General features: G+C 36.9%; 62 protein-coding genes, 1 pseudogene and 2 other annotated features (2 of these 65 running past the window's edge). Of the genes and pseudogenes, 11 read left to right on the plus strand and 52 right to left on the minus strand.

Annotated elements, in window-relative coordinates:
- Both SPK86_RS03660 and SPK86_RS03665 read left to right on the plus strand, forming a co-directional pair.
- Positions 1–71 carry the final stretch of an ABC transporter ATP-binding protein gene (locus SPK86_RS03660; protein ID WP_330948676.1) on the plus strand. Its footprint begins 604 nt before the window's first position, so only the last 71 of its 675 coding nucleotides appear in the window; its start codon lies off the left edge, out of view; it ends in the stop codon at positions 69–71.
- A gap of 95 nt (positions 72–166) precedes the next feature.
- Positions 167–796 carry a lytic transglycosylase domain-containing protein gene (locus SPK86_RS03665; protein ID WP_284139790.1) on the plus strand — a complete coding sequence of 210 codons (630 nt, stop codon included), beginning with the start codon at positions 167–169 and terminating at the stop codon, positions 794–796.
- Positions 797–932: 136 nt separating this feature from the next.
- On the opposite strand, the gene SPK86_RS03670 is transcribed toward SPK86_RS03665, so the two are convergent.
- From SPK86_RS03670 to dut, 4 genes and pseudogenes are all read right to left on the minus strand, one after another.
- On the minus strand, positions 933–1,496 hold the full coding sequence (locus SPK86_RS03670) for a dihydrofolate reductase family protein (protein ID WP_284139791.1): 564 nt from the start codon (positions 1,494–1,496) through the stop codon (positions 933–935).
- 56 nt (positions 1,497–1,552) lie between these two features.
- The gene (locus tag SPK86_RS03675) at positions 1,553–1,933 is read right to left on the minus strand and encodes a VOC family protein (protein WP_284139792.1); all 381 of its coding nucleotides are present in this window, start codon (positions 1,931–1,933) and stop codon (positions 1,553–1,555) included.
- Between the two features lie 229 nt (positions 1,934–2,162).
- The gene (locus tag SPK86_RS03680) at positions 2,163–3,248 is read right to left on the minus strand and encodes a M42 family metallopeptidase (RefSeq protein WP_284139793.1); all 1,086 of its coding nucleotides are present in this window, start codon (positions 3,246–3,248) and stop codon (positions 2,163–2,165) included.
- A 152-nt stretch (positions 3,249–3,400) separates the two neighbouring features.
- Positions 3,401–3,844: pseudogene (gene dut / locus SPK86_RS03685) on the minus strand (dUTP diphosphatase); the annotation flags it as partial.
- 180 nt (positions 3,845–4,024) lie between these two features.
- On the opposite strand from dut, the gene SPK86_RS03690 reads away from it, so the two are divergent.
- Entirely contained in the window at positions 4,025–4,429 is a 405-nt protein-coding gene (locus SPK86_RS03690; protein WP_330948677.1) for a sigma-w pathway protein ysdB, read from the plus strand.
- Positions 4,430–4,868: 439 nt separating this feature from the next.
- Positions 4,869–5,180: a hypothetical protein gene (locus SPK86_RS03695; RefSeq protein WP_284139795.1), complete on the plus strand. Its 312-nt coding sequence runs from the start codon at positions 4,869–4,871 to the stop codon at positions 5,178–5,180.
- A 200-nt stretch (positions 5,181–5,380) separates the two neighbouring features.
- Here SPK86_RS03695 and SPK86_RS03700 read toward each other — a convergent pair whose 3' ends face one another.
- From SPK86_RS03700 to citZ, 22 genes are all read right to left on the minus strand, one after another.
- Positions 5,381–5,953: a TVP38/TMEM64 family protein gene (locus SPK86_RS03700; RefSeq protein ID WP_284139796.1), complete on the minus strand. Its 573-nt coding sequence runs from the start codon at positions 5,951–5,953 to the stop codon at positions 5,381–5,383.
- Positions 5,954–6,063: 110 nt separating this feature from the next.
- Positions 6,064–6,333, minus strand: coding sequence for a DUF1294 domain-containing protein (locus SPK86_RS03705; protein ID WP_284139797.1), 270 nt, complete (start codon positions 6,331–6,333; stop codon positions 6,064–6,066).
- Positions 6,334–6,407: 74 nt separating this feature from the next.
- A complete protein-coding gene (rplT, locus tag SPK86_RS03710) occupies positions 6,408–6,764 on the minus strand; it encodes a 50S ribosomal protein L20 (RefSeq protein ID WP_284139798.1) in 357 nt (118 codons plus the stop codon).
- 59 nt (positions 6,765–6,823) lie between these two features.
- The gene (gene rpmI / locus SPK86_RS03715) at positions 6,824–7,021 is read right to left on the minus strand and encodes a 50S ribosomal protein L35 (protein ID WP_284139799.1); all 198 of its coding nucleotides are present in this window, start codon (positions 7,019–7,021) and stop codon (positions 6,824–6,826) included.
- Between the two features lie 29 nt (positions 7,022–7,050).
- On the minus strand, positions 7,051–7,554 hold the full coding sequence (gene infC / locus SPK86_RS03720) for a translation initiation factor IF-3 (RefSeq protein ID WP_284139890.1): 504 nt from the start codon (positions 7,552–7,554) through the stop codon (positions 7,051–7,053).
- A gap of 52 nt (positions 7,555–7,606) precedes the next feature.
- Positions 7,607–7,735: a sequence feature (ribosomal protein L20 leader region), on the minus strand.
- A gap of 100 nt (positions 7,736–7,835) precedes the next feature.
- Positions 7,836–9,779 (minus strand): threonine--tRNA ligase, encoded by a 1,944-nt coding sequence (gene thrS / locus SPK86_RS03725; RefSeq protein WP_330948678.1) that lies wholly within the window; start codon positions 9,777–9,779, stop codon positions 7,836–7,838.
- A gap of 96 nt (positions 9,780–9,875) precedes the next feature.
- Positions 9,876–10,104 (minus strand) — a binding site (T-box leader).
- A 62-nt stretch (positions 10,105–10,166) separates the two neighbouring features.
- Complete coding sequence (gene ytxC / locus SPK86_RS03730) at positions 10,167–11,018, minus strand: putative sporulation protein YtxC (protein ID WP_284139801.1); 852 nt, start codon at positions 11,016–11,018, stop codon at positions 10,167–10,169.
- A 205-nt stretch (positions 11,019–11,223) separates the two neighbouring features.
- Positions 11,224–12,150, minus strand: coding sequence for a primosomal protein DnaI (gene dnaI / locus SPK86_RS03735; protein WP_330948679.1), 927 nt, complete (start codon positions 12,148–12,150; stop codon positions 11,224–11,226).
- 20 nt (positions 12,151–12,170) lie between these two features.
- Positions 12,171–13,532 (minus strand): replication initiation and membrane attachment family protein, encoded by a 1,362-nt coding sequence (locus tag SPK86_RS03740; protein ID WP_284139803.1) that lies wholly within the window; start codon positions 13,530–13,532, stop codon positions 12,171–12,173.
- A gap of 39 nt (positions 13,533–13,571) precedes the next feature.
- Complete coding sequence (nrdR, locus tag SPK86_RS03745) at positions 13,572–14,036, minus strand: transcriptional regulator NrdR (RefSeq protein ID WP_284139804.1); 465 nt, start codon at positions 14,034–14,036, stop codon at positions 13,572–13,574.
- A gap of 40 nt (positions 14,037–14,076) precedes the next feature.
- Positions 14,077–14,460, minus strand: coding sequence for a cytosolic protein (locus SPK86_RS03750; protein WP_284139805.1), 384 nt, complete (start codon positions 14,458–14,460; stop codon positions 14,077–14,079).
- Positions 14,461–14,658: 198 nt separating this feature from the next.
- Positions 14,659–15,687, minus strand: coding sequence for a glyceraldehyde-3-phosphate dehydrogenase (locus SPK86_RS03755; protein WP_284139806.1), 1,029 nt, complete (start codon positions 15,685–15,687; stop codon positions 14,659–14,661).
- Positions 15,688–15,869: 182 nt separating this feature from the next.
- A complete protein-coding gene (gene coaE / locus SPK86_RS03760) occupies positions 15,870–16,469 on the minus strand; it encodes a dephospho-CoA kinase (protein ID WP_284139807.1) in 600 nt (199 codons plus the stop codon).
- Positions 16,470–16,506: 37 nt separating this feature from the next.
- Complete coding sequence (mutM, locus tag SPK86_RS03765) at positions 16,507–17,331, minus strand: DNA-formamidopyrimidine glycosylase (RefSeq protein ID WP_330948680.1); 825 nt, start codon at positions 17,329–17,331, stop codon at positions 16,507–16,509.
- Between the two features lie 12 nt (positions 17,332–17,343).
- A complete protein-coding gene (polA, locus tag SPK86_RS03770; protein WP_284139809.1) occupies positions 17,344–19,980 on the minus strand; it encodes a DNA polymerase I in 2,637 nt (878 codons plus the stop codon).
- A gap of 75 nt (positions 19,981–20,055) precedes the next feature.
- Positions 20,056–20,193: a hypothetical protein gene (locus SPK86_RS03775; protein ID WP_284139810.1), complete on the minus strand. Its 138-nt coding sequence runs from the start codon at positions 20,191–20,193 to the stop codon at positions 20,056–20,058.
- Between the two features lie 69 nt (positions 20,194–20,262).
- Entirely contained in the window at positions 20,263–21,639 is a 1,377-nt protein-coding gene (gene pnpS / locus SPK86_RS03780; protein WP_284139811.1) for a two-component system histidine kinase PnpS, read from the minus strand.
- Positions 21,636–22,328 (minus strand): response regulator transcription factor, encoded by a 693-nt coding sequence (locus SPK86_RS03785; protein ID WP_284139812.1) that lies wholly within the window; start codon positions 22,326–22,328, stop codon positions 21,636–21,638. Before SPK86_RS03785 ends, pnpS begins: the two co-directional genes overlap by 4 nt.
- Positions 22,329–22,456: 128 nt before the next feature.
- Positions 22,457–22,933 (minus strand): MaoC/PaaZ C-terminal domain-containing protein, encoded by a 477-nt coding sequence (locus tag SPK86_RS03790; RefSeq protein WP_284139813.1) that lies wholly within the window; start codon positions 22,931–22,933, stop codon positions 22,457–22,459.
- Positions 22,934–23,144: 211 nt separating this feature from the next.
- Entirely contained in the window at positions 23,145–24,083 is a 939-nt protein-coding gene (gene mdh, locus SPK86_RS03795; protein ID WP_284139814.1) for a malate dehydrogenase, read from the minus strand.
- Positions 24,084–24,104: 21 nt separating this feature from the next.
- Positions 24,105–25,376: an NADP-dependent isocitrate dehydrogenase gene (icd, locus tag SPK86_RS03800; RefSeq protein ID WP_284139815.1), complete on the minus strand. Its 1,272-nt coding sequence runs from the start codon at positions 25,374–25,376 to the stop codon at positions 24,105–24,107.
- A 163-nt stretch (positions 25,377–25,539) separates the two neighbouring features.
- On the minus strand, positions 25,540–26,658 hold the full coding sequence (gene citZ, locus SPK86_RS03805; RefSeq protein WP_284139816.1) for a citrate synthase: 1,119 nt from the start codon (positions 26,656–26,658) through the stop codon (positions 25,540–25,542).
- Positions 26,659–26,966: 308 nt separating this feature from the next.
- Between citZ and ytvI the strand changes: the two genes are divergently transcribed.
- Positions 26,967–28,082 carry a sporulation integral membrane protein YtvI gene (ytvI, locus tag SPK86_RS03810; RefSeq protein ID WP_284139817.1) on the plus strand — a complete coding sequence of 372 codons (1,116 nt, stop codon included), beginning with the start codon at positions 26,967–26,969 and terminating at the stop codon, positions 28,080–28,082.
- Positions 28,083–28,089: 7 nt separating this feature from the next.
- Here ytvI and SPK86_RS03815 read toward each other — a convergent pair whose 3' ends face one another.
- The 8 genes from SPK86_RS03815 to dnaE all read right to left on the minus strand — a co-directional run bounded on the left by SPK86_RS03815 (position 28,090) and on the right by dnaE (position 39,044).
- On the minus strand, positions 28,090–28,479 hold the full coding sequence (locus tag SPK86_RS03815) for an FxsA family protein (RefSeq protein WP_284139818.1): 390 nt from the start codon (positions 28,477–28,479) through the stop codon (positions 28,090–28,092).
- Between the two features lie 88 nt (positions 28,480–28,567).
- The gene (gene pyk, locus SPK86_RS03820; RefSeq protein ID WP_284139819.1) at positions 28,568–30,328 is read right to left on the minus strand and encodes a pyruvate kinase; all 1,761 of its coding nucleotides are present in this window, start codon (positions 30,326–30,328) and stop codon (positions 28,568–28,570) included.
- Positions 30,329–30,388: 60 nt separating this feature from the next.
- Positions 30,389–31,348: a 6-phosphofructokinase gene (gene pfkA, locus SPK86_RS03825; RefSeq protein ID WP_284139820.1), complete on the minus strand. Its 960-nt coding sequence runs from the start codon at positions 31,346–31,348 to the stop codon at positions 30,389–30,391.
- A 286-nt stretch (positions 31,349–31,634) separates the two neighbouring features.
- The gene (gene accA, locus SPK86_RS03830; protein ID WP_284139821.1) at positions 31,635–32,591 is read right to left on the minus strand and encodes an acetyl-CoA carboxylase carboxyl transferase subunit alpha; all 957 of its coding nucleotides are present in this window, start codon (positions 32,589–32,591) and stop codon (positions 31,635–31,637) included.
- Positions 32,588–33,448, minus strand: coding sequence for an acetyl-CoA carboxylase, carboxyltransferase subunit beta (gene accD, locus SPK86_RS03835; RefSeq protein WP_284139822.1), 861 nt, complete (start codon positions 33,446–33,448; stop codon positions 32,588–32,590). The genes accA and accD overlap by 4 nt, the downstream gene beginning before the upstream one ends.
- 164 nt (positions 33,449–33,612) lie before the next feature.
- Complete coding sequence (locus SPK86_RS03840) at positions 33,613–34,245, minus strand: FadR/GntR family transcriptional regulator (RefSeq protein WP_330948681.1); 633 nt, start codon at positions 34,243–34,245, stop codon at positions 33,613–33,615.
- 75 nt (positions 34,246–34,320) lie between these two features.
- Positions 34,321–35,547: an NAD(P)-dependent malic enzyme gene (locus SPK86_RS03845; RefSeq protein WP_284139823.1), complete on the minus strand. Its 1,227-nt coding sequence runs from the start codon at positions 35,545–35,547 to the stop codon at positions 34,321–34,323.
- Positions 35,548–35,693: 146 nt separating this feature from the next.
- Positions 35,694–39,044, minus strand: coding sequence for a DNA polymerase III subunit alpha (gene dnaE, locus SPK86_RS03850; RefSeq protein ID WP_330948682.1), 3,351 nt, complete (start codon positions 39,042–39,044; stop codon positions 35,694–35,696).
- Positions 39,045–39,190: 146 nt separating this feature from the next.
- On the opposite strand from dnaE, the gene SPK86_RS03855 reads away from it, so the two are divergent.
- The 3 genes from SPK86_RS03855 to SPK86_RS03865 all read left to right on the plus strand — a co-directional run bounded on the left by SPK86_RS03855 (position 39,191) and on the right by SPK86_RS03865 (position 40,359).
- Positions 39,191–39,520: a YtrH family sporulation protein gene (locus SPK86_RS03855; protein ID WP_284139825.1), complete on the plus strand. Its 330-nt coding sequence runs from the start codon at positions 39,191–39,193 to the stop codon at positions 39,518–39,520.
- Positions 39,520–40,026, plus strand: a complete 507-nt coding sequence (gene ytrI / locus SPK86_RS03860; protein ID WP_284139826.1) for a sporulation membrane protein YtrI — start codon at positions 39,520–39,522, stop codon at positions 40,024–40,026. The genes SPK86_RS03855 and ytrI overlap by 1 nt, the downstream gene beginning before the upstream one ends.
- Before the next feature lie 135 nt (positions 40,027–40,161).
- Positions 40,162–40,359 carry a hypothetical protein gene (locus SPK86_RS03865; RefSeq protein ID WP_284139827.1) on the plus strand — a complete coding sequence of 66 codons (198 nt, stop codon included), beginning with the start codon at positions 40,162–40,164 and terminating at the stop codon, positions 40,357–40,359.
- A gap of 84 nt (positions 40,360–40,443) precedes the next feature.
- Here the strand turns inward: SPK86_RS03865 and SPK86_RS03870 are convergent, their stop codons facing one another.
- Entirely contained in the window at positions 40,444–41,385 is a 942-nt protein-coding gene (locus SPK86_RS03870) for a DHH family phosphoesterase (RefSeq protein ID WP_284139892.1), read from the minus strand.
- A 121-nt stretch (positions 41,386–41,506) separates the two neighbouring features.
- Between SPK86_RS03870 and SPK86_RS03875 the strand changes: the two genes are divergently transcribed.
- Positions 41,507–41,800 carry a YtpI family protein gene (locus tag SPK86_RS03875; RefSeq protein ID WP_284139828.1) on the plus strand — a complete coding sequence of 98 codons (294 nt, stop codon included), beginning with the start codon at positions 41,507–41,509 and terminating at the stop codon, positions 41,798–41,800.
- Positions 41,801–41,923: 123 nt separating this feature from the next.
- Here SPK86_RS03875 and SPK86_RS03880 read toward each other — a convergent pair whose 3' ends face one another.
- From SPK86_RS03880 to SPK86_RS03910, 7 genes are all read right to left on the minus strand, one after another.
- Positions 41,924–43,231 carry a DRTGG domain-containing protein gene (locus SPK86_RS03880; protein WP_284139829.1) on the minus strand — a complete coding sequence of 436 codons (1,308 nt, stop codon included), beginning with the start codon at positions 43,229–43,231 and terminating at the stop codon, positions 41,924–41,926.
- Positions 43,232–43,306: 75 nt separating this feature from the next.
- Positions 43,307–43,534, minus strand: a complete 228-nt coding sequence (locus SPK86_RS03885) for a hypothetical protein (RefSeq protein ID WP_284139830.1) — start codon at positions 43,532–43,534, stop codon at positions 43,307–43,309.
- An 88-nt stretch (positions 43,535–43,622) separates the two neighbouring features.
- Entirely contained in the window at positions 43,623–44,372 is a 750-nt protein-coding gene (locus tag SPK86_RS03890; protein WP_330948697.1) for a prepilin peptidase, read from the minus strand.
- Positions 44,373–44,469: 97 nt separating this feature from the next.
- Complete coding sequence (locus SPK86_RS03895; RefSeq protein ID WP_284139831.1) at positions 44,470–45,150, minus strand: metal-dependent hydrolase; 681 nt, start codon at positions 45,148–45,150, stop codon at positions 44,470–44,472.
- 108 nt (positions 45,151–45,258) lie between these two features.
- Positions 45,259–45,924 carry a PspA/IM30 family protein gene (locus tag SPK86_RS03900; RefSeq protein ID WP_284139832.1) on the minus strand — a complete coding sequence of 222 codons (666 nt, stop codon included), beginning with the start codon at positions 45,922–45,924 and terminating at the stop codon, positions 45,259–45,261.
- A gap of 210 nt (positions 45,925–46,134) precedes the next feature.
- Entirely contained in the window at positions 46,135–47,253 is a 1,119-nt protein-coding gene (ald, locus tag SPK86_RS03905) for an alanine dehydrogenase (protein ID WP_330948683.1), read from the minus strand.
- 125 nt (positions 47,254–47,378) lie between these two features.
- Positions 47,379–47,537 carry a hypothetical protein gene (locus SPK86_RS03910; protein WP_284139834.1) on the minus strand — a complete coding sequence of 53 codons (159 nt, stop codon included), beginning with the start codon at positions 47,535–47,537 and terminating at the stop codon, positions 47,379–47,381.
- 178 nt (positions 47,538–47,715) lie between these two features.
- On the opposite strand from SPK86_RS03910, the gene SPK86_RS03915 reads away from it, so the two are divergent.
- Positions 47,716–48,150: a universal stress protein gene (locus SPK86_RS03915; protein WP_284139835.1), complete on the plus strand. Its 435-nt coding sequence runs from the start codon at positions 47,716–47,718 to the stop codon at positions 48,148–48,150.
- Between the two features lie 75 nt (positions 48,151–48,225).
- On the opposite strand, the gene SPK86_RS03920 is transcribed toward SPK86_RS03915, so the two are convergent.
- The 6 genes from SPK86_RS03920 to SPK86_RS03945 form a co-directional block, all read right to left on the minus strand.
- Entirely contained in the window at positions 48,226–48,738 is a 513-nt protein-coding gene (locus tag SPK86_RS03920; RefSeq protein WP_284139836.1) for a MogA/MoaB family molybdenum cofactor biosynthesis protein, read from the minus strand.
- Between the two features lie 34 nt (positions 48,739–48,772).
- A complete protein-coding gene (locus SPK86_RS03925; protein ID WP_284139837.1) occupies positions 48,773–49,972 on the minus strand; it encodes an acetate kinase in 1,200 nt (399 codons plus the stop codon).
- A gap of 59 nt (positions 49,973–50,031) precedes the next feature.
- The gene (locus tag SPK86_RS03930; RefSeq protein WP_284139838.1) at positions 50,032–51,021 is read right to left on the minus strand and encodes a class I SAM-dependent methyltransferase; all 990 of its coding nucleotides are present in this window, start codon (positions 51,019–51,021) and stop codon (positions 50,032–50,034) included.
- A gap of 138 nt (positions 51,022–51,159) precedes the next feature.
- Positions 51,160–51,660 (minus strand): thiol peroxidase, encoded by a 501-nt coding sequence (gene tpx, locus SPK86_RS03935; RefSeq protein ID WP_284139839.1) that lies wholly within the window; start codon positions 51,658–51,660, stop codon positions 51,160–51,162.
- A gap of 141 nt (positions 51,661–51,801) precedes the next feature.
- On the minus strand, positions 51,802–52,293 hold the full coding sequence (gene ytfJ / locus SPK86_RS03940) for a GerW family sporulation protein (protein ID WP_284139840.1): 492 nt from the start codon (positions 52,291–52,293) through the stop codon (positions 51,802–51,804).
- A gap of 15 nt (positions 52,294–52,308) precedes the next feature.
- Complete coding sequence (locus SPK86_RS03945; protein ID WP_284139841.1) at positions 52,309–52,914, minus strand: DUF2953 domain-containing protein; 606 nt, start codon at positions 52,912–52,914, stop codon at positions 52,309–52,311.
- A 166-nt stretch (positions 52,915–53,080) separates the two neighbouring features.
- On the opposite strand from SPK86_RS03945, the gene SPK86_RS03950 reads away from it, so the two are divergent.
- Positions 53,081–53,881: an NAD kinase gene (locus SPK86_RS03950; protein WP_284139842.1), complete on the plus strand. Its 801-nt coding sequence runs from the start codon at positions 53,081–53,083 to the stop codon at positions 53,879–53,881.
- Positions 53,882–53,929: 48 nt separating this feature from the next.
- On the opposite strand, the gene SPK86_RS03955 is transcribed toward SPK86_RS03950, so the two are convergent.
- The 4 genes from SPK86_RS03955 to ezrA all read right to left on the minus strand — a co-directional run.
- Positions 53,930–54,124: an alpha/beta-type small acid-soluble spore protein gene (locus SPK86_RS03955; protein ID WP_284139843.1), complete on the minus strand. Its 195-nt coding sequence runs from the start codon at positions 54,122–54,124 to the stop codon at positions 53,930–53,932.
- Between the two features lie 113 nt (positions 54,125–54,237).
- Positions 54,238–55,440, minus strand: a complete 1,203-nt coding sequence (thiI, locus tag SPK86_RS03960; protein ID WP_284139844.1) for a tRNA uracil 4-sulfurtransferase ThiI — start codon at positions 55,438–55,440, stop codon at positions 54,238–54,240.
- Positions 55,441–55,447: 7 nt separating this feature from the next.
- Complete coding sequence (locus tag SPK86_RS03965; RefSeq protein WP_284139845.1) at positions 55,448–56,590, minus strand: cysteine desulfurase family protein; 1,143 nt, start codon at positions 56,588–56,590, stop codon at positions 55,448–55,450.
- 249 nt (positions 56,591–56,839) lie between these two features.
- Positions 56,840–57,671 carry the end of a septation ring formation regulator EzrA gene (gene ezrA / locus SPK86_RS03970; RefSeq protein WP_284139846.1) on the minus strand. Its footprint extends 866 nt past the window's final position, so the window shows 832 of its 1,698 coding nt (coding positions 867–1,698); the start codon falls outside the window, past its right edge — the gene reads right to left on this strand; its stop codon occupies positions 56,840–56,842.

Consider the following 57,671-nt stretch of genomic DNA (forward strand, 5'->3'; position numbering starts at 1 on the left):
GTATTGGTGAGGATCAATTTTATCATGACCTATTAATTCGAGAGGGAAAGAGCTGTCTTTTACTAACCTAACCCCTTGTATTAATATAAGCTATCAAAAAAAACAATTGCTAGAATCTATATTTATAGTAGAATATACTTAGGTAGGCTGAAGGAGTGATTAAGGAATGGATATACGATACATGCAGCAATTCATGCAAATGCAGGCGATGAGCTTATTAACATCGAATTCAAGCACCAAATCTTTCTCATCGTATTCACCGATGGTGGATTTAGCATTTAAACAATTGCTACAGGATAAAATTAACGAAGCGGAATCGTTAAATGGACTATCAATGCAGCCTTACACTAGAAACAGAACTACTTCGGTGCTAGATTATGCAACGAATGTATCGTCAAGTAAGATGCTATCTAGTTCAAATGAAGAATTAGATTCCTCTATTCAAGCAATCGCTCATAAATATGGTGTGGATGACCGCCTTATTCACGCGGTTATAAAAATGGAGTCAAATTACAATCCTTCTGCAAAAAGTAGTGCGGGTGCAATTGGTATGATGCAGCTTATGCCAAACACTGCACGTGGGCTTGGTGTACATAATCCATTCGATCCTATTCAAAATATTGAAGGAGGAACGAAGTATTTAAGTCAAATGCTTCAAAAATATAACGGTAATCTTGAACTTGCATTAGCAGCTTATAATGCCGGTCCAGGAAATGTCGACAAATATCAGGGTGTTCCCCCTTTCTCTGAAACGAAGAACTATGTATCTAAGGTAATGAAAAATTATCTTGCGTAATATCATACGGTTTACAAAAACCTATCAAGATCATTAGGATAACTAAAGGAAGGAGATTACATGACATGATATGTAATCTCCTTTATACTATCAACTCATCTTTCCTTCTCAGAAAATGTAATCGTATTTTTTACAATTAATTCGCATTTACATGATAGATTAACTGAACAACTCCAGAAGAAAATGTTCGGGACTTTATCAGCTTGAGATGTGAACTCTTTTTTATATCATTAAACAAAAGTTTTCCTTCTCCTAATATAATTGGATGAATCGATAATCTAAACTCATCAACAAGTCCCAAATTCACAAAAGTAGTTATAAGACTTGATCCTCCATAGAGCCAGATGTCTTTCCCAGGCTTCTTTTTCAACTTATTTACTTCTTCGACAATATTATTATTTATATAAACTGCGTTATTATCGAGGCCTTTTCTAGTTTTTGAAAATACATATTTTTCTTTTCTCTGAATTATTTCCCACATTTCTTTTTCTGAATCATTATTTTCCGCTGCATAATTTCCCCATAAATCATAGCTTTTTCGCCCATAAAAAATAGTATCAATTTGATTTAAAAAATTAGTGAATTCCATTTCTGAATCCATAATACACCAATCAACTTCTCCGTTCTTTCCTTCAACGAAGCCATCCAAAGTCACTGCTAAATCCAAAATTATTCTTCTTTGTTTTCCCTTCGTAGACACAATGACTCACCTCTTCCTTCATAATAATGGGATATATTTCACTTCTTTAATTGCTTTTACCTTCGTTCCATAACAGCAAAATAGTTTTCTTCATCATCTGCAAAATTAAAAACTCTTCCTGAAGGCATATTTACTATATCACCTACTGTAATATGTTTACCGATTAATTCGTTCCGCATCTGTTCAATATCTTCTGAGAAAAACATCAAGGAAGGTGTATCAAGATTTAAGCCTGGTGACATTTTAGCAACCATTTCTTTGTTATGAAGGATAATTGTTGTTTCTGCATTTTCCGAAGGGGCAATTTCAATCCACCTCATTCCTTGACTATTATTTTCTTCCGCAATTACACTAAATCCTAGTTTCTCAGTCCAAAAACGAACGGCCTCATCTTGGTTTTTCACATACAACATAATCTGACCAACTTTATAAATCATTGGCTGTTCTCCTCCTTATTATTAGAGTAAGCATAACAATCAACATTTGCTTTTACTCAATAACCTTTTTTCACCTCCGACTTCGATTTATTTCCAGATGCAGCGATCATATGTTCTTTTTTTATTTTACATTGATTTCTTAATATTTTCAATAATAAAAAAGGATAATATGTCCGAGACCGAAACATATTATCCTCTAATATATTTTAAAAAAGTTAGTCGCTTAAAATTAAGCTAAAATTATTTCTTTCACTTTATCATGATCGAGCTGCTTAATCACTTCTACAATCAACTTCACCGCATTTTCAAAATCATCACGATGCAAAATAGCGGCATGAGAATGAATATACCTTGTTGCAATCGTAATAGATAAGGATGGAACGCCGTTTGCTGTTAAATGAATGGAACCAGAATCCGTGCCACCACCAGCAATGGATGTGTATTGGTATGGAATATCATGCTTATCTGCTGTTTCAACGACAAGATCACGTAAGCCTTTATGTGAGATCATCGAAGCATCATAAAGAACGAGCTGTGGTCCCTTTCCAAGCTTTGAGTCAGCCTCATGATCAGATATTCCTGGTGTATCTCCTGCTATGCCTACATCTACACCAAAGCCAATGTCTGGTTGAATTAAATGAGCGGACGTACGTGCCCCACGGAGACCAACCTCTTCTTGAATGGTTCCTACACCATAGACGATATTCGGGTGGTCAGCGTCCTTTAATTGTTTTAATACTTCAATAGCTATTGCACAGCCGATTCGATTATCCCATGCCTTAGCTAATAGCATTTTTTCATTTTTCATTTGTGTGAATTCAAAATATGGAACAATTGAATCACCAGGCTTCACACCAAACTCCGCTGCTTCCTCTTTACTTGAAGCTCCAATATCAATAAACATATCTTTAATGTCTACTGGCTTTTTACGTGCTTCTGCGGATAAAATATGAGGTGGCTTCGAGCCAATCACTCCAGTGACATCTCCCTCACTCGTCATGATAGTTACACGTTGTGCAAGCATCACCTGGCTCCACCAGCCGCCAATAGTTTGAAAATAAATAAAGCCTTTATCGTCAATCCGTGTCACCATGAAACCAATTTCATCTAAATGCCCGGCCACCATAATCTTAGGGCCATCTTCTTTTCCAGTCTTTTTCGCTACAAGACTCCCAAGATTGTCGGTATACACTTCGTCTGCATAAGGACGAATATAGTGATCCATCACCTTTCTTGCTTCCTGCTCATTTCCAGAAATCCCTTTTGCATCCGTTAAATCTTTCAGCATTGTTAATGTTTCATCTAATTTAGCCATATGTATGATGACCTCCTTTTCATTCTATGATTAATATTATAGCTGTTTTATTTCGATTCACAAAGTATTTAATTGTTTTTGACTAGCTATTACTATTCTAAACAAGTGAACATGCTATTATAATCGTTTACGATTTCTATTATTCATAAACGTTATTTTCCAGATGAACCGAAGCCGCCTATTCCTCTATCCGTTTTAGACAAGCCATCTGATTGTATCAAATTCACTTTTAAGACGGGGGCGATTATCATTTGTGCAATTCGCATATGCTTTGTTACTTTAAAATCCGTTTTTCCATGGTTGATTAAGATAATTTTTATTTCACCGCGATATCCTTCATCAATAGTGCCCGGACTATTTAGAACAGTTATTGAATGTTTTAATGCTAATCCGCTTCGTGGTCTAATTTGCGCTTCTGTCCCTTTTGGTAATTCGATTTGTATTCCTGTATTTACTAACTCGACCTCTCCTGCTTTGATTATTTTCTCTTCGATTGAAAATAAATCTAAACCAGCGTCCCCTTCATTTGCTCGATATGGTAGCTTTGCATCTTCATGTACTAAATTAATTTTTACATTATATTCCATGTCTATCCCCTTTTCTTGTAAGCTGCATTATTCTAGATCGTATGCTGCTTTCAAAGCAAACGTCTTCCCTTTAATCTATTTTTCTATGCACATAATATCATTTTACCATTGTTTTTTTATAAAAGTGAAACCTCTATTTGCTTTGATACGTATAAAGAGTACTAACTTGCAGCAAGGAGACGTGTGAAAATGATAGTGGTTGTGTTATTTCGTATTCTAATAATCATATCACTTCTCATATTAATTTATACGGGAATTCAATATTATCGTAATCCGAAGAGGCGGTTGCACATAGCGCAAAGTACAAATGAATTCTTTTTGCTAGATGATCCAACAAACAGTAAAAAGAATCTTCACTTTGTTTATAAAGGGTGCTTATTTGAAGGTGAAAAATATTTAGGCACAACAGAAAATTCATTTGAAGTCGTAAATATTCAAGTCATTGTTAACAATCCACTACAATTAAAAGGATTAACACGTGAGGATCTGTACTTTTTGGAAGAAGAGCTATTAATTCGCTATCCTTTCGCAAAGATTAATTGGAAACATCCAATTAATCAACTATTGTTAAAACAAATTGAAAAAGAGCAGTAACTATGTTCACTTTTGTCAATAAAAAAGACGCATCCCTTTATTGTGAGTAGTTCCGTATTTGTGGAGAAGCACAGTAAATAGCATGTGAATTCGAATAGCTTGTCCCATAATAAATAGCAGACCTATTTATGTTGATACATCAACATTTCAAGTGAAAAAATCCAAAGATAACACTATAACTAGCACCCCTAAAAGCATATTGACAATGGATAATGTTAACATGCGCTAGAGGGTGTCATTTTACTTGTTATTTGGCATAGAATTTTTATCCAAAAACTTCAAGGGCTTTATTTGATTACATAGTAAAATATAGTTAAATTAAGAAAAATTAGTTCTTCAACTATCGGGCAAGTTAGCTGAAGAGGAAAAGGGGGAGAAAAAGACGCTTAAAAAATGGATTACCTTCATAGCATTCGTCTTAATAATAGTTGGAGGTTCATTGTACTACGTATATTTATTTACACCTAAGGACTCACTGGAACTGTATCAAGAATTGACATTCGCAGAAAGTTTTGAGGAAGTACAAAAACATATGTTAGATGGGTATGAGGATAATTTTACAGAAGAAGACTTTCATTATATTCAAAATAACTCCGCAGATTGGATAGGGCAGTTTACGATATTTGATTATAGGGGTAAGTCCTATGTAGTGATGACTACTCCAGGAACGGAGCGACTAAAAATCCTTGCGGTAGAGGAATTACCAGAGGAAGTGAGGGTGTTCTTTTCGGAACTATCCGAATTTAACTAAAGGGGCTTCCGTTTTACAAGTACATTATATTAAAGATGAAAAAGCTTGAGAGCTATAAAAATTCCCTCAAGCTTCTTGTTTGCTATTTGTATTCTTTTTTGCCTAACTATTTATGCTACGTAATCATATGTTATTTGGATTACGTTTTTAGATTTTCTCCACGATATTGGAACTACTTCCCTATATTGAGATGCGTTTTTTTAAGTTGTTGCTTCAAAAAACTCTCTCCATTTAATGCTGATTTCTTTTCGACGGAGCAAATATATAAGTGGTAACAATGCCATTAATACGGAGACAATATAAAGAGGAGACAAATTCGATAGCCATTGACCTAAAGAAGTATAGATGAATGCCAGTGGTATATTTGATAGGAAAGAGAATTTTGTATACTCTTTGAAGCTAGCAGTTATTTCAATTAAACATAATGAAAGTAAATGAAAATGTATAAACGGAATTAACCGCAATAAAGCAATTTGGGATGTTGTTAATTCGGCGTGTTTGCCAATTAATTTTCTTCGTAAAACAAGCAGTTTTTGGGATGTTCCTGGCATTCGCTGAACGATTATATAAAATAAAATACTTGAAAGGGTTATTCCAATCAATGAATAAAAGGTTCCTGCTATCGCACCAAACAATATCCCCCCTGATACACAAATAAAAACAACTGGCAAGAAAAATAACGGTCGAAGCAGGTGAAAGCTAATAAATAGAATAGGTGCAAACAATCCGCCGGTTTCCAAAAAAGCCATCATATAATTGCGAAACAGTTCCATGATGCTCCTCCCTCTATATGAAGTCGTTCACTTCACACCTCCTCCTATACACCTATATGACAGAAGACGAGCGATTATGACAGCTATTTAGGTTACTATATTCTTCATAATTATAAGACACGACTCATATAAATAACAACACCGATATGGATGAGAAGAAGAAACGGTATGCCAATCGTAAACTTCGTGTGTCTTGTTTTGTGATGAAAGAAACGCATCCCACTCCATACCCCAACACCTCCACCTAATAAAACAAGTGTTAACAATTGTTGTTCTGGAATCCGCCATTTATGCTTTTTCGCTTTTTCCTTATCTACTCCCATTAAAACAAATCCTAAAACATTCAAACTAAGATAATACAAAATTATAATTGTTGTCATAGTCAGTTCTCCCCTGTCAAAAAACTAGAAAAGCCAAACCTGTTATTTTCTCCAGATTTGGCCCCACATTGTCATTATTTAAGTGCTGCTTTTGCTTTTTCTGCTAATTGAGAAAATGCTTTTTCATCATGAATTGCAAGATCTGAAAGCATTTTACGATTGATTTCAATTCCTGCTAGCTTTAAACCGTGCATAAGCTTATTATAAGAAAGGTCATTCATACGTGCTGCCGCATTAATACGCGCAATCCAAAGCTTACGGAATTCACGTTTTTTCTGTTTGCGGTCACGATATGCATACTGACCTGATTTAATTACTTGTTGTTTTGCTGTTTTAAATAACGTTCTTTTTGAACCATAATAACCTTTTGCAAGTTTTAATACACGTTTACGACGTTGACGTGTAACTGTTCCACCTTTAACACGTGGCATAATAATTCCCTCCTAAATTACAATCTGTATCATTAATGTTTTTTTCATTGAATTAGTGCTTACTTGTATGGAAGCATTGTTTTAATACGTTTGAAATCTCCTGAAGATACGATAGACGCTTTACGAAGCTTGCGCTTTTGCTTTTGAGATTTATGAGCAAACATATGACTTGTATATGCGTGTGAACGTTTTAGTTTTCCTGAACCTGTCTTTTTAAAGCGTTTTTGAGACCCTTTATGGGTTTTCATTTTTGGCATATTGTTTTCCTCCTCATTAAAACATTAAATTATTTTTCAACTATAGGAGCCAACATAATAAACATATTACGGCCTTCCATTTTTGCCTTTGACTCAACAGTTGCGATATCTTTTACTTCTTCTGCTAAACGATCCAATACTTCCTGTCCAAGCTCTTTATGCGTAATCGCGCGTCCACGGAAACGAACTGCTGCTTTTACCTTATCTCCCTTTTCAAGGAACTTACGAGCATTTTTCAATTTCGTATTGAAATCATGTTCACCAATACCTGGTGTAAATCGTACTTCTTTTACATTAATAATTTTTTGTTTTTTACGAGCTTCTTTGTCTTTCTTCTGTTGCTCATAACGAAACTTTCCATAGTCCATGATTCGACAAACAGGTGGTTTTGCAGTCGGAGCAACTAAAACGAGATCAAGATTCCGTTTTTGTGCAATCTCCAGTGCATCCTGACGAGATTTCACGCCAAGCTGATCACCATTTGAGTCGATTAGACGTACTTCCCGAGCACGTATTTTGTCATTGACATTCATATCTTTGCTAATAGCCAGCCACCTCCAAATAATAATTAACACCGATCCTATGACAAGTAAAAAAGTGCAGGTACAAAATTGCACCCACACTTCTCCATAATTGTATATGTTAAAGAAAATAAAACCAGTCAACAGCAACATGCGTTGAACAGGTGAGAAGCGGGTGCTTCTACTTGTCTCAGATCTTATATAATTTATTCAACTTATACATCATAGCATACGAATTCTGCTTCGTCAACTGCGCTTTAGAAATTCATTGTACTGTTCTAATCTTTTCAGAACTATTTTCTTAACGTACGCTTTTCTATTTCTTCCACAATCAAATCCTCAAAAGCATGATATGCCATTGTATCAGATTGCTTTTCACCATATCTTCTCGCATTTACTGACTTATCCTGCATTTCGTTATCACCAACAACTAAAGAAAAAGGTATTTTTTCTGTTTGTGCTTCGCGAATTTTATAGCCGATTTTTTCATCTCGTTCGTCGACACTAACTCGAATTCCTTGGAATTGAAGCTTTTCTGCTACCTCTTTTGCATAATCTAAATGAATTTGAGGTGAAACAGGAATAACTTTTACTTGCACAGGTGCAAGCCAAGTCGGAAATGCACCTTTGTACTCTTCAAGTAAAAAGGCAACAAAGCGTTCCATCGTTGAGACAACTCCGCGATGAATAACAACCGGGCGATGCTCTTTACCATCCTCGCCAATATACGTTAAATCAAACCGTTCTGGCAACTGATAATCAAGCTGAACAGTAGAAAGTGTCTCATCTTTTCCTAACGCTGTTTTTACTTGGACATCAAGCTTAGGTCCATAGAATGCAGCCTCTCCTTCTGCTTCCACATATGGTAGGTTCATTTCTTCCATTGTTTCCTTTAACATTGCTTGTGCTTTTTCCCACATTTCATCATTATCAATATATTTTTCTTTATCATTCGGGTCACGATAGGAAAGACGGAAGTAATAATCCTTAATGCCAAAATCCTTATAAACATGCTGAACAAGGTTTACAACGCGAATAAATTCTTCCTTCATTTGATCTGGACGAGCAAATATGTGCGCATCATTCAATGTCATCGCACGCACACGTTGTAAGCCTGCTAAAGCACCAGACATCTCATAACGGTGCATCATTCCTAATTCAGCTATGCGAATAGGCAATTCTCGATAGCTATGCAGTTGATTTTTATACACCATCATATGATGTGGACAGTTCATGGGTCTTAGCACAAGGTCCTCGTTATCCATTTGCATTTCAGGGAACATATCGTCTTGATAATGATCCCAATGGCCACTTGTTTTATACAGCTCCACACTGCCTAATACAGGAGTATACACGTGATCATAGCCTAATCGTTCTTCCAAATCGACAATATAGCGTTCTATAATACGACGAATGGTTGCTCCTTTCGGAAGCCACATTGGTAGCCCTTGGCCAACCTTTTGATTTACCGTAAAGATTTCCAATTCTTTCCCAAGCTTACGGTGATCGCGTTCCTTCCGTTCTTCTAATATACGCAAATACTCATCTACCTGACTTGGCTTTTCAAACGCTGTTCCGTAGATTCGTTGCAGTTGTTTATTATTACTATCCCCACGCCAGTATGCACCAGATATGCTTAATAACTTAAATGCTTTAATTTTACTGGTTGATGGCACATGGACACCACGACAAAGGTCAAAAAACTCTCCTTGCTTATAAATAGTTACCTGTTCATCTTCTGGAATAGCATCGATTAATTCAAGCTTGAGCGGATCTTCAATATCTTGAAACATTTGCTTTGCTACTTCACGGGATACCTCAATCCGTTCAATTTCAAGATTTTCATCAATAATCCGCTTCATCTCTTTTTCAATCTTTGGTAGGTCCTCTGGAGTAATGGAATGCTGCATATCCATGTCATAATAAAATCCTTCTTCTATTACAGGACCTACTCCAAAATTCACCTCTTTGTATAAACGACGAATCGCTTGCGCTAATAAATGGGCAGTAGAGTGCCGCATTACTTCAATGCCTTCCTCATCCTTATACGTAATAATTTCTAGCTTTCCACCCTTGTCTAGCTTTCTTCGTAAGTCAACAAGCTGCCCGTCTAACTTGATAGCCAGGGCTTGTTTTTTTAGTCCTGGGGAAATAGATGCTGCTACCTCTTCTCCAGTAATTCCTTGTGGATACTGCTTTTCTGCACCATCTGGAAATATGAGTTTAATTTCTGCCATGTTCTACACTCCTTCTTATTTTTTGATCTATTCGTATTCCTTTCATAAACAGAGAAAAGCATAAAAATTAAAAAACGCCCATCCCTCTGCTTAAAGCAAAGGGACGAGCGTTGGTCACGTGGTTCCACCCTATTTCCCGCAAACAGCTTTCGATGCTTACGGCTTTATCTCCTTAACGCAGAGATGACGCTACTATTTACTCTTTCGTTCAACAGTAGAGTTCAGAGGTGGTAATCATTTGCTGGGTAGCGGAAGCTTTCAGCCTTGACTTCCGTCTCTAAACTACGCAGAGACCAAACGATTTCGTCCTCATCATTACTTGTTTTTCATTTACAATGAAATATAAAATTTATTATAGCCTGAACACGCTTTAAAATCAAGGTATATTTATTGATTTTTCAATTGAATTGGGAATGGAAAATCATGATATGGTACAAATTCGACTTTTTCCTGAAAAACATTAATAACGGTCATTGTTTTCGGTTCTGATGGATGGTCTCCATAGATTTTAATTTTATTAGGAGAAAGTGCTATTAATGGCGCTAAATTAAATTCGTCTCCATCCAAACCAACAATGTATAATGGCTCCTTCTTCATAATGGATCGGAGCTCATTTTCTGAAAAACGTTTTCCATCCTTTTTAAAAAATAGAAATGAACTTCCTTGTAAAACATGTATTATTGGATAGCGTGTTTCTTTTTTTAAAATATATTCACGAAGTGTGTTAATAAATTCTTGATGCTCCTCCTCTCGTTTAAATTCATCAATTGCTACACCGACCAAATGAATTAATTGATCACGAAAAGCACGAAGTCGAAAATTAACAATGGAATCATAATGAACAGTAGTATTATTTTTTATATTGGCAATAAATAGGGACAACAGCAAGCGTTTGGAATCTTTCTCATCTTGCATCCACTTCCGATCAATATCTTCACCAGAAAAAATCCATTGTGTTAAATCCATTATTCGTTCAATTTCAATTGCATCTGAATAATAATAACAATCTGTAATAATCGTGTTAATCAATTTTGTTAAACGATGTTCTACAAATACATCTGTCATTGCCTTTGCGATTGCATTTACCATTTCATGCTCGGTTAATTGATACGCAATTTGCAGTCGATTCCCCCAATCTTCGTCGGTTTTCCAATGCAATTCAATCCGCTTACTATAATGAAATAAATACTCACAAAAGCTTATAACCTCTTCATTTGACTCAAAATAAAGCTCCAGCAAACCTACATCACCCTCATCCAAACCAAACTGTTACATTATATGGACATGGTCTTAAAAAAATGTATGGTCTGCTAAAACTAGCAATTATAGTTTTCTTTCTTTCCACTTTGTATCCATTCGCCAAAGCTAGTGAATAGTAATTTCCTATCCTTTTCTAATGGCCACCAAAAAAGACTAGAGAAAATTTCAACTCTAGTCTTTATTATTAAGATCGTCGGTTCTTTCCGAATACAGGAACTTCTGTACTAACTTGACGAATGCGTTCAATTATCCTTCCAGCCTTTACTGTTTCAATCCCATTCCTTGTTGTTGATAGAAGTTCCTCTAGCTGCTCCATACTATAATTAGCTGTAAAAAATACAGGGAGTCGTTCCATCATTCGATATTGTAAAATAGAACCAAGTATTTCATCGCGGAACCAAGCAGATTGCATTTCAGCACCGATATCATCCAACATAAGTACATCTATTTTTTTAAAAAGATCAATTTTTCTATTTAAAGAATCGTCCTTTAAAGAGGCTTTCATCTCTCTAGCTAGCTCTGGCATATAGATCATCATAGATGAAATGTGAAACGTTTTAAGCAAATTAGCCACAGCACCTAAGAAATAGGATTTTCCGACACCAAACGGCCCGTAAAAATAAAGGCCTTTTTGTGGAATACCATCCTTTGCCTGCATCATAAATTTATTAATCTCTACTATTGCCGCACTTCGATTTGGATCCTCGTCAATTTGATTATAATTTGCCTCCAAAATATCCTTTGGCATATACAAGCTCTGAATAAGCTTTTGCTGATTAATTTCTTTCTCATATACAACCCGGTGATGGCACTTTTCATAGGACAAATGAATTTCATTATTCAATACGTCCAAAACAGGTGAATATCCTTTTAACATATTTTTACACGAGCCTAAGGAAGAACAATCTTTACATTGTTTTGTCTGTGTTTTATATTCATACAGCTTAATTAGATTTTTATCTATCTCTCGTCGTGTAAGGTCGGGATATGTAGAAAGAAATGCCTTAATTTCAGGATCCTGTAGCACCTCTTGCTTTATTTTTTCATAGTTTTCCTTAAAATTACCATTTGATTGCATCCACTTTTTAAGTGCTGATTGGACTGGTTCCATCACATTCACCCTTAAAAAAATTATTTATTTTGCTCTCTAGCAAACTTTTCTAGGAAATTAGCCATCGCTTGTTTTTCCTTTGCCACATCAATCGAATTCGAAGCAACGGGAGAGGCTTGTTGCTTTTTCCGATCCTTAAACCAATCAGGCACAACTTCTTTTTTCTCTGTATTATATGTGCGTCCTCGATACGGTTGTTTCGTTTTTGTTCCATTCTGATTCTGATAGCGTTGCTTTTCTTTTTTAGCAAATGCCATTGCTTCCTTCGCTGACGTTAAGTTAGCTCTTGACCAATGACTAGCAATTTTTTCTAAATACGCTTTTGAGAGCTTCATATTTGACTGTAATAAAACATAATGTATCAAAACATTCATTACCGGCGCAGGTAATCCTTGCGCTACCATCACTTCTCGAATCACTTTCATATCTTGCTCTGAAGCACGGTTTCCACTTGATAAATCAGCCAATAACTGTTTCGGTGAAATATGCTCCAGCTCATGAATAAGCTGTTCTTCTTTCGTTGTCGGCTTTTCTACTTGTTGATCAGGACGACTTTTCTCTATTTTTCGCATTAATTGTACAGATGAACCATGATTTTTTCCATTAAACAAATCATGACAAGCTTGCTTAAATTCTTCTGTATCTAGTTCATTCTCCTCTGTTAATGCCCATAGAACTGATTTTTCTATCTCCATCGGCTCTAAATCATATAAAACCATCATTTGCTGCATAATCCGTTTGTTATATCCGGTTAATACACGCTTAGTAGGAATCATCCGTTGCTTCAGCATTTGTTCTATCCAACTAAAATCCAATTCAATAAGTTCAGGTCCTTGCTTTTCATCATTATTAGAAATTGGAACAATATTTTCCATCGTAGGTGAGTAGGTTTGGTAGACATCATTAAATGAAGCTGTTATGTTTCTTGCTGATGACAAAGGCAACGTTTTTTTAGAAAAGCGGTGTCGTAACGATGTATATTTTTGTTCGCCTATATGATGATATAGAAGCTGTGAAAGCATAGCATCTTGAAAAAAACGTTCTGGAGCAAACGGAGGCTGAAGCATGTATATGTAAGTTGTTTGCTTCTCATCCTTATCCTCGTACGTTTTTAAAAGCCCAATTCCTTCAAGCTTAAGTCTAGCTTCATATATTTCATCCAATGGGATATTTAAATAATTCATCAATGTATGATGGGTTTGAGCATCTGCTTCATCTTGTAATGCTTCATCGTGCATTAATGTTTGATAGAGCATGATTGCTTGCATTCCAATTAACGGCTGATAAAGATGGGTCAATGATATGGCATAATTAACAGGAAAACTCCCGTTTGAACAAATATAGTACCCATCGATCGGTAATATTTTACCAATATAGTTCATATAACCCTTCCTTTATCTAAAAGTAATTCAATCGTTTTTTTATTTTTCTTTATCTGAATTAATTAAATCCTTTAATTCATCTAGAAATACACTTAAATCTTTAAACTGTCGGTATACAGAAGCAAACCGGACATAGGCTACTTCATCCACTTCTGATAATCTTTCCATTACCATTTCCCCGATTTCCTTGCTATCTATTTCAGATGCCCCTGTGTTTCGCAATTCTTTCTCAACATCAAGTGCTATAGTTTCAATGGTTTCCATGGAAACTGGACGTTTTTCACAAGCTTTAATTAAACCGCGGATAAGCTTTTCTCTACTAAATTCTTGTCGCGCACCTTCTTTTTTAACTACAATTAATGGTACTTCTTCTAAACGTTCAAATGTAGTAAAGCGGAATCCACATTCCTCGCATTCTCGTCTTCTTCGAATGGCACGTCCTTCTTCAATAGGGCGTGAATCCAAAACCTTAGAATTTTTATTATGGCAATTTGCACATCTCAATTGCTTCACCCCCACAGTTATCCAGTGATCGATTAAATAATTAATTATTTAGTAATGGTAGTTCATTATTCAATTGTTCATAAAGTTGAGTGATTAGTCTTGCACTATAACCAAAATCAATGGGAAGTACAGATTCTGTTGTCACAGAAAAATCAACCGCTGTTCGAAATGGACGCACCATAATAACCGTCGCAACGATAAACGCTTTTTTTCCTTTTTTAACATGAACACTTATCTCTCCATGTTCTTCCGAAATCGCATTTATCTCGTATAACGAATTATCTTGAAACAATCCCTTAACAGCATCCATCGCCTTGTCTTTATTTGATTTATAATACCTCGTTTGAAGCTGATTATCCCAATGCGTATCATTTGTCTCCGCATGATTATTCATATATTTTGATAGTTTATCTCGTAAGGACAATTTATTCAACCCCGTCATCATATCATAATTAATAGAAAAAAATGTATCACATGTGTCTATTTATGACGAAAAAATGTATTCATTTTATTTTAACATGTTTTTTTAATTTCCCCTAGTATATGTATAAAAAAGCAGTTGTTCGATTATATCTGCATACAGATAATCAAACAACTGCCTATCTTCATGTTCAAAATCGATTTAAGAAATTTTCATTTGTTTTTGATGTAAATGGCTTCCTGCATATTTTACTAAATCAAGCACTCGACGTGAGTACCCCCATTCATTATCATACCACGCTAAAACTTTAATTTTTTTTCCGTCCATAACCATTGTTGACAAACCATCTACGACAGCAGAATAATCCGTTGTTGTATAATCAATAGAAACAAGTGGTTCATCACTATAATGGATAATGTTCTTTAGATGAGTATCAGCAGCTTGTTTAAAAGCTAAATTCACCTTGTCTACTGTTACCATTTGCTTGACGTCTACAACTAAATCTACGAGTGACACATTTGGTGTAGGTACCCGAAGTGCCATCCCATGAAGCTTTCCGTTCAGGTGAGGGATAACCTCTCCTAAGGCCTTTGCCGCTCCTGTTGAAGTTGGAATAATAGACTGGGTGCATCCTCGAGCTCTACGCAAATCTTTATGTGGATTATCTAAATTTTTTTGATCGTTTGTAAAGGCATGTACCGTAGTCATTAAACCATTCTCAATCGAAAAGTTATCATCTAATACCTTTACGATAGGTGCTAAACAGTTCGTTGTACAAGAGGCATTAGATATAATCACATCCTCCTCGTTTAACGTTTGTTCATTGACCCCCATTACAATCGTTTTATCTACTTGCTTTCCAGGTGCTGTTATTACCACTTTTTTTGCACCAGCGATAATATGTCGACCCGCTTCTTCCTTTGTTTTAAATTTTCCAGTTGCTTCCACAACAATGTCAATATTATGTTGCCCCCATGGGAGATCTTCTGGTTGACGTGAATTAACTAGCGCAATATGCTGTCCATCGATTTCTAAGCTAGAATCAAGCGCTTTCACTTTTCCGTTAAAAATACCATGGACACTATCATATTTTATGAGATGTGCTAATGTTTCGGGAGGATAACTAGCATTAATTGCAACGACTTCCAATTGATCATCTTGTATAGCCTGGCGAAAAACCATTCGACCAATACGACCAAATCCATTTATTGCGATACGCGTTTTCTTCATTTATAGTCCCCCTATATATGTCATACTTTTTTCAGCTTTTTCCACCAATAGTATAACATATTCATTATAAAAATGCGGGTAACTTTTGCATTTTTAATATGTTTAATTATTCAGAAAAAAATGATTACGATAACATAAATTGAAGAGCTCCTTATGTTCTACATTGGGGAGCTCTCCATGTCTTATAAAATATTCCAACTAACTAAGATTTCACGTAACTGTTGATATGATTCAAATTTTGATCCGTTATTATCAATGACTGCATCGGCAAGCTTCGCCTTTTCAGCCACAGGCATTTGTGCTTGGATACGTTGCATTGCCTCTTCCCTCGAATAAGCGTTTCTCGCCATTAAGCGTTCTAATTGTATTTCCTCATCAACATAAACAACCATCGTTTTATCAACAAGTTGTGTTAACTTACTTTCAAACAAAAGTGGAATATCAAGGACGATACAAGAAGCTCCATTTTTTATTAATGCATCCCGACGCAGAAGCATTTTTTCTCTTACAGCAGGATGAACAATTGCATTAAGCTGTTTTCGCTTTTCCTCATCTGCAAATATAATCGTACCCAGCTTCGGTCGATCAACCGTATGATCTGGACGTAATACTTCTGTTCCAAAGGCTTTGATAATTAATTTGTAAGCCTTCTCTCCTGGCATGACAACCTCACGTGCAATTTTATCTGCGTCAATAACAGGAATATCAAAATCATCAAACATTAAAGAAACCGTACTCTTTCCACTAGCAATGCTTCCGGTTAATCCGATAACTAATGTCATAGATATACTCCTTTTCACGATCGATGTAATAACTTATTTATTTTTGACATGTCATACATACATGTGTTCCACGACCGCCTACTTTTAGCTTTACAATCGCTTTACCACAATTTTTACATGGTGTATTCTCCTGTCCATAAACAAATAGCTGCTGTTGAAACAACCCCATTTCACCTTGCCCGTTTACGTAAGATCGTATCGTTGTTCCGCCTTGCTTTACCGCTTCCTCTAGCGTAATAATAGCTTGCTGTTGAATAGCACGTGCTTCTGTTTTGGTTAGCTTGTTCGCTTTTCTTAACGGATGTACACCAGCTTTAAATAATGTTTCATCAACGTATATGTTACCAAGTCCTGCTACAACCGTTTGATCAAGTAAGACCGCTTTAATAACTCGATTTGTCTTCTTTAATTTTTCGTAAAAGTAAGCGAAGGAAAATTCGGCATCAAATGGATCTGGTCCAAGTTGAATCAAGGGCTTTTGCTTCATTTCCTCGCCCTTGTTCAAAACATGCATGGTACCAAACTTACGAACATCATTATATCGGAGCTCTTGCCCATTCGTAAAAGCAAAAATGACGTGGGTATGTTTTTTAATTGGGTCGTTCGTATCATCCACACTATATTTGCCTTCCATACGCAAATGGGATACAAGTGTATAATCTTCTAGATCAAACAACAAATACTTCCCTTTTCTTCGGATAGCTTGTATCGTTTGTCCACAAAGTATCTGCTTAAATATCTCACTATCGTCTGGACTTTTAATAATTTTGGGCCAGTGCACTTGAATCGAAGCAATTGTTTTTCCAATAACAAATCGTTGTAAAGTTTTTCTAATGGTTTCTACCTCAGGTAATTCTGGCATTCTCGTTTCCCCTTACTTCGCATCAAACCAGCTTTGTCCATAAGCATAATCGACTTTTAAAGGAACTTCTAATTCTACAGTTTGTTCCATACTGGTTGGTACTATTTCTTTTAATTGATTAATTTCCTTTTGTGGTGCTTCTAATATTAATTCATCATGCACTTGCAGCAGTATTCGAGCCTCTAACTTTTCTTCTTTTAGCTTCTCATTAAGATCAAGCATTGCTTTCTTTATAATGTCAGCCGCGCTCCCTTGAATAGGGGTATTCATTGCTGTCCGTTCTGCAAAGCTACGCAGATTAAAGTTTCTGCTTGTAATGTCAGGTAAATACCTTCTGCGATGCATTAATGTAGTGACATAGCCTTGATGCTTTGCTTGTTGAACGATTTCTTCCATGTATTGTTTTACCCCTGGATAGCTTTCAAAATAACGCTCGATAAATTGTTTTGCTTCTTTACGGGTTATCCCAAGATTTTGTGATAATCCGTAATCACTAATGCCATAAACAATTCCAAAATTAACTGCTTTCGCTTGTCGGCGCATATTTGAAGTTACTTCGTCTTTTTCGACGTGGAATACATCCATTGCAGTTTGCGTGTGGATATCCACATCATGATTAAAAGCAGCGATTAACTTTTCATCCTTGGCAATGTGTGCTAATACCCGTAATTCGATTTGGGAATAATCCGCCGCAAACATGATCCAGTCTTTTTCTGAAGGAACAAAGGCGTGGCGAATCTTTCTGCCTTCCTCCAGTCGAATCGGGATATTTTGTAGGTTAGGATCAATCGAACTTAATCTTCCTGTTTGTGTTAAGGCTTGATTAAATCGCGTATGGATTTTATGAGTGTCCTTATCCACTACCTTTAATAAACCTTCTACGTAAGTAGACTGTAATTTACCAAGCTGACGATATAGCAAAATTTTAGGAATAATCGCATGCTCATTCTCAAGCTGTTCTAACACATCTGCCGCCGTTGAATAGCCGGTTTTTGTCTTTTTAACAACTGGAAGGCCAAGCTTTTCAAATAAAATGGGACCAAGCTGCTTTGGAGAATTTAAATTAAAGGTTTCTCCTGCAAGATCATAAATTTCTTCCTCTATCGTTGACAATCGATCTTTTAATTCAGCTTTCATTTTCTTTAAGCGATCTACATCAACCATAACACCTGTATGCTCCATCTCACCAAGAATGAGCGCTAACGGTAGTTCTAGCTCCATTAGAAGCGCATACTGCTCATTATTCTCCAGCTGTGCTCTGATGTCAGCTTGTAAATCAAATAATAGCTTTGTTTTACGAACAACATGTTCTGCTAATATTTCCTGCTCTGGAACCTTTAGCTTTGCTCCCTTGCCATAAACCTCTTCATCGAAATGTACTCCCTTTCGATCCATACGATACGCAATCGCCGGAATGCTATGGTTATTTTCTGAAGGGTTTAATAAATAGGAGGCAAGAAGCATATCAAATACGATTCCTTCCATGTTAATTCCTTTATTCTTAAGCATTACTAATGTTTTTTTGGCATCAAACACATATTTTTCTTTCGTTTTATCTGCTGCCCATCGTTTAAAGGTATCTGATGCTAATGCTACTTTAACCGGGATAAAGTAGGCTTCTTTATCATTTACAATTCCGATTCCTTCAATTGGTGTCTGATGATAATTATCTGTCAACGTCTCCAAAAAAATAGCTTCTTTCCCGGTAAAAGCGTCATCATTGATATGCTCTAAAATAGTAAACGATATTTCCTCTAGCGCTTCTGCATTGTCACCAGAATCTTCTTCCACATCAATTCTCGTTAATAGCGACTGAAAACCGAGATCCTTGAAAACTGGTGAAACCTGCTGAGGATGGAAACCGTCATAAACTAGATCATCTATAGAAATTGTGATAGGAGAAGCACAATTAATCGTTGCGAGCTCTTTACTCATAAAGGCATCCGATTTATGTGTAATTAACTTTTCTTTTAACTTTTTCCCACTTATTTGATCCAATGCTTGATAAATGTTTTCTAAGGTATGGTGCTCTTTTAATAATTTAGTAGCTGTTTTTTGACCAACACCTGGAACACCGGGAATATTGTCTGAAGCATCTCCCATTAATGCCTTCATATCCACAATCTGGTCTGCTGAAAGTTCCATCTTCTCTTTCATAAAGGCAGGTGTATAAACATCAACGTCACTTATCCCTTTTTTAGTTAATGCAACATTTACATGGTCTGATACAAGCTGTAGAAGGTCTTTATCTCCTGATATAACAGCGACATCCCATTTTTTCTCATCCCCTTGCTTTGCTAATGTTCCAATAATATCGTCTGCCTCATATTGATCAAGCTGATAGTACTTAATCTGAAATGCATCAAGCAGTTCTTTCACAAGAGGAAATTGTTCTGATAATTCAGGTGGCGTCTTTTGTCTTCCGCCTTTATATTCTTGATAAGTAGCATGTCGAAAGGTTGTCTTTCCTGCATCAAAAGCGACAAGGATATGTGAAGGCTTTTGTTCCTCCAATATTTTTAAAAGCATTGTAGTAAAACCATAGACTGCATTTGTATAAACACCTTTATCATTATTTAACAATGGTAAAGCAAAAAATGCGCGGTATATAATACTATTTCCATCGATTAAAACGAGTTTTTTCGTCAAGCGTACTGCCTCCTCTTTCACTAATATCTGCTGTTTATTTTATCACTATTTTTCGTGAAGTTAAAAACAATTACTTTAACCGCTCTTATCGCTTTTTTTCAATTCTCTTACTTCATCTTCTAAAATTCGAATTCTTCGTTGCATACGATAAATAGTCGGTAAATATGCAATAATAATTACGATAATAATTAAAGCAATTTCTGCTGCTTTCATTAAGTATTCCCCCTTATTCGTTCTCTTTCTCTTATTATAAAGCAAAACACCCTCTTAGGAGGATGTTTTCTATTCGTGTTGCTTTTTTGGAAGCAAAATTGTAAAAGTAGAGCCTTTTCCATGCTCACTTTCAACGGTAATTTTCCCTTTATGAACTTCGATAATATGCTTTACGATTGCTAGACCCAATCCTGTTCCACCAGTATTTCGACTCCGCGCCTTATCCACACGATAAAAACGCTCAAAAATCCTGCCAATTGCTTCCTGTGGAATTCCAATACCGCTATCTTTTATAACAAACGTGACAAAATCATCTGAATCTAATACAGTGAGCTCCACTTTCCCTTGTGGTCCTGTGTAATTCACAGCATTCTCCAGTAAATTGATTAAAATTTGTTTTACTTTATAACGATCTGCTGTAAATGTAATATTATCATCCATTTTAATGGTCAATTGAATGTTTTTTTCCTCTATTTTTTGTTTAATAACAGGAATTACTTCATCCACTAAATTTCGAATTTCAACTGGTGACACAGATAATTGGATTTCATCCTTCTCTAATCGAGATAAGGTGAGTAAATCATCTATTAAATTTTGCAGTCGTGTGCTTTCCTCATAAATGATGTTAAGAAATTGTCCATTTGTTTCATCGTTTCCGGATTCTTCATCCAATAACGTTTCTGCAAAACCTTTAATAGAAGTGATTGGTGTTTTTAGCTCATGAGATACATTGGCAACAAAATCCTTCCGCATGACCTCTAGCCGCTTTAATTCTGTAATATCATAAAATACAAGCACTGCACCTTTTAGTAAGTTCCGTTCATTGAATATCGGGGCTCCAACTATTTCTATGTGACGTTCTCCTTGTCCACTTGCCTTTGTAAAGGACTGTTTCACATTTCTTTCATATAGAAACGCATCCTGTACAGTACGATGAATCTTTTCGTTTTCAATCACATCATAATATAAATAACCGATATAATCTTTCTGTGTTTTTCCAAACATAGAAAGGAACTTTCGATTCACTAGATGGATATAGCCTTTTCCATCTATTAAAACAAGTCCGCTTTCAGTATTATCTATTACCGTAGAAAGTTGTTCTGATTGAATTTGTTCCTGAATCGATAATTCACTTAAATTTCGTGCAAGTACATTTATTTTTCGTGTAAGCTCCCCTACAATTCCATTTATCGGATGGTGAATGCGTGCACGATAATTTCCCCGAACAAGTTCATCCATTGTTCGTGATGCTTTATGTATTGGTTTAATATAACGGTCAAAGATATGAAGTAATCCTAAAATCAAAATAATAAATTCTACTGCCAAAATAGAGATTAATAATAAAATATCCTCCATGATAAAGCTTAAAAATACTCCACTAAGTACAATAACGACAAATAAACCGATGGCATAACCAAACAGAGATTTAGAAAATATTGCTTTCATGATGTCGGATCCTCCATTTTATAACCCAGCCCTCTTATTGTTTTAATGTACATTGGCTTTCGTGTATTTGATTCAATTTTTTCACGTAAATGACTTACGTGCACATCTACTATACGCGTATCTCCAGCAAAGTCATAATTCCAAACCGCACTTAATAATTGATCTCTGGAAAGCACCTTGTCTTTATTTGTTGCCATATAATAGAGAAGTTCAAATTCTTTTCGAGTAAATAGAATCGTATTACTATCTTTCTCTACTTCGTAACGCTCTGGATATATCGTAATATCACCGATTTGCAAAGATGTAAATTCTTGCACCTTTTTATTCGTTCGTCGTAATATTGCTTTTACCCTAGCGACAACTTCTTTCGGACTAAATGGCTTCGTTAAATAGTCATCCGCACCAAGCTCAAGTCCGAGGATTTTATCTAGCTCTTCGTCACGTGCAGTTAGCATTAATATCGGGGTGTCGATTTTATTTTGGCGTAGACGTTTACAAACTTCCATTCCGTCCATCTCTGGAAGCATCAAATCTAATATGATTAAATCATATTCATTATTCTCCGCTTTTCTCACTGCATCAAGTCCATTGTACGCAATCTCTGTTTCAAAGCCAGATTTTTGCAAGTTAAATGTTAGCAACGTTACAATTGATTGTTCATCATCAACAATTAATACTTTTTGTCCCAATATGCCACCTCACTCCAACAAATGTTCTTTCTATCCTATCACATTCATCTTACAATGAAACGGCAATAAAAGGAACATAAGTTACTGATTGTAAAGAAAAATTTACGTTTGTCTGAAAGAAAACGCTATTAGAAAAAATTCTCCAATGAATTTGCAGTGAGCGAATTTAGCTTATGCGGAGGGCAAACATACATCTTCCCAGAAATGACCTCATCCCCTTCTTCATCAAAGCCTACTGCAGATATTTCAACCATATGGTTGGCGTGATCAATAGAAATTATTTCAACTACGAATGTGATCTCTGTATAATGAAATACTGGTTTAGGGTACGTCATGTCTTGCTTCACGATGTGACTCCCAGGTCCAGGAAGATGCATGGAAATAACTGCGGAAATCATTCCACATAACATGACAGAAGGAACAATCGGTTTGCTATAAGATGTCTGGGAAGCATAATCATGCTGGATATATAATGGGTTTGCATCGTTCGTTAACCCTAAATATAACAGGAGATCCTTATCCTCAATTCGATATACGGACTTATAACGATCACCAATGGCGAGCATATTAATTTGTTTTCCTAGATTTCTCTTTTTTCCTATCATAAATTCACCCCTTTTAATGTAAGCGCTTACTATTGTATCAAATTTTGAGCCATTATACTACCATCCCCCTTGAAACAAACGTGATTTTCATCTATTAAAATAAACTAAGATGGATTTTTAATGCAAGATCTAAGATTATCCATTACCAATAAAAAAGGCTGCCTATAAGTCTTTTTCCAGACTTATAGCACAACCCTTTGATAGCGTGTTTTTACTGTAATACGTGCATGACTTTCTTAACAGAGTCTGCTGATTTATCTAACGCTTCCTTCTCATCAACAGTTAACTCAAGCTCAATAATTTTTTCGATTCCGTTACCGCCAAGAATTGTCGGTACGCCTAAATAGATTTCAGTGTATCCATATTCTCCTTCGAGATATGCGATAGAAGGTATTACACGTCGTTGATCCTTTAATATCGATTCTGCCATCACAGTTAAAGAAGCAGCCGGAGCATAATATGCGCTTCCATTGCCTAATAGATTTACAATCTCTCCCCCGCCTTTACGCGTGCGTTCGACGATTGCATCTAATCGGTCCTTTGGTATTAATGTTTCTAAAGGAATCCCACCAGCATAGGAATAGCGAATTAAAGGTACCATATCATCGCCATGCCCACCTAAAACAAATCCAGTAATATCTTTTACAGAGAGGTTAAGCTCCTGCGCTACAAACGTACGAAAACGAGCAGTATCTAAAACTCCAGACTGACCTATCACTCGCTCTTTCGGAAACCCTGACTCTTTGAATACGGTATATGTCATAGCATCTACCGGGTTCGTTAACACGACAATAATACAATTAGGTGAATAGGTTACAATTTCTTTCGTAACAGCTTTCATAATCTTCGCATTCGTGTTAACAAGATCATCTCTACTCATGCCAGGCTTTCTAGCAATACCAGCAGTAATAATCACTAAGTCGGAATCCTTTGTATCTTCATAGTTTGATGTCCCGATAATTGATGCATCAAATCCTTGAACAGGACTAGCTTCAACCATATCAAGCGCTTTCCCCTTTGTAGGATTCTCCATATCCGGAATATCCACAAGCACAACGTCCCCTAATTCCTTTTGTGCTAACATTAATGCTGTTGTTGCACCAGTGAATCCAGAGCCGATTACCGATATCTTTTTACGCTTGTTCGCCATGATGTAATCCCCCTTTTGTGTTTAATCCATGTTTTTAATAAGTTCATTTCCAAATTCAGAGCATTTTACTTCTGTTGCCCCATCCATTAAACGAGCAAAGTCATATGTGACGACTTTCGAAGCAATTGTTTTATCCATTGCTTTCGTAACTAAATCTGCTGCTTCTCTCCAGCCAAGATGTTCTAGCATTAACACCCCAGATAGAATAACAGATGATGGATTTACCTTATCTAATCCAGCATACTTTGGTGCTGTACCATGTGTTGCTTCAAAAATCGCATGCCCTGTATCATAATTGATGTTTGCACCAGGAGCAATTCCGATTCCTCCTACTTGTGCAGCTAATGCATCTGAAATATAATCGCCATTTAAGTTCATTGTTGCAACGACATCAAACTCTTTCGGACGTGTTAAAATTTGCTGTAAGAAGATATCCGCAATCGCATCTTTAATAATGATTTTTCCTGCTGCTTCTGCTGCTTCTTGTGCTTTGTTTGCGGCATCCTTGCCGTCCTTTTCTACAATGCGGTCATATTCTGCCCATGTAAATACTTTATCACCGAATTCTTCTTCCGCTACTTCATAGCCCCATGCTTTAAAAGCACCTTCGGTAAATTTCATAATATTTCCCTTATGAACAAGTGTAACGCTTTTACGTCCTTCTGTTAATGCGTATTCAATTGCAGAGCGGACTAGGCGCTTCGTTCCTTCTTCAGAAACGGGCTTAATTCCGATACCAGACGTTTCAGGAAAACGGATTTTATGTACACCCATTTCATTTTTCAAGAAATCAATGACCTTTTTCACGTCGTCGGAACCTTTTTGCCATTCGATACCAGCGTAGATATCCTCAGTGTTTTCACGGAAAATGACCATATCTACATCTTCAGGATGCTTAACTGGTGATGGTACACCATCAAAGTAGCGAACAGGACGCAGGCAAGTAAATAAATCTAGTTCTTGACGAAGTGCCACGTTTAAGGAACGAATTCCTCCTCCAATTGGTGTTGTCAACGGACCTTTTATAGCAATTTTATAATCTCTAATTACGTCTAAGGTTTCACTCGGTAACCATTCTCCGGTTTTATCAAACGCTTTTTGACCAGCGTATACTTCTTTCCAAACAATTTCTTTCGTTCCGTTATATGCTTTTTCAACCGCCGCCTCTAATACTTTGCTTGCAGCAGCCCAAATATCCGGACCAGTTCCGTCCCCCTCAATAAACGGAATGATTGGCTGATTTGGAGTTTGAACCTTTCCATTATTTACAGTAATTTTTTCTCCTTTTGTCATGCTACATCCTCCTAGTTAAATAAATTCACAACTATTTTATCATAATGCTACCATGCTTGTTGCTGTCCTTACTCATTTAAGCGCAGCACCCAAACAGATGACTTATCTAAGCAAGCATTATCCAAAAATCATGCAAGAAGCCGGAATACCGGCTTTTTAAGTATTAATTACGCTTTTCAACAGGAATGTACTCTTGTGTATTTGGCCCATTATAATCAGCACGCGGACGGATAAGGCGATTATTAGCATACTGTTCTAAAATGTGTGCAATCCAACCAGAAATACGACTTACAGCAAAAATCGGTGTAAATAAATCATGCGCAATACCTAAGCTGTGATAAACCGATGCAGAATAAAAATCTACATTTGCAGGTAATCCTTTTTCATTCTTAATATACTTTTCAATTTCAACAGACATGTTATACCATTTTGGTTGCCCAGTAAGCTCTGTTAACTGTTTAGACATTTTCTTTAGATGCTTTGCCCGTGGATCCCCGTTACGGTAAACACGATGCCCCATCCCCATTATCTTTTCTTTACGAGCTAACCGTTCTTGGATAAAAGGAATCGCATTTTCTTCTTCACCAATCTCAGAAAGCATTTTCATTACCTGTTCATTTGCTCCACCGTGAAGTGGTCCCTTTAATGCCCCGATTGCTGCGGTAACACCGGAATACATGTCAGAGAGTGTTGCTACACACACTCTTGCTGTAAAAGTCGATGCGTTTAATTCATGATCCGCATGAAGCACAAGTGCTTTGTTTATTGCTTCTTCTTCAATCGCTTCTGGTTCTTTCCCGTTAAGCATATAAAGGAAATTCGCCGCAAAGCTTAAGTCCTTCTTTGGTTTTACAGGCTCCTTGCCATCTCTAAGTCTAGCAAATGCTGCTACGATTGTTGCAATTCTAGCTTGGAGACGAATAGCCTTTCTTTTATTTGCTTCATCCGTCATTAGATCTGCTTCATTATCATATAATCCAAGAATGGATATGGCACTGCGCAATGCCGCCATCGGATGCACGGATGATAGGTCATAAGATTGTAAATGCTCCAGTACCCCTTCTGGAAGCTCCATATTCGATGCAAGCTCTTGTTTGATAGCATCTAACTGTGCTTTATTTGGGAGCTTTTGGTTCCATAACAAATAAACTACTTCTTCAAAGCTAGCGTGCTCGGCTAAATCATCAATCCGATAACCAACATACGTAAGCTGATCGTCAATAATTGAGCTTATTGATGATTGAGTAGCTACAACCCCTTCAAGACCTTTTGTTGATGTCATAACCAACCCTCTCCTTTTTCTATAAATTGTACTGTAACAAATAAAGATGTTACTTTTTTTTGACAATATATTTACGAAAAAACGACATTGTCATCCCCATCCACCATTATAAATGATTATTCAACCAATGTGAATTGAAAGCGATTATTTTCCGATAAGTTCGTTCCCTTAAACGATTTATCTTTTATTAGACGTTTCTGAATGGATGACGAAAGAAAATCAACGATCAATTGTTGGACAACGATTCTAAATGAGCTTGATTTCTCATATGTAAGATTATAAGGGGTTCTATAAAACGAGGTGTTAAAATGTACAAGCATTCATTAGGACAAATTTATCGAAGCTTTTTAGTTTTAATCAGCATTGTAATATTGATATTGTTCATCACTTCTACCCTTCCATATGTTTATCCATTTGTTATTGCTGTGATCATTGCGTTTATTATTCATCCTATCGTTTCCTTTTTAGAACAATCACTTAAATTCCCTCGGACGTTTGCAACGATCATTGTTATGTTTTTCGTTGCTTCATTGCTTGTAATGCTATCGTTTCTTTTGATCTCAGAAATGGTACAAGGAACTGCATACTTAGCGGATAGAATTCCTACCTACTATCAATCATTTATCGCCATACTTGAAGACCGCTTTAAAGAAAGTATCATCCCAATATATAATAAGCTCGCCACGATATTTCAATCGCTTAACCAAACACAGCAGGAAGCACTACTAGAAAATTTACAGAATCTGTCGGGAGATTTAGCTTCCTCAGGTACAGCGCTATTACAGGATTTCTTTTTAAAAATCCCTGTATTTCTTTCTCTTTTACCAGCTTCCTTAACCATCATCATCTTTATAATCCTAGCAACCTTCTTTATTACAAAAGATATGGAACAATGGAAAAAAAGGATTAAAAAAGTAATACCTACCAATTCCAGTAAATATTATCATGCATTGCCTACTCATTTTAGGGAAGCGTTTGCTGGCTATTTTAAAGCACAGCTTCTGCTTATATTGATTACCGCTGGCATTATATTCATTGGTTTATCGTTGCTACAAGTCAAGCATACACCTACAATTACATTTTTTGCTGCAATCGCTGATTTTCTTCCATTAATCGGAACAGGAATTCTCTTTTTTCCATGGATTTTATACACATTTTTAACGAATCATTACGATATGACGATTGGCCTTTGTATTCTATATATGATTATTGTTATATTTCGTCAAATACTCGAACCAAAAATTCTTTCTTCTCATATTGGAGTAAACCCACTTGTAGGTCTAATGATATTATTTGTTGGCATTCAACTATGGGGAGTAACTGGCATTATTATTGCACCATTTTTGCTCATCATTGTAACAGTTATCTATAAGGCAGGTATTTTCACATTACTTTGGGCGTTTATTAAAGGAGAAGCAAAATAAATTCATGCTACCAACGTCGAAAGGTGATCTGGTTATTGTTAATCATTCTTTTAAATAGATAGATAAAAAATCCTTTAAATAGATTTCTACTCCAAGGAAGGACAAGAATAAACCCAACGATATCTGTGAGAAATCCGGGCGTAAATAAAAAAATTGCGCCTACTAAAATACAAATCCCATCAAGAATTTCTTCCCCTGGTACTTGACCATGCCGGAGCGATAATTGAGCGCGTTGCCATGTCTCCATACCTTGTTGTTTTGCAATTGCTAATCCAACTATACCGGTAAGAATAATTAAGGCAACTACCCACCAAGGACCAATCACCCCACCAGCCCAAACGAAAATTCCGATTTCTAAGGCTGGAATGATTAAAAATGCTAATAATAGCCATCGCATATCGTGACCTCTCCTTTTGTTCAAACTAGAATAAGAAAAGGGGGAAGATTAAACCCCCTCCAATTTTAATTAAAGACAATTAATTTAATTATAAAACGCTCGTATGCCCTTTATAAATATCCCCTTTTGTTCCATCAATCGTAATATCTTCTCCATCTTCAATTAACTCTAGCGCTTTCTCAACACCAACAATTACTGGAATACCTAGGCTTAAGCCTACAACCGCAGCGTGTGAAGTTAAACCACCTTCACTCGTTATGATTCCACTTGCTCTTTCGATCGCTGGCATCATTTCTCGATCTGTTCCATAAGTGATAAGAATATCTCCCTCTTGGACACTTTCGTTTGCTTCTGTTGCGGATTTTGCTAAAACCGCTCTTCCATAAGCACTACGCTTTCCAATACCTTGCCCTTTAGCAATGACATCCCCAATAATATGAACCTTCATAAGATTGGTTGTACCACTTTCTCCTACCGGAACACCTGCTGTAATAATCACCTTACTGCCTCGTGTGATTAGATTTTCCTTTAGACCCCGATCAATTGCAACTTCCAGCATTTCGTCTGTTGAATGTGCGGTACCTCCTATAATCGATTGCACACCAGATACTAGACAAAGCTGTCTGTTTACATGTTCAGATGGAGTAACAGCTACAATTGGAGCCTTTGGCCGATATTTCGATATCATACGAGCGGTATGACCACTTTCTGTAGGTGTTATGATTGCACTTACCGATAAGTTCATTGCACTATGTGTAACCGATTGACTTATTGCATCTGTAATCGTCATATCCACTGATTTGGATCGTTGTTTTAAAATTGCGGCATGATCTACTCCGGTTTCCGCTTTTAATGCAATATTACTCATTGTTCGTACAGATTCAACTGGATAATGTCCGGCAGCCGTTTCTCCTGAGAGCATAATGGCATCTGTACCATCAAAAATAGCATTTGCCACATCAGAGGCTTCTGCTCTTGTTGGCCTTGGATTTCGTTGCATTGAATCCAGCATTTGAGTTGCTGTAATTACAGGCTTTCCAGCAATATTACATTTTTTAATTAACTCTTTTTGAACGAGAGGTACATCTTCCGCTGGAATTTCTACACCTAAATCTCCTCGAGCAACCATTAAGCCGTCACTAACCTCTAATATGCTATCAATATTATCTACGCCTTCTTGGTTTTCAATTTTCGGTATAATATGAATATGTGTAGCATTATTTGTTTCAAGTAGCTCTCTGATTTCTAAAATATCTGATGGTCTTCGTACAAATGATGCGGCTATAAAATCAATGCCTTGATCGATTCCAAATTGAATATCATTTGCATCTTTTTCTGTGATTCCTGGTAAATTAACGGAAACATTTGGTACGTTAACACCTTTTTTATTTTTTATTAATCCTGCATTTAATGCTTTCGTTCGGATTTCCTTCTTGTCCATATCAATAGACACTACCTCGAGTTCAATTAAACCGTCATCCAATAAAATTCTTGAACCAGCTTGTACATCATGGATAAGTCCATCATATGTCACAGAGAACCGTTCTGCTGTTCCTTCCACGTCATCCATACATATGATAACTTCTTGTCCTTCCTGAAGCTCGGCCTGACCTTCTTTAAATGTACCGGTGCGAATTTCAGGTCCTTTTGTGTCTAATAGTATCGCGATTGTTTTATCTTTATTTTTTGCTGCTTTACGAATGTTTTCGATTCGTTTTCCGTGTTCCTCATAATCACCGTGGGAAAAGTTTAATCGTGCTACATTCATTCCAGCCTCGATAAGCTGTTCTAATGTTTCAATCGATTCTGAAGCAGGTCCTATTGTGCAAACAATTTTTGTTTTTCTCAATGTATTTCCTCCTTCGTCCAGTTTCATGACGATTATTGTTCTTATTAGATATGCCAGTAATTAAATAGATAGTTCCTTTGATAGCTCATACATATCTAAATTAATTGTATGATTTCCGCTAAGTATTTCCGATATGTCATGGTCTACTAACACATTATTTTGAATTCCAACCATTCGTCCTGCTTGTCCGTTCAAAATTAAATCAACAGCTTTAGCAGCTAATCGGCTTGCAAGAACCCGATCTTGTGCAGTTGGAGAGCCACCTCGTTGAATATGGCCTAAAACCGTAACTCGTGTTTCTAGCTGTGTTGCTTCTTTTATCCGTTGTCCGTATTCCATGCCACTTCCTACGCCTTCAGCTAATAAAATAATGCTATGCTTTTTCCCACGTTCATGCCCACGGCGGAGTCGTTCAATAACCTCGTCAAAGTTATCCGGCTTTTCAGGGATCAATATACTCTCTGCACCATCAGCAAGTCCGGCCCATAAGGCAAGATCCCCTGCATTTCTTCCCATTACTTCAATAACATATGTTCTTTCATGAGATGTCGCCGTATCCCGTATTTTATCTATCGCTTCGATAATTGTATTTAAAGCCGTATCAAAACCAATTGTAAAATCTGTTCCAGAAATATCATTATCAATAGTTGCTGGAACACCGATGCATGGATAGCCTTTTTCGGTTAGTTTTTGCGCTCCACGAAAACTCCCGTCACCACCAATGACAATTAACCCTTCAATTCCATGCTTTTTCAATTGCTCAATCCCTTTTAACTGTCCTTCATCCGTCTTGAATTCTTCACATCTTGCTGAAAAAAGCGTTGTGCCTCCACGTTGAATAATATCTCCGACAGAACCTATTTCCAGCTTTTCAATATCTCCATCAATAAGACCTTGATAACCATATTTAATTCCGTAAATCTCAACTCCATGGTAAATACATTTCCTAGTTACAGCTCTGATTGCTGCATTCATTCCTGGAGCATCGCCACCACTTGTTAAAACGCCGATTTTTTTCATGATTTCACCTCAAGATAGATTATCGATTATTTGACAGCATGTAAGTACAACCTTCCACTTTAAAGATAATAGGTAGAAGTAAAAATATCAATTAATAACAAACGCGTGTGTTACGATCACACTAATGTGTCTTACTATATGAGCAATTCAGATACAATCTGTATGCCTCTTTTCTATATTCACCTCCATACCAAATACTATTTAAATAAATAAGTCCATTATTTGTTTAAATTAGAATTTCGGTAAAATATAAGAAGAGACTGACTTATGCCAGCCTCTATATTTATCAAATTTCTTTATAATCGCCCATACACTTATACTTTTCCCATCGATTCTCAAGTAATTCTGAAACAGATAGTACACGTAGCTCCTCAAGCGATTGCTCAATTATCGAATCAATCGCTCCTGCTTGTTGCTTTATATCTCGATGCGCGCCACCCTTTGGCTCAGGAATAATCTGATCAATAAGAGCTAGCTCCTTTAAGTCATAAGCTGTTATCTTCATGGATTCAGCTGCTCTTCTTGCTTGTGTTGCATCCTTCCACAAAAGTGCCGCTGCTCCTTCAGGAGATATTACGGAATACGTTGAATTTTCAAGCATATGAATCCGATCACCAACACCTAAGGCTAACGCTCCGCCACTTCCACCTTCTCCAATAACAATACAAATGATTGGTACCGTTAAGCCTGCCATTTCCATTAGGTTACGAGCAATTGCTTCACTTTGCCCGCGCTCTTCTGACTCTTTACCTGGATCTGCTCCTTTTGTATCAATAAAACAGATAATCGGTCGTTGAAACTTCTCTGCTTGTTTCATATGTCGTAACGCTTTTCGATATCCTTCAGGATGTGGCATTCCAAAATTTCGATAAATATTTTCTTTTGTATTTTTACCACGTTGATGACCAATAACTGTAACGGGTGTACCTTTATAATATGCAATACCCGCAACAATGGCAGGATCATCCCCAAAGGCACGATCACCGTGAAATTCCATAAAATCTGTAAAAATCTCAGCGATATAATCTAAAGTAGTCGGACGTTCCTGATGCCTAGCCATCTGTACACGATCCCACGGCTTTAAATTACCATAGATATCGTCCTCTAAAACCTTTAATCGCTTTTCTAATGTTTGAATTTCATCGGATAAATCAATATCACTATCTGCAGTGAACGATTTTAACTCTACAATTTTTTCTCTTAGATTTACGATCGGTTTTTCGAAATCAAGAACCTGCTTCATTTGCCGGTCCCACCTTTCTCATGCAGCTTTAAGAGCGTGCTTAGCTGTTGCTTCATGTCATGACGATGAATTACGCGATCTAATTGACCGTGCTTCAATAAAAATTCTGCCGTTTGAAAATCGTCTGGTAATTTTTCACGTGTTGTTTGTTCAATAATTCTTCTGCCTGCAAAACCAATTAACGCGCCTGGCTCAGCAAAATTATAGTCCCCTAAAGAGGCAAAGCTAGCAGAAACCCCTCCAGTTGTTGGATGCGTCATAACAGATATCATTAAACCATTTGCTTCTGAAAAACGCTTTATCGCTATTGACGCCTTCGTCATTTGCATTAAACTGAGAAGTCCCTCTTGCATTCTCGCTCCACCTGAAGCAGTAAAAACAATGAAAGGTAACTGCTCGTTTTTAGCGTTTTCGATTGCCCTAGCAATTTTTTCACCAACGACAGAACCCATGCTACCCATACGAAAGCTAGCATCCATGACTCCAAAGGCAACAGCTTGTCCGTCAATAAGTCCTTTTCCTGTTACTACCCCTTCATTCAAACCTGTTTTTTGGCGATCTTTTTCAAGCTTTTCTTCATATCCAGGAAAACCAAGCGGGTTATTGGATATTAGCTCACGATCCCATTCCTGAAAGGTGTCCTTATCGAATAGGCTATCAATCCGTTCCCAAGCATTTAGTTGGTGATGATAACCACAATTGGGGCAGACATTTAAGTTCTTTTTCATTTCTTTTGTATAATAAATTTTATAACACCCGGTGCATTTTTTCATTAGCCCCTCAGGAACATCTACTTTTGATTGTTCATTTGGAATGGAAGCATATTTCCTTTTCTTGCCAAAAAGATCTTTAAGCAAGTTCATTTCCCCCTTTTTCATGCAATCTCTTAGGTTGATGTCCATTTTCCTGGAAGTATTCAGCCTTTTTTCATTGCTTCTTACTATATCGTATCTTCCATAAAAAAGGTGTCTAAATCCGTCGAAGACAAAATTTTATCCATTTGTCTTCTAAAGACGACAGTTTAACAACACCTTTCTTTTTTTAACATACTCGTAAACAACTGTTCAATAGCTTCATACTCATTATTTGTATAAATGGTGAGAAGTTCTTTATAAAAGCTTACATCATAATAGATTCTATCCATTGTATGAGAAAATTCTTCCATTAATCGCCAAATCTTTGCTAATAAAAGATTTTCTGTTTTCTCGAACAATAGAAAAAAGAAATCTAAATGCTTTTGTTTCTCATCTCCATCCATATCAACAATTTGAAGAAGCGCAGCTAAATCATCCGTTGTTAGTCTACTAAAGGCTAACTTTGCAGTTTCTTTTTCTAGTACTAATTTTGCACAAATTAAATCATGCTTCGTAACATTGTCCCTTAAAATAAAGGACGATAACAACTCAACCGTTTGATAAGGACGATAGGTGCTCAGAAACGTTCCTTCTCCATGCTTCGTTTCAATTAATCCAAGTAGCTCCATGGCTCTTAATGCTTCTCTGACTGACGATCTACCAGCATTCAGCTTCTCTGCCAATTCTCTTTCAGAAGGTAGTTTATCTCCGGACTGCAGATTATGCTCATCTATAAAGCTACGAATTTCCTTTAAAACTTCTTGGTATACTTTTTGCTTTGGTGACATGGACACAGCCATGATCCACTCCTTTGCTTTCCATTAGGTAAATGAAACACAGGCTATTTGTTGAAAGCAATAAGCTTTCTTTATTTATTAGAGGTCTGTTAGCTTTCTTGTTTTTTCCGCTATCGCTTCTGGATCAACTTCAATTCTCGCGACGCCTGATTCCATCGCAGCTTTTGCCACACTAGATGCTACTAATGGAGCAACACGCTTATCAAATGGTGCAGGAATAACATAATCGGACGATAACTCTGATTCACTGATTAAAGATGCGATTGCTTCTGCAGCAGCAATCTTCATTTTTTCATTAATTCGAGTTGCTCTTACATCAAGTGCCCCTCTAAATATCCCCGGAAATGCTAATACGTTATTTACTTGGTTCGGAAAATCAGATCTTCCTGTTCCAATTACTTTTGCACCAGCTGCTTTCGCATCCTCTGGCATAATTTCCGGATCAGGATTAGCCATCGCAAAAATGATTGGATCGGCATTCATTTTCTTAATCATTTCCTTTGTTAGTGCGCCACCCACAGATACACCGATAAATACATCCGCGCCTTCTAATACTTCTTCAAGACTTCCTTTTTCTTTGTCTAAGTTAGTCATTTCGGCAATTTGGTCTTTAACCTCATTCATTCCATATGGTCGACCTTCATAAATGGCTCCACGAGAATCACACATGACGATATCTCGAACACCAAAGCTATACAATAATTTAATAATGGCAATACCTGCAGCACCTGCACCATTGGCAACTACTTTTATTTCAGAAAAGCTTTTGCCTACTAGCTTTAATGCATTAATAAGCCCTGCAACAGTGACAATAGCAGTACCATGCTGATCATCATGGAATATAGGTATATTCGTTTCCTTTTTTAATCGATCTTCAATAATAAAACAGTTTGGTGCTGCAATGTCTTCGAGATTAACGCCTCCAAACGTAGGTTGAAGCAATTTTACCGTGTTGACAATGTCATCGACATCATGGCTGTCTAAGCAAATGGGAAAAGAATCGACACCTGCAAATGTTTTGAAGAGCACTGCTTTTCCTTCCATTACAGGTAAAGCAGCCTCTGGACCAATATTCCCAAGTCCGAGAACAGCAGATCCATCACTAACAACTGCAACCATATTCCCCTTCATTGTATAATCATATACTTTACTTTTCTGATCATGAATTTCTTTACATGGCTCTGCAACCCCTGGTGAGTATGCCAGGCTTAAATCATAAGCATTTTTAACAGGGACTTTAGGTTCGGTTGCTAGCTTCCCTTGGCTCACTTTATGCATGTGTAACGCTTCATCTCGTAGATTCATTTTATCTATCTCTCCTTAACGCGTATAAGTTTGTCATCATCCGTTTATCCAACTGGTGGTCTGACCACTTAACTATTTAATTATAACAGATGGATTTCGTCTGTAAAGTAGTGCCTACTTCCTTGGATTCCGTTACGATTAATTCATTATTCTTTATAAATAACATTCTCTTCTCCGAAGAACAGCTTTAGATTTTCTAATGCTTTATCCGTCGGTTGCAGATAATAATCTTTTAGTTGATATGTTTTTTTGCTAGGTTCATCAAAAATAATAATCAAAGCATTACCTGGATTATCCGCTACATTCTGTTTTATGCATGTTAGTGCCTCATCATGATTTTGACCGGTAATTTTTATAAATAGCCGCCCACTTATTTCTCTGTGCAGCATATCTTCATTAAATGGCTCAATCTTAGCTAATAGCCATTGATGCCGATTATTGCGCCATTCTATTTTCCCTGTTACCTTGACTATTTGCTCTTCTTTGATCCAAGGCTTAACTGCTCGGAATAATTCTGGAAAAATGACAGCCTCCATTTCACCGGTTTCATCACCAATGACAGCAAAGGCCATCGGATCTCCACGCTTTGTACGAATCGTTTTTAAGGCTTGCATCATAACAATACTTTGAGCATTTTTCTTCCCAACAATTTCCTCCGCACTACTCATTGTTGCATAGCCCATTTGCATAAACCTTTCACGATATTGCTTTAATGGGTGATCGGAAATATAAACACCTAACAATTCTTTTTCATCTGCAAGCCTTTTCATCGAACTAAAATCTTCTATTGTTGTGTAAGATGCTTCTAACTGAAGCTCATTTTGAAAAAAGCTCGGTTGATCACTAAATTCTCGAAAAAGCTCTCCTTGTTCAATTGCTTGATCAATAGAAGCTAGTAGGCTTGCTCTATTACGATATGTTTCATCAAAAGCACCAGCCATAATAAGTGCTTCTAATGTAGAACGATTAATTGATTTTGTTGGAACTCGTAAACAAAAGTCAAACAAATGCGCGAACGCTCCTCCTTTTCTGATTTGAATTATTTCCTTTACAGCTTGATTCCCTACCCCTTTTATCGATTGTAATCCCATACGAATCTGGTCGCCTTCCACGGTGAATTTTCCAAAGCTCTTATTAATGGAAGGACCTTTAAAAGGGATTCCTAACTCTTTTAATTCTTTCATATAAAGATTTATTTTTTCATGCTGTCCTGAGACAGTGCTTAATAATTCTGCATAGAAATAAGTTGAAAAATGCGCCTTCAAATAAGCGAGCCAATAAGAAATTTTACTATAGGCTACCGCATGGCTTTTCGGAAATCCATAATCGGCAAACTTAATAATCCAAGCAAATAACTTTTCTGCAACAGATTGATCATAGCCATTTTGTAAGCAGCCTTGGATAAAAGCGGATTGTTGTTTATCCATCAGTTGTTGTTGTTTTTTACTAACCGCTCTCCGTAAAATATCTGCCTGTCCATATGAAAATCCCGCGATTACATTGGCAATTTGCATAATTTGCTCCTGATAAATGAGCACGCCATACGTTGATTTTAGAATAGGCTCTAAATCAGGATGTGGATAATGAACCGGCTCTTTTCCGTGTTTTCTTGCGATGTATACTTCAATGTTTTCCATTGGACCAGGACGATACAATGCATTCACTGCTACAATATCTTCAAAATGAGAAGGCTTTAGTTGTTTTAATACACGCTTCATCCCTTCTGATTCAAGCTGAAAAATACCGTTTGTTTTTCCACTTTGAAGTAAATTAAACGTACGTTTGTCATCGTCCGGTATTTTCTTTAAGTCCACATGGTGATCTGTCTTTTGCCGAATCGTATGAATAATTCTTTCTAATAACGATAAATTACGTAATCCTAGAAAATCAATTTTCAATAGACCAATGGATTCTAAATCGTTCATTGCATATTGAGTAAGGTACGTCTCATTACTTCCTAATGTTAACGGAACATTTTCCACTAATGGCTGCTTACTTATTACTACTCCAGCTGCGTGTGTCGATAAATGTTTTGGTAATCCTTCTAATCGAAAAGCAATGGAAAATAGTTTCTTTAGCTTTTCAGATTGGGTAATATAGTTCATTAACTCCCCTGATTGCTGAATAATCGTTTTTAAAGAATCCTTCGCTTGTACAGGAACTTCCTTTAAAATAAACGACGCATCTTGTTGATCGACATCAAACATTTTAAATAGTTCTCTAATTAATGAACGTGCTGCAAAGGTACCAAATGTAATGATTTGGGCAACATGCTCTTTTCCGTATTTATCTCGTACATATTCGATTACTTCATCTCTACGCTGATCCGAGAAATCAATATCAATATCTGGCATCGTAATTCGTTCAGGATTTAAAAAACGCTCAAATAATAATTGATGCTTAATCGGATCTACTTCTGTAATATCGAGTAAGTAAGCAACTATTGACCCTGCAGAAGATCCACGCCCAGGTCCAACTAGGATACCATGATCTTTAGCAAACTTAATAAAATCCCAAACGATTAAAAAATAATCACTATATCCCATGGATTCAATCACATTTAGCTCATATTCCAGCCGGTTAGCAATTGAATCATCTCTGTCTTGATACTTATCACGTAGTCCTTGATGGCAAAGTTTTCGTAAATATGATGCTGCATCTTCGTCATTAGGGACAGGATACGCTGGCAATGTACGTGTATGTAGATCAATATCAACGTTACACTTATTTTTAATTTCTTCCGTTCTTTGTAAAGCCTCCGTCAAAGTACCTGCAAATAAGAAAACCACTTCATCTTCTGTTCGAAGATAGTGTTGTTGTCGATTCGTATCCTTAGCCTGGTCGCTCCAGCGGTTCCCCTTTTTTATTGCTTGCAGGCAATCAAAAGCTTCTCGATCGCTAGCATCTAAATACCGCACATCCTGTACCACTGTTAATGGAACATGACATGATTCCTGTAACAATTTTATATCTATATCTTTTACATTTGTTCTTCCTGTTTCGGGCTCATCTATCCCTAGATAAAAATCCGTTGCGGCAAAAATGTTTTTCAACCTCTCCACATATACAACGGCATCTTGAATGGATTGATTATTTAATATATTTACCAAGTGACTTTGCGAAATTGGCAAGATTCCAATAAGATCATCCGTATATGCTTGTAATTGTGCAAGTTCTACTGTTTCTCTATCATTCAGCTGTAACATACTGCTAAGTTGAATAAGCTGCTGATAGCCATGATTATTTTTTGCAAGTAAAACACATGGTGTTTTCTTTTGCTCATCCTCTTGAATTAGTACAACCATTCCAACAATTGGTTTTAATCCTTTATTTATACACGCCTTATAAAAAGGAATAACACCGTATAAAACATGCATATCTGTAAGCGCAATTGCTGTATACCCAGAAGAGGCCGCTTTATCGACAAGCTTATCAATAGAGATTGTACTATCCAATAAGCTGTAACCACTCCGTACTTGTAATTGTGTAAACGACATGATATCCCGCCTTTACTTTCTCTGTCTACCATTATAACGAATTATCGTTCAATATGTACACGAACTCGAACATATCGTTCGTTAAACATAACTTGTCTATTTTCATCATAGAATGTAGGAAGCATACATCATAGGGAGCGTGTATTATGGAAGAACGTTTTTTCGCTTCATTTATTCATTGTTTTTTCATCGCTTTTGGCGTAATAATTGGCGGTTCGCTTATAGGCAGTATTGGAGCATTTGCCACAGGAGATCCACCATTCACCGAAATGAGCAATCTCGCTAAAAAGCTGCGGATATGGGCAATTGTCGCAGCTATCGGGGGGACGTTTGATGCCATCGCCAACTTTGAAAAAGCGCTTGATGGCTCTTCTTTCGATGTTATCAAACAAATACTATTAATTTTATCTGCCATGGGAGGCGTAAAAACGGGCATCATTCTAATTAGCTGGCTTATTCAGGAGGATGTCACCTAATGCATATTCCTCCATATTATAAACGGCCCGGTTGGCAACGGTTTTTTGTTGGCGTTTTTTTAGGTGGATTGTTTTCATATTTAATTGTCATGTATATGTACGGTGAAATGTACGAAAAGCTGTTAGAGAATAATGTAGCATTACAATCCGAGGTTAAAGAAATTAAAAAGCAGCATGAAGCACTGTTAAAAGATAAACAAGATCTTAATGAGGAAAATAAAAAGGCGATTACCGTTGAAAAAATAGAGCTTGAGTTTAAAAATGCGAAGCAGCTTCGCCTAGAAAATACTTTGACATTGTATCAGTTAGAAGAATTGATCAAAGAAGAAATTGATCAAATAATTGGCCAGGATATCCAAATTGTATCCAAAAATGATGAGTTAATAACGTCCGCAATTGAAAATAAAAACTATTCCGTGGATGATTTTTCTTATTCGTTTAAAGTAGTAAAATTAACAATTGCACCAATAGTAAAAATTAAACTAGATGCTTCCATTTCCAATTAATGTGAATTTTTTGTGAAAATATTCTCAATACTGTGGCAATAGATGCTGTTTTCTAATAAAATGAAATTAGAAATAGATGCTTTGCTTTCAAGGGGGAGTATTCTTAATTAACAATATTGAAAGGAGATGAATCAAATGTATGTCATTCCAAGATCACGTGTTTATGAGGAGAAGATGAAGCAATTGCGTGAAGGGCATACTGCCTATGCAGAATCTCCAGTCGTCATCGAAAAGATTAAGCGTGGAATTGAGAAAGAAAAGCTAAACGTACATGTAGACTATTCATCAACTGGATGTTATTTCACACCAATCCCAGCGAGCAAGAGTAGTTAATAACATGGAGATGAATAGGAAAGCAATTTAAAATACGTGCTGGACCACTTCCGTAAAAGTAGACCAGCACATTTATTTTGGCTTTTAATCTATACTTTCTTTACAAATAGCTTCTAATTCTTTAATGAGCTCATCTGCCTCCGACCAATTATAAACTGTAGCACCAGAAGCGAGTGGATGTCCTCCACCGTGATATTTCGCAGCAAGATCATTAATTATCGGACCTTTGGAACGTAGTCTAACACGGATCATATCTGCTTCCTCCACGAATACCGCCCATGCCTTCATTCCTTTAATATCTCCTAATAATCCAACAACCTGACTCGTTTCTGAAGGGTCAATTGCAAATGAATCCAGTAATTCTTTCGTTAATTTGATAAAACTAACACCAACAGGTGACATTTGAAAGTTTTGCAAAATATAGCCCCGTAATCTAGCAATCGGTTCTGTAATATCATATATCCCTGCATAAAGCGCCTGACGATCAAATGGATAGGCTACAAGCGCTGAAGCATGTTGAAAAGTCCTTGGTGTTGTGCTGGGAAATAAAAATCTTCCCGTGTCGCCAACGATCCCTGCATACAAAAGTCTTGCAGCGGCATTATTTAGCTCCAAATCATTCTTCGCATGTGTATATAACTCACAAATCAGTTCACTCGTGGAGCTTGAGGCTGTATCAACCCATTGAATATCTCCGTATGGATCGACATTTGGATGATGATCAATCTTAATTATTTTTTGGCCTCGTTTATATCGTTGGTCATCAATACGCGCTGTATTGGCTGTATCACAAATAATAACTAGTGCCTCTTCATAGACATCGTCTTCTACTTTATTCATCTCCGCAAGAAACATGAGGGAAGACTCATCTTCCCCAACTATATAGACTTTTTTATTTGGATAGGTTTGCATTATCATTTCCTTCAACCCTGCCTGGGAGCCTATTGCATCTGGATCTGGGCGTACATGCCGATGAATAATTATCGTATCGAATTCCTTTATTGCTTGGATAATAGATGTAATAATTTGCTTCATAATATTGCTCCTTTATTCATGATTCATTTAAATCGGTTTAGTAGAACGGTGGTAATCGTCCAAAAAAAAAGCTACAATGATAACAAGATTATTAATCACAGGAGTCGATTCTATGACAATTATTTTTCCTATCATCATCGTTATTTCGCTTGTTTTATATGTATACTATAAAGTAGCGATTTTAAAGACAAAAGATGGCTTAAATCAAGCTTATTTTAACGCAAAGTCGCGTATTTGTCTTGGAAGCTTTATCTTCTTTTTTGGAATAAATCAATACATATTTTACGGAACGAAATTTTCTCTTTTTATTGGTATCGTTTTTTTAATATTAGGAGGGTTACAGCTATACACCGGCTGGCAAGAAACAAAGCATTACCGAAAAGAATGGCAGCGACTAAATGCATAGTATCGTATGATGTGAAACTTCGATCCGTGGGGTTTTACTAAAGGATAAAAAGGTGGATCCAAATGGAGTAATCACGATGTATTCCTTCTGGTCCTCCTTTTTTATTCTCTTCAAAGATATCGCTTATCTTTCAATTATTTGAGCCATAATTAATCCTTTTCCTACAAGCTTTCGTTCATGCATAACTTCGACATCAATTTTGGCGTAGATTCGTCCTGCATCTAGTAGCTGCGGCCTAATTATAAGCTTACTATCTATTGGAACAGGCTTTAAAAAGTAAACGGTCAAGTTCTCTACAACTAAATCTCCCTTTTTTAAATAAAGAAGAAGTCGCTTACTTGCTTCCGTTATTAGAGATGTAAAAACACCATTGGAAAGTGTTCCTAACTGATTCGTCATTTGTGGAATTACTTTTGTTTGATACATCATTGGACTATGCTCCAACGCTTGTACATTACTGGCGACGATATCATCAATTGTCTCCCCGACCTGCGGCTGGCGTTGGATTTGCTGTAAGGCTTTTAATACGTCCTGTCTTGATACAATACCAATCAGCTTATTCGTTTGGTCAACGACAGGAACAACCTCAATTCCTTCCCACACCATCATATGTGCAACATAGGCTAAAGACGTCTTTGCTTGGACAATAATTGGATTTTTAGTCATTACTCGATCAATAGCCATCGCTTCATCCTGCCCAAGAATATCCTTCGATGTAACGATACCAATCACCCGGCTTTTATCATCAAGTACTGGAAATCGCGTGTGCGAAGATTGCGCGTTTAATTCATACCACCTGCCCACTTGATCCTTTGCATGCAAGTAATAAGATTGGTCATATGGCGTAAAAATATCTCCGACAAAGACAATTTCTTTTTTGATTAATTGATCATATATTGCACGGTTAATCATGGCAGCAACCGTAAACGTATCATAGCTTGTTGATATGATTGGTAATTGCTTGTCATCTGCAAGCTGCTTTATATAGCCTTCTGTATCAAATCCTCCAGTGATCAAGACGGCTGCACCATCCTGCAATGCTAATTCCTGTGCCTTCACTCGATTACCAACAATTAATAACGAATCGGCCTCTGTATATCTCGCCATAGCATCTAGCTGCATTGCACCTATTAAAAATTTATTTAACGTTTTATGCAGTCCTTCTTTTCCTCCAAGAACCTGTCCATCTACAATATTAACGACTTCCGCAAACGTCAGCCGTTCGAAATTCTCTTTTCTTTTTCGTTCAATTCGAATTGTCCCTACGCGTTCAATGGTACTTACAAGTCCTTGTGTTTCAGCCTCTTTAATTGCACGATAAGCTGTTCCTTCACTCACATTCAAGGCTTTGGCAATTTGACGTACCGATATTTTATGGCCTACTTCTAATGAAATAATATGTTGAATAATTTGCTCATGCTTTGTCGTCATAATACGTGCTTCACCGACTTTCAACTGTACTAGTACTGTTAATTACTATTATTATACAGTTGTTCGGATAATTGCTCAATGATTATGGGTTTTTAGTCGCACTCCTTGCTCCTGTTCCATAATTGGAGGCTCTGTAATTTGTAAAAGCACAGCAAAATTAGCAGCAACTAATAGAAAGAAAAAGGTAAGCCACGCTCCCCAAAACACCGTTTCTATTTGGGAGGAGGAAACAGGTATTAAAGGCCATGCAAAGTAAAGAAAAAACCCTGCCAACAACAAACGTAAAAGTGCATAATGACGCAAGAACCATCACCTCCTCTGGCTTTTACTTTAGTTTATGAAAACAGAATCCCTTTAAGAACCTGTCTCTGTACACTACACGATCTAGGATTCAACGAAGAAAGGAGCCATACCAATTAAGAAACATATCTCCATAATAGAAAGAAATCATTGTCCCGATAACAATAAAAGGACTAAATGGGATAGGTTCTTTCAATTCTATTTTAGCAAGCAAAAGATAGCCTGTTCCAATGATCGCTCCAATAATACTTGAAAGAAACAATGCAAACAGGACCTTCTTTATTCCTAATATAAATCCAAGTAAACCGAATAGCTTCATATCGCCTCCTCCCATTCCGCCTTGACTTAAGAGGATAATGACTGCGATAATCGCAAAGCCTGTTATACCGCCAAGTATATTATTCCAAATACTTATGTGGGTAATTTGCATTTGAAGGAAGATAAATAACAAGAGGAAATAAAATAAAATAGAGTTTGGGATCAGCATGTACTGAAGATCGGATACAAGAACGATGATGAGGAGAGAAACAAGTAAAAGTGCGGATAGAAGCTCTAGATTAAATCCAATGTGCTGGTAACTAAAAGCAAACAAACACCCTGTTAACAGCTCTATTATGGGGTATGTCCATGAAATCGGGTGGTGGCAATGGCCGCATTTTCTCCGAAGAAGAACAAAGGAAGCAACAGGGATAAGTTCGTACCAATTTAATGTTCGCTCGCAATGTCGACAGATAGATCGCCCAACTAAAAATGATTCATTTACTGGAACACGCTGTCCAATAACATGAAAGAAGGAGCCGAAGACAACTCCTAAGACAAAAAAAGTAGAAATCATTAACATATTCAATTGACTAACTCCCTTTAATTCGTTGTTTTGATGAAATTGATTTTTCCCCTACAAGGTAAAAGGGCGTGGACAACCTTATGCCCACGCTTCATTATAAGGATAGCACTTCGCCAACCTTCATTACTTTTCCTTTTCCAGTTCGGACTTTCTTTACGAATTCGTCAGGATCCTGTTTTATTACAGGAAATGTATTATAGTGCACTGGAACAACTAGATCAGCTTTTATCCAATCAGAAGCAACTAGAGCGTCCTCTGGCCCCATCGTGAAATTATCTCCAATTGGAATAAATGCTAGATCAATTTGATGCATTTCACCATACATTTTTAAATCTGTGAAAAGTGCGGTATCTCCTAAATGGTAGATTGTTTTCCCTTCAATCGTAAGTAAAATTCCAGCTGGCATTCCCGTATAAACAATTGTATTATCAGGCTCGGTATAAGAAGATCCGTGAAATGCTTGCGTGAATTTGACCTTTCCAAATGGAAATGAATATGCCCCACCAATATGCATTGGATGTGTATGCAATCCTTTCGTTCCTAAGTAAATAGCAAGTTCATTTGGTGCAATCACCATTGCATTCGTTCGCTTTGCAATCGCAACTGTATCCCCAACATGATCATTATGACCATGTGTAAGTAATATCACATCCGCTTCCACGGTGTCAGGATGCAGATCACATAAATCATTTCCTGAAATAAATGGATCAATAAGAATAGTATGACTTTTAGTTGTTACCTTTACAACCGAATGACCGTGATAAGATACTTCCATGATATCTCTCCTTTCAAGAATTCACTTCCCTATTCATTATTTCTACAAACATTGAAAAATTCCTCTAATCAAAATGGATCAGTGTATAAACTGATCCATTCCTATCGATTATTCTTTTCCAATTGCTTTTTTTAAAGCAGCAAGTTCATCATCCACATCCGTATTGAGCTTTGCAAACTCATCATCTAACGTCCGACTAGCTTGGGACAAATCTTCACTCGTCTCTGCTTCCGCTTCAAATTGCATTACTTTTTCTTCCATCCGTTCAAAGCCTCGCTTGGAATCATCACTTCCGATAGAAGACATGGTGCGATTAATCTTCGTTTTCGTTTTAGCTGAAACCGCCCTAGCTTTCAAACCATCCTTTTTTAGCTTCATTTGTTGATACTCTTTCTTCATTTCATCTAGCTTCGTTTGTAGCATTTCTACATCATTTTTGGCTTGCTCCCATGATTCTGACAAAAGGTTCGCCTGGTTTTCATATTCCTTTTTATCCTCGAGCGCACGACGTGCAAGCTCATCATTATTTGCCTTTACAGCTTGCTCCGCTTGACCTAAACGTTTTTCTACCATAACCTTCGCATCGTCTGCCTTACGCTTCAAGATTTTTTCGTTCGCGATTTGCTTTGCAACCGCTTTTTCAACCTCTTGTATTTCCTCTCCCATTTCCCGTAAAAATTGCTCAAGCATTTTAACAGGATCCTCTGCTTTATCTAGCATGGCATTCAATTCAGAACTCACTACTGTCTTCATCCGTTTAAAAAATTGAAACATACAGAAACCTCCTTATTTGATTTAACGTAAATGTTATTCATCTGTTCTTTTTGTAATACGTCCAATCATTCAAAAAGTTTCATAATTGTCTATCAATACACAAAAATTAATTATTTATTATGTTATGTTTATATTACTAGGTTTCCAGCCATATAAAAAACCGTTAAATACAAGAGCTAACCTAATGACTTGTACTTAACGGAATCCTTACTAATTATTTAATAATTCATCAACACTTGCATATTCTAGCCTATGTGCCTCTGCTACAGCTTCATAAGTGACATAGCCCTGCAATGTATTAATCCCTTTTTTCAACGCCTCATTTTCTAAGCATGCCTGTTTATACCCTTTCGTTGCTATTTGAAGGGCGTATGGTACGGTTACATTCGTTAATCCTATCGTTGACGTTCGAGGCACAGCTCCTGGCATATTTGCTACCGAATAATGTAGTACCCCATGTTTTGTATAGGTAGGGTTGTCGTGGGTCGTAATTCGATCGCACGTTTCAAAATTTCCTCCTTGATCGATGGCAACATCCACAATGACAGATCCATTTGACATCGTACGAACCATTTCCTCTGATACAAGCTTCGGTGCTCTTGCTCCAGGAATTAATACAGAACCAATTACTAGGTCAGATTCTTTTACTGCTTCAGCAATATTCATCGGATTAGACATTGCGGTATTGATCGAGGAACCAAAAATATCATCTAGCTGGCGAAGTCGATCAGGATTTAAATCAATTAGCGTTACATCTGCACCAAGTCCTGAGGCTACTTTGGCAGCATTCATTCCAACAACGCCTCCACCAATGATTGTTACTTTGGCACGTTTTACGCCAGGAATTCCTGCTAATAGAACACCTTTACCACCATTGTTTTTTTCCAAAAATTGTGCACCAATTTGTGCTGCCATTCTGCCTGCTACCTCACTCATCGGTGTTAGCAATGGTAATGATCCGTTTGGCAGCTGTACCGTTTCATAAGCAATTCCAACAACCTTGTGTTTAATAAGCTCACGTGTTAATTCTGGCTCATTTGCTAAGTGCAAGTATGTAAACAAAAGCTGACCTTCTCTAAAATAATGATACTCTTCTTCTAAAGGCTCCTTTACCTTCATAATCATTTCCTTAGACCATGCTTCTGCTGCCGTTGGTACAATGTATGCGCCTGCTTGTTTATATTGTTCATCAGTGAATCCAGAACCTAAACCAGCACTTGCTTCTACATATACATCATGTCCGGCATTTGTTAATGATACAACTCCTGCTGGTGTCATTGCTACTCTGTTTTCATTATTTTTTATTTCCTTTGGCACGCCAATTTTCATTAAAAAACACCTTCCCTTATCCTCAGTTTATTCAAGCATGTATTAAGAATATCATAAATAAAGCCATTGAAAAAAGCATAATTATGAAGGATAGCCTCCATTAAAGAGACTATCCATTATAAACATTAGTTTTTCTGATTGTTGTACTTGAAGATTCCTTTATTATTATGCAATTGATCTTCAACTACACCACTTTGGTAGCTTTCAAAAAGCTGGTTTTTAACAGCAGCTACTCCATCATTATCTTCCTGCAAATTCGTAATTTTCTTCTTCTTGTCCGCCATTAGCATCTACCTCCAATAATATAAGATACGAAGCAAAGAAAATGCAGCAGGGACGATACTCCCCTTGCATTAGTTTGTACGATAAGAAAAAACAATATTTTGTGAAGTTTTACCATTTGTAATCGTTTTATTGTATAATTAAGATGAGTAAAAGAATACCATGAGAGGAGAGAGGAAAATGAAATTTGAATATCAACATATTTTAGTTGCAGTGGATGGTTCAGAAGCCTCTGAAAAAGCATTCATGAAATCATTGGATATTGCCAAAAGGAATGCAGCCCGTCTTATCCTCGCTCATGTAGTCGATTCTCGATCATTTGCAACGGTAGAAGCATATGACAGAACACTCGGTGAACGAGCAGAACAATATGCAAAGGAATTAATTGATAACTATGTAGAAACTGCAAAAGAAGCTGGGATTACTGACATTGTCCGTTGTATTGAATATGGATCCCCGAAAGTAAAAATTGCAAAAGACATTGCCAAGCAGTTTGAAGCTGATTTAATTATTTGTGGTGCAACTGGGATGAACGCTGTAGAACGCTTTTTAATTGGAAGTGTTTCTGAAAGCATTACCCGTTATGCTGATTGTGATGTGCTTGTTGTTCGATGAGGAAGGTCTTGTGAAAATACCAAATATAAAGGTGCTGCCAAAAGGACTTTTTGCCTTTTAAAGCAGCACCTTTTTTTATAAAGGCTTCTTTTTCAACTCATGCACAACGTGAGAAAGTTCGGGTAATATCAATTTATTCATTGCTAATTTTACAGCACCCGTTGATCCAGGGGTACAAAAAATCGCTGTGTTTTGAACCACACCTGCAATTGCTCGCGATAAAATTGCCGCTGATCCAATATCTTCCGTATAGCTAAGAAATCGAAAAATTTCTCCAAAGCCAGGGATCGTCTTGTCAAGCATTGGTTGTATCGTTTCGATTGTCACATCTCGAGATGCGATTCCTGTTCCACCATTGGTTAAAATGACATCCACGTTTGGGTCGCTACATCCTACCTCAATCGCAGAACGAATCGACGCTTCTTCATCTTGAACTATCTTTTTATTTGTAACGTTATGCCCTGCATTCTCAAGTAATTGCTGCATAAGTGCCCCACTTTTATCTGTTGCTTCCGTTCTCGTATCACTAATGGTAACAATCATACAGTTTACTTGGAATGCATCCTTTTTATGCGCTTGAACAGACATAATAATCCCCCCTCATAATCGAGAAAAGCCTCGTTTACACATGCTTTACTAAGCCCGACAAACGCACTGTATCCCTTGCAATCATCACTTCCTCGTTCGTTGGAATGATAAGCACTTTAACTGGGGAATGCGGATAATTTATAAATGCTTCTTTTCCACGTGTATGATTTAAAGCAGGGTCCCAATACACGCCCATAAACTCTAAACCTGTTAATACCTTTGCACGGATTTCACTACTATTTTCACCGACTCCAGCAGTGAAAATAATTGCATCGACACCAGACATTCGTGCTGCATAGGAGCCCAAATATTTATGGATTCGTGCCGCAAATACTTCCAGAGCAAGCTCTGCACGATCATTTTTGTTAGCTTCCTCTTCAATATCTCTTAAATCACTCGAGAAACCAGACAACGCTAATAATCCACTTTTCTTGTTTAAGACTTCAATTACTTCCTCCGCTGTCTGTCCCGTTTTCTCCATAATATACGGAATTAAAGCGGGGTCTATATTCCCTGATCTTGTCCCCATTGTCACTCCGGCTAATGGCGTAAAGCCCATGGATGTATCAATCGATTTCCCACCTTCAATCGCTGAAATACTTGCACCGTTTCCTAGGTGGCAGGAAATTAATCGCAATTGTTCTAATGGCACGCCTAATAATTCAGCAGCGCGTTGTGATACATATTTATGTGATGTTCCATGAAAACCGTATTTTCGTATGCCATATTTTTTATAATATTCATATGGAAGACTATATAGATAAGATTTCTCTGGCATAGATTGATGAAAGGATGTATCGAAAACTGCAACCATAGGTACTTCTGGTAATATCTCCCGAAAAGCGTGAATTCCTGTTAAGTTGGCAGGATTGTGTAAAGGAGCGAGTTCCGATATTTCTTCTATTTTCTGTATTGTCTCTTCTGTAATAAGAACTGAATCGCTAAAAGTCTCTCCTCCGTGAACAACACGATGTCCAACTGCATTTATCTCATTTAATGAATGAATCACTCCAGATGCCATTAAACCTTTTAAAAGCATTTGAACGGCTACCTCATGATTTGGTATATCTTCCACTTGGCTTTCTTTTTGCGCATTTACCTCAATACTAAATATAGAATTTGGAATCCCGATACGTTCAACAAGACCTTTTGCGAGTACATTTTCTCCAGGCATTTGAATTAATTGGAATTTCAAAGATGAACTACCTGCATTAATAGCTAATACGTTAACCACTATCAATCAACTCCTCGGTTGTCTTATATTAAAAAGAACTAATATGATAATGAATGCGATTAAGAACGTTTTTGATATGAGGCAAACCAGCTATTCATTTGCGCTAGCACATCTTCCATGGCATGTGTATGTTTAAACGATGGTAGCTTAACAAGTAATGGCTGTTTCGGAGCAGCTGTATGATTGCCCTTTTTTTGGATAATAAGAATGCTTTTTGCATTTGTTTGTGATTTAAAAAGACTTTCTGGTAACTGTAGAAAACCAATAATATGTGCGTATTGATGAATAAAACGGTGAAGCTCTTTTGCTTGCTCAGTCTCGAACAAGGAATTTGGCACTACAAAGATTAGGTACCCTCCATCCTTTGTATAACGGACACCTTGTTCAATAAATAAATGATGCGAATATGCATGCCCTTCTTTTGCTTTTAATTCGAATTCTGACGCCTGTACATCATCTGGATAGTATCCCACAGGTAAATCTGCAATCGTTAGATCAACAGGGTCTAACAATAATGGACGTAAGCTATCCTGATGGAAGAAAGTGATATCCTTTTTTTGCAAGTTTGCATTTGCTAATGCTAGTTTAATTAAGGTTGAATCCACATCACTCGCAAAGGTAGCTAGTGGTTGTTTCAGATGATCCATTACAATTGTAAGAAGATTTCCTGTTCCACATGCTGGATCAAATAGACGAATACTTTCCAGATTTTCCGTTAATTTAGACGCTAAATATCCCATAATCAAAGCTACTGTCTCAGGAGTCATAAGATGCTGTTGCTGTGTTGAATTTTTCATTCCTTTTAAAATGACTAGTTGAACGGCTTTGCGAATTTCTTCTGTTCCATATGATTCAATAGCTAATTCCTTTATGGCTTTATCCATTTTGTGTATTAATATTTCATCCTCGAATTCTGAAACACGTTCATAAAAAGCAATATCCAGTACTATACTTAAGCTATCTAAGTAAGGCTCATTAGAATGTGTTTCTACCATTGCTGTCGTTTTATCGAGCCACTCAAATAACGTTGTTACATTATTTTCTTCCATATGTATTCCTCCAATCCCTATCAAAGCGTTAGTATTATAACAAAAAATGAGACTGAATACGAATGAAGGTAATTGGAGCAAGCAAACCGTTAAAATTCTCTCTCAGTTTAAATAGAGAGAGAATTTTAACAGCCTTTCTTACGATAAGCTAGCAACAGCCTCCAAAGCTTTATCATAGTCAGGATGATTGGTAACTTCCTTTACATATTCCACATGGATTAGCTTGTTCTTTTCATCTAACACGAAAATAGAACGAGCTAATAATCGCAGCTCTTTAATTAATACTCCATACTTTTCACCAAATTCTGCTTGACGATAATCTGAAAGTGTAGTTAAGTTTTCAATCCTATTTTCTGTTGCCCACCGCTTTTGTGCAAATGGTAGATCCATACTAATCGTAAGGACTTGGACATTCCCAAGCTTACTTGCTTCTTCATTGAAACGTTTTGTTTGCTCTGCACAAAGTCCTGTATCAAGAGAAGGAACAACACTAATTAGTTTTATCTTTCCTTGATAATCGGATAAAGTTACTTCCTGTAAATCATTGGACAGTACAGTAAAATCTGGTGCTTGATCTCCAATTTTTAATTCTTTTCCGACAAGGGTGACTGGATTTTGGTTGAACGTTACGTTAGCCATCGGTATCACTCCTTCAATATTTTCATATTCACCTTCCATTATGAAGAATTTACCTTCTTAAGTCCAACGTTAAACCTAATAAAACTGTTACAGTTCTATGTCAGCATCTGTACTAGTGCTTTTTTCGCCATAATTGTTTTGTTAAATAATAAAGTCTGAGTCATCATCAGGTTCTGCCTTTGCTTCTTCATCATCTTTCTGTTTCTTTTTCGACTTATCGTTCCTAAGCTCTTTTGACTGGTTTTTTTTATTCGAATCTTTCATCATTTGCTGAATTTTTTCTGCTGCCTTTGGTGCAAAATCAATCATCTTTTCATAAATATGAACATTTTCATTTAAATGAACCATCTTTACTCCTTTTTCATTGACGATTAAAAAAGCAACTGGTGAAATAGAAACACCACCACCGCTTCCGCCACCAAAAGGAAGGATAGCTTCTCCATTTGAACTATCAAATTTATTATTAAATTCACTTCCTCCTGCTGCAAACCCAAAGCCTAGCTTTGAAACTGGAATAATCATACTCCCATCTGGAGATTCAACCGGATCACCAATAATCGTATTTACTTCAACCATATCCTTTAAGTTTTCCATTGCAGTCGTCATTAACCCTTGTATTGGATGCTCTTCCACGATACTACCTCCTATTTATATGAATTCTGGTGATTGCATAATAGTTGCATTTGATTTCAATGCTTTATTTATCTTTAAGGCTATGTAAATAGCTTGTCCCAATCTGATCGATACAATGCAATGAAGCTTTATTTGAAACCGTTTTTGTTGAAAATGTGGAACCACTTCAACCTGCGCATTTTGTTTTACACGGCAACACGCAGTTAAAAACGCAAGAACTGATCCTTTGATGCTCCAAAATGCTCCTGCAACTAAACCGGTAAGCGCAGCTTCTCCTGTACCAATATTTGTTTTCCAACTTAACTCATGAATCGTTACTTTTTGTAAACAATCCATCATTAGCTTTCCATAATTCGGGATGGTCTGAAGGATACTTGAAAAACGGAATTTATTTCCTTTATCATCTAACCCGTTTTCCTGCATTAAATAATTTAATAGCTCATCTTCATCATTGCTAAACGAAACTTGTTTTTCGTATAGCTTTATATGTAAAATGCGAAGAAGAATGATTAAGCTTTGCTCTTTCTCGATGTAATGAAACGTAAAAGACATATATAATCGCACAAAAAGGATGAACACCAAACCACTGACCAATAGCATACCTAATAATGCCCAAAACATAGAGACTCCTCCATTCAATATTCGTTTCTTTTTATCCTGCAGCTTTTGGGATAATCTTACTCACTAACACTGACTTTTTTTGTTTCTTTCCAATCCATTAGGGAAACCTACTTATAAATGGTATGATAGAAGAAGAGACAAGATATATTTAGGAGGCCTGTTGATTATGACAAACCGAAAAAATCTTTACTTTTATTATCAGCACAATCCAGAAATTGATCGTAAACTTAATACCTTAATGGAAGTCGCAATGAAGAATGGATTCTCTATTGTAGAAAAACCAAGCGAGGCAAACATCATCATTAGCATTGGAGGAGATGGTTCTTTCTTACAGGCAGTGCGTAAAACTGGCTTTAGACAAGACTGTCTATATTTAGGAATCACGCAAAAAAATGAATCCGGATTATATTGTGATTTTAATTTAGATCAATTCGATGATATGTTACTTACAATGCAAAATGCACCATTAGAGGTGAGACGTTTCCCAGTAATTGATGTAAATGTAAATGATGAAATGACGTTTTCCTGTTTAAATGAATTGAGTATTCGCTCCGCAATTATTAAAACAATTGTCATGGATGTACATATTGATGACATGCATTTTGAAACCTTTCGTGGGGATGGGCTTATCGTTGCAACCCCTACCGGAAGTACTGCATATAACAAATCTATACACGGGGCAGTAATTGATCCTAAGATTCCTTGTTTTCAAGTATCCGAGCTTGCTTCATTGAATAATAATCGTTATCGGACGCTTGGCTCATCTTTTGTCTTAGGTAAAGAGAGAAAACTGGAGCTGACCGTTACTCAAGATGGAAATGACTATCCAATTATTGGTTTAGATAATGAAGCGTATTCTGTCCGTAACATCAAAAACATTATCGTTACACTGAGTGATAAAGTGATAAAAACAGTGAAGCTAAAAAATAATTCGTATTGGGACAGAGTAAAGCGTACATTTTTATAGGCTGCAAAAAAGGACTATCCCTTATGGAATAGTCCTTTGCCATCATTATTATTTACCTTGGTTTAATTGCTGTTGTGCAGTTTGCACGAGACGTTTCGTAATTTCTCCACCTACTGAACCATTCGCACGAGAAACTGTATTTGCTCCTAGTTGCACGCCGAACTCAGAAGCAATTTCATATTTCATTTGCTCTAATGCCTGTTCTACACCAGGCACGACCAATTGATTTGAATTATTAGCCATATCTCTTCACCTCCCTAGTACACTTATCGTGTGTCAAAGAAAGAAGAAACATGCGCTAATTCGAAAGGTAAGTGTTGTCAGTATACGTTAATTTTGCATTTTCTGAAGTTCTGTTAAAACAGCTCGGAAAATAGATGTTGCTCTTGCTTTTTACTTGTAATTTTAATTGTTTCAATACCATCAATTGTTTCCTGAAGCAATTCCTCATAATCCAGCTTTTCTTCAAAATAGGCTGCACGCTCTCGTTTCGGTTTTGTCTTTGGTGATTTTGGAACGAATATTGTGCAACAATCTTCATACGGACGAATCGATATTTCAAACGTATCTATTTTCTTTGAAATTTGGATAATTTCATCTTTATCCATCGTAATGAGCGGACGAAGAATAGGATAGTTTGTCACCTCATTTATCGTATTCATGCTATTCATGGTCTGGCTGGCAACCTGGCCTAGATTTTCCCCTGTTGTTAATGAAAGGATGTCCTCTTTTTTACATACCTGCTCTGCTATTCGCATCATCATTCGACGCATGATTGTCATCGCATAGCCATCTGGTGTATCCTTGAAGATCTTTTGCTGTAGTTTTGTAAAAGGAACCATATGGATCTTAATGGACGGGCCGAATGACGTGAGCTTTTCAGCTAAATCGATTACCTTTTGCTTTGCTCGGTCACTTGTAAATGGTGGAGAGTGAAAATGAATCGCCTCCAACTCTACGCCACGTTTCATTGCCAAATATCCTGCTACCGGACTATCGATTCCACCAGATAAAAGCAATAATGTCTTTCCTGAAGTACCAACAGGCAATCCACCAGGTCCATGAACAGTACTTGAAGAAATATAAGTTGCCTCAGCTCTAATTTCTACTTTAATTTGTAAATCTGGATGATGAACATCAACTGTTACATCATCGGTATGCACTAACAGATGCCGCCCCAGCACTTGATTCATTTCCTGAGAACGAATTGGGAATCCTTTATTAATCCGTTTAACCGATACTTTGAAGGTTTCAATATTCTTCCCTTGCTTTAAGGCATATAGTGCACCTTCTTTTATCGCCTCTACATCATTATCTACCTTTATGGCCAAGCTAAGACTATGAATACCAAAAATTGTTTTACATCGTTCCATGATTGGAAAGGGGTCTTGTCCATTTAAAAGAATAAACATTCTTCCTTGGGTTCGTTTTACTTTTATCCCTGAAAAATCCTTTAATTTCTGTTGAATATTTTCTTGTAGCTTTACGAGAAACTTTTTTTGATTTTTTCCTTTTAATGCTATTTCACCATAGCGAATTAATATATGATCATATTCCATTTTTAATCTACCTCATTACATCTTTAAGTTGATAAATAGCTGTTTCTATTGCGCGAAGAAAAGCATTTACTTCGTCTATTGTGGTGTCATAGGACATACTAACACGTAACGCTGACCGACTAAGTACTTCACTTAATCCTGCCGCTTCTAATATTCTACTTCCATTCATCCGTTTTGATGAGCAAGCAGACTTTGTTGAGATAAAAATGTCCTTTTCTCCTAAGGCGTGAATAATAACCTCTGGTTTAAAACCAGGCACTGAAAAATTCATGATATGTGGGGCCGCTCCATTTTGAGGAGTATTTATTCTAACAGTATGAAGCTTATCTAGTCCACAGCGAAGCGCTTGTCCTAATGCTTGAAGCTTATCACTATCGCTCATTTCTCTTTCTTTTATAAGGCGCATTGCCTTTACGAGCGAAATTATACCTGGCAAATTCTCTGTCCCTGCTCGTTTTCCATTTTCTTGCTGCCCTCCATGAAATAACGGAAATAGCTTTATCCCATCTCGAACATAAAGCAATCCTGTTCCTTTCATGCCATGAAGTTTATGCCCTGATATCGTACATAAGTCGATACCCCAATTCTGTATTTGTAATGGTACCTTTCCAAATCCTTGCACAGCATCAACATGAAAAAACAACTTCGGATAACGCCTCGCAATAGATCCAATCGCTTCTATCGGTTGAATCGTCCCTGTTTCATTATTGACATGCATAATACTGATTAAAATCGTATCCTCTCTTATCGAAGCTTCTACATCATTGATTGATACTTTACCGTCTTGGTTAACTGGGAGATATGTTATTTCAAATCCGAGCTCTTCCAAGCTCTGACATGCCTCATAGACAGATGGATGCTCCACCTCAGATATTATAATATGCTTTCCTCTTTGTCGATACTGTAAAGCAATTCCTTTAATCGCAAGGTTATTCCCCTCTGTTCCACCAGACGTAAAAATCACTTCACTCTGTTGTACATCAAGTAATTCTGCTGCTTGCCCTTTTGCAGCTATTAGTAATTGCTCTGCCTCTCCACCTAATTGATGAATAGAAGAAGGATTAGGAAAGAATCGCTCGGAAACGTGATGAAAGCTCTTCACTACTTCTGGATGTGGCTTTGTTGTTGCACTATTATCTAAATATATCATGATTAATACGCCTTCTTCCCCTTCAAAAAAATCAAACGAGTCGTAACACTCGATTTATTATTATAATGCATATACTACTCCCATATTTTATGCTTTCTTGTCTTTTCATGCAAACACAACAGAAGGCTGAACTCCAGGTTGGATTTTTTAGGTTCATCCCCCCTATCGTCAGCCTTTATATGCTTTTCTATATCCATCCATTATCGTAAACGCTTGTTGCACCATGACTAGTTTCCATCATTTAATTCGTTACCCATTAATCGCCATTTGTTGCTCTTCAATACGCTTTAACGCACCTGGTTCAATTTCTTCAATTGCTTTCGCAGCTTGTTCTAATGCAAGCTCATACTCATAAGCACGAAATAATCGTTCAGATTCCGCAAGCTTCGCGGCTAGCAGTGGATATTTACTACGATAGCGATTCGCATATTGAATTACTTGCTCTGTCAAATAAGCTTGATCCAGTAACAAATCAGTCTGTTCACCCATATAGTCTATTGCAGCTTGGGATTCCGTTAACGCTTGTTGCACCTCCGCCATATCTAATGGCTGCTTTTCTAATGCTTTTAGCACCCGATTATTTTTGTCAGAGGCTTCATCCATCATATTCCATATAAAGCTTGGAACTCCAGGAATATTACTCTTGTTTAACTTTCGTTGCGTAACTTGGATTTGTTCACGTATAAGCTTTAATTGACTTTTAGCTTCTAGTTCGTCTTTACGCAAATTGTGAATCATCTCTTTAAAGCCTGTGTGCTTATTCTCAATTTTCTCAAGTTGTTCATACCCGGACTCAAGCTGAATGCGAATCTCCGAGTGAGCCGTATGCTCTGTCTCATTTGCTTCTTTTAATTCTTCAAGCTGATTTTTTAACGTTGAAATTGTCTTATCAAGCGATAAGTATTTTTCCATATCTTGATCTGTGAAGAAATATGTTTGCTTTAAATGCTCTACTTCTAAACGCGTTTCTTCAAACGTCGCACTTATTTCTGTAAGCGCATTTTGATAGCTTGGCAGCTGAGTTTCGATATAGCTTTTAGCAATTGCTTCCTTTTCTAATAACTGATACATTTCTTTTATT

Origin of the sequence: Virgibacillus sp. MG-45 (genome assembly GCF_036409425.1) — a bacterium.
Taxonomy (GTDB): domain Bacteria; phylum Bacillota; class Bacilli; order Bacillales; family Amphibacillaceae; genus LDC-1.

What these genes read in the sequence shown, in the direction of transcription:
- SPK86_RS03665 (WP_284139790.1), top strand. Translation starts at nt 167, where the DNA reads ATGGATATACGATACATGCAGCAATTCATGCAAATGCAGGCGATGAGC.
- SPK86_RS03675 (WP_284139792.1), bottom strand. Translation starts at nt 1,933, where the DNA reads ATGATTTATAAAGTTGGTCAGATTATGTTGTATGTGAAAAACCAAGAT.
- SPK86_RS03680 (WP_284139793.1), bottom strand. Translation starts at nt 3,248, where the DNA reads ATGGCTAAATTAGATGAAACATTAACAATGCTGAAAGATTTAACGGAT.
- SPK86_RS03690 (WP_330948677.1), top strand. Translation starts at nt 4,025, where the DNA reads ATGATAGTGGTTGTGTTATTTCGTATTCTAATAATCATATCACTTCTC.
- SPK86_RS03700 (WP_284139796.1), bottom strand. Translation starts at nt 5,953, where the DNA reads ATGGAACTGTTTCGCAATTATATGATGGCTTTTTTGGAAACCGGCGGA.
- SPK86_RS03705 (WP_284139797.1), bottom strand. Translation starts at nt 6,333, where the DNA reads ATGACAACAATTATAATTTTGTATTATCTTAGTTTGAATGTTTTAGGA.
- rplT (WP_284139798.1), bottom strand. Translation starts at nt 6,764, where the DNA reads ATGCCACGTGTTAAAGGTGGAACAGTTACACGTCAACGTCGTAAACGT.
- rpmI (WP_284139799.1), bottom strand. Translation starts at nt 7,021, where the DNA reads ATGCCAAAAATGAAAACCCATAAAGGGTCTCAAAAACGCTTTAAAAAG.
- infC (WP_284139890.1), bottom strand. Translation starts at nt 7,554, where the DNA reads ATGAATGTCAATGACAAAATACGTGCTCGGGAAGTACGTCTAATCGAC.
- thrS (WP_330948678.1), bottom strand. Translation starts at nt 9,779, where the DNA reads ATGGCAGAAATTAAACTCATATTTCCAGATGGTGCAGAAAAGCAGTAT.
- dnaI (WP_330948679.1), bottom strand. Translation starts at nt 12,150, where the DNA reads ATGGAACCAGTCCAATCAGCACTTAAAAAGTGGATGCAATCAAATGGT.
- SPK86_RS03740 (WP_284139803.1), bottom strand. Translation starts at nt 13,532, where the DNA reads ATGAACTATATTGGTAAAATATTACCGATCGATGGGTACTATATTTGT.
- SPK86_RS03755 (WP_284139806.1), bottom strand. Translation starts at nt 15,687, where the DNA reads ATGAAGAAAACGCGTATCGCAATAAATGGATTTGGTCGTATTGGTCGA.
- coaE (WP_284139807.1), bottom strand. Translation starts at nt 16,469, where the DNA reads ATGACATTAGTTATCGGATTAACCGGAAGCATTGCTAGTGGAAAGAGT.
- mutM (WP_330948680.1), bottom strand. Translation starts at nt 17,331, where the DNA reads ATGCCAGAATTACCTGAGGTAGAAACCATTAGAAAAACTTTACAACGA.
- SPK86_RS03775 (WP_284139810.1), bottom strand. Translation starts at nt 20,193, where the DNA reads ATGAAAGCAGCAGAAATTGCTTTAATTATTATCGTAATTATTATTGCA.
- pnpS (WP_284139811.1), bottom strand. Translation starts at nt 21,639, where the DNA reads ATGAAAGCAATATTTTCTAAATCTCTGTTTGGTTATGCCATCGGTTTA.
- SPK86_RS03790 (WP_284139813.1), bottom strand. Translation starts at nt 22,933, where the DNA reads ATGATAGGAAAAAAGAGAAATCTAGGAAAACAAATTAATATGCTCGCC.
- mdh (WP_284139814.1), bottom strand. Translation starts at nt 24,083, where the DNA reads ATGGCGAACAAGCGTAAAAAGATATCGGTAATCGGCTCTGGATTCACT.
- icd (WP_284139815.1), bottom strand. Translation starts at nt 25,376, where the DNA reads ATGACAAAAGGAGAAAAAATTACTGTAAATAATGGAAAGGTTCAAACT.
- citZ (WP_284139816.1), bottom strand. Translation starts at nt 26,658, where the DNA reads ATGACATCAACAAAAGGTCTTGAAGGGGTTGTAGCTACTCAATCATCA.
- ytvI (WP_284139817.1), top strand. Translation starts at nt 26,967, where the DNA reads ATGTACAAGCATTCATTAGGACAAATTTATCGAAGCTTTTTAGTTTTA.
- SPK86_RS03815 (WP_284139818.1), bottom strand. Translation starts at nt 28,479, where the DNA reads ATGCGATGGCTATTATTAGCATTTTTAATCATTCCAGCCTTAGAAATC.
- pfkA (WP_284139820.1), bottom strand. Translation starts at nt 31,348, where the DNA reads ATGAAAAAAATCGGCGTTTTAACAAGTGGTGGCGATGCTCCAGGAATG.
- accA (WP_284139821.1), bottom strand. Translation starts at nt 32,591, where the DNA reads ATGAAGCAGGTTCTTGATTTCGAAAAACCGATCGTAAATCTAAGAGAA.
- SPK86_RS03840 (WP_330948681.1), bottom strand. Translation starts at nt 34,245, where the DNA reads ATGGCTGTGTCCATGTCACCAAAGCAAAAAGTATACCAAGAAGTTTTA.
- SPK86_RS03845 (WP_284139823.1), bottom strand. Translation starts at nt 35,547, where the DNA reads ATGAATCTACGAGATGAAGCGTTACACATGCATAAAGTGAGCCAAGGG.
- dnaE (WP_330948682.1), bottom strand. Translation starts at nt 39,044, where the DNA reads ATGTCGTTTACACAATTACAAGTACGGAGTGGTTACAGCTTATTGGAT.
- SPK86_RS03855 (WP_284139825.1), top strand. Translation starts at nt 39,191, where the DNA reads ATGGAAGAACGTTTTTTCGCTTCATTTATTCATTGTTTTTTCATCGCT.
- ytrI (WP_284139826.1), top strand. Translation starts at nt 39,520, where the DNA reads ATGCATATTCCTCCATATTATAAACGGCCCGGTTGGCAACGGTTTTTT.
- SPK86_RS03865 (WP_284139827.1), top strand. Translation starts at nt 40,162, where the DNA reads ATGTATGTCATTCCAAGATCACGTGTTTATGAGGAGAAGATGAAGCAA.
- SPK86_RS03875 (WP_284139828.1), top strand. Translation starts at nt 41,507, where the DNA reads ATGACAATTATTTTTCCTATCATCATCGTTATTTCGCTTGTTTTATAT.
- SPK86_RS03880 (WP_284139829.1), bottom strand. Translation starts at nt 43,231, where the DNA reads ATGACGACAAAGCATGAGCAAATTATTCAACATATTATTTCATTAGAA.
- SPK86_RS03890 (WP_330948697.1), bottom strand. Translation starts at nt 44,372, where the DNA reads ATGTTAATGATTTCTACTTTTTTTGTCTTAGGAGTTGTCTTCGGCTCC.
- SPK86_RS03895 (WP_284139831.1), bottom strand. Translation starts at nt 45,150, where the DNA reads ATGGAAGTATCTTATCACGGTCATTCGGTTGTAAAGGTAACAACTAAA.
- SPK86_RS03900 (WP_284139832.1), bottom strand. Translation starts at nt 45,924, where the DNA reads ATGTTTCAATTTTTTAAACGGATGAAGACAGTAGTGAGTTCTGAATTG.
- ald (WP_330948683.1), bottom strand. Translation starts at nt 47,253, where the DNA reads ATGAAAATTGGCGTGCCAAAGGAAATAAAAAATAATGAAAACAGAGTA.
- SPK86_RS03910 (WP_284139834.1), bottom strand. Translation starts at nt 47,537, where the DNA reads ATGGCGGACAAGAAGAAGAAAATTACGAATTTGCAGGAAGATAATGAT.
- SPK86_RS03915 (WP_284139835.1), top strand. Translation starts at nt 47,716, where the DNA reads ATGAAATTTGAATATCAACATATTTTAGTTGCAGTGGATGGTTCAGAA.
- SPK86_RS03920 (WP_284139836.1), bottom strand. Translation starts at nt 48,738, where the DNA reads ATGTCTGTTCAAGCGCATAAAAAGGATGCATTCCAAGTAAACTGTATG.
- SPK86_RS03930 (WP_284139838.1), bottom strand. Translation starts at nt 51,021, where the DNA reads ATGGAAGAAAATAATGTAACAACGTTATTTGAGTGGCTCGATAAAACG.
- tpx (WP_284139839.1), bottom strand. Translation starts at nt 51,660, where the DNA reads ATGGCTAACGTAACGTTCAACCAAAATCCAGTCACCCTTGTCGGAAAA.
- SPK86_RS03945 (WP_284139841.1), bottom strand. Translation starts at nt 52,914, where the DNA reads ATGTTTTGGGCATTATTAGGTATGCTATTGGTCAGTGGTTTGGTGTTC.
- SPK86_RS03950 (WP_284139842.1), top strand. Translation starts at nt 53,081, where the DNA reads ATGACAAACCGAAAAAATCTTTACTTTTATTATCAGCACAATCCAGAA.
- SPK86_RS03955 (WP_284139843.1), bottom strand. Translation starts at nt 54,124, where the DNA reads ATGGCTAATAATTCAAATCAATTGGTCGTGCCTGGTGTAGAACAGGCA.
- thiI (WP_284139844.1), bottom strand. Translation starts at nt 55,440, where the DNA reads ATGGAATATGATCATATATTAATTCGCTATGGTGAAATAGCATTAAAA.
- SPK86_RS03965 (WP_284139845.1), bottom strand. Translation starts at nt 56,590, where the DNA reads ATGATATATTTAGATAATAGTGCAACAACAAAGCCACATCCAGAAGTA.